General features: G+C 60.8%; 49 protein-coding genes and 3 pseudogenes (1 of these 52 only partly in view). 14 read left to right on the top strand and 38 right to left on the bottom strand.

All coding sequences use genetic code 11. The features are described 5' to 3' along the window. The 10 genes from AB4Y77_RS14805 to AB4Y77_RS14760 all read right to left on the bottom strand — a co-directional run. Positions 1 to 847: the 5' end (the start) of an FAD-binding and (Fe-S)-binding domain-containing protein gene (locus AB4Y77_RS14805; protein WP_442014542.1), read on the bottom strand. The gene continues 2,093 nt to the left of window position 1, outside the view; the window shows 847 of its 2,940 coding nt (coding positions 1–847); the start codon lies at positions 845 to 847; its stop codon lies off the left edge, out of view. A gap of 125 nt (positions 848 to 972) precedes the next feature. After that, positions 973 to 1,941: a sugar ABC transporter substrate-binding protein gene (locus AB4Y77_RS14800; RefSeq protein WP_311212316.1), complete on the bottom strand. Its 969-nt coding sequence runs from the start codon at positions 1,939 to 1,941 to the stop codon at positions 973 to 975. A gap of 89 nt (positions 1,942 to 2,030) precedes the next feature. Next, on the bottom strand, positions 2,031 to 3,017 hold the full coding sequence (locus AB4Y77_RS14795) for an ABC transporter permease (RefSeq protein WP_311212317.1): 987 nt from the start codon (positions 3,015 to 3,017) through the stop codon (positions 2,031 to 2,033). 8 nt (positions 3,018 to 3,025) lie between these two features. Then, a complete protein-coding gene (locus AB4Y77_RS14790) occupies positions 3,026 to 3,910 on the bottom strand; it encodes an ATP-binding cassette domain-containing protein (protein ID WP_166660247.1) in 885 nt (294 codons plus the stop codon). A 265-nt stretch (positions 3,911 to 4,175) separates the two neighbouring features. Continuing rightward, positions 4,176 to 4,412, bottom strand: coding sequence for a hypothetical protein (locus AB4Y77_RS14785; protein WP_442014461.1), 237 nt, complete (start codon positions 4,410 to 4,412; stop codon positions 4,176 to 4,178). 128 nt (positions 4,413 to 4,540) lie between these two features. Further along, entirely contained in the window at positions 4,541 to 5,548 is a 1,008-nt protein-coding gene (locus AB4Y77_RS14780; RefSeq protein WP_442014460.1) for a Gfo/Idh/MocA family oxidoreductase, read from the bottom strand. 40 nt (positions 5,549 to 5,588) lie between these two features. Further along, positions 5,589 to 7,052, bottom strand: a complete 1,464-nt coding sequence (locus AB4Y77_RS14775; RefSeq protein WP_442014459.1) for an APC family permease — start codon at positions 7,050 to 7,052, stop codon at positions 5,589 to 5,591. 142 nt (positions 7,053 to 7,194) lie between these two features. After that, positions 7,195 to 8,247, bottom strand: coding sequence for a D-2-hydroxyacid dehydrogenase (locus AB4Y77_RS14770; RefSeq protein ID WP_442014458.1), 1,053 nt, complete (start codon positions 8,245 to 8,247; stop codon positions 7,195 to 7,197). Further along, positions 8,244 to 10,004: an IlvD/Edd family dehydratase gene (locus AB4Y77_RS14765; RefSeq protein WP_442014457.1), complete on the bottom strand. Its 1,761-nt coding sequence runs from the start codon at positions 10,002 to 10,004 to the stop codon at positions 8,244 to 8,246. The genes AB4Y77_RS14770 and AB4Y77_RS14765 overlap by 4 nt, the downstream gene beginning before the upstream one ends. Before the next feature lie 53 nt (positions 10,005 to 10,057). Beyond that, the gene (locus tag AB4Y77_RS14760; protein WP_243836784.1) at positions 10,058 to 10,822 is read right to left on the bottom strand and encodes an SDR family NAD(P)-dependent oxidoreductase; all 765 of its coding nucleotides are present in this window, start codon (positions 10,820 to 10,822) and stop codon (positions 10,058 to 10,060) included. Between the two features lie 191 nt (positions 10,823 to 11,013). On the opposite strand from AB4Y77_RS14760, the gene AB4Y77_RS14755 reads away from it, so the two are divergent. Then, positions 11,014 to 12,198: a Gfo/Idh/MocA family protein gene (locus AB4Y77_RS14755; protein ID WP_442014456.1), complete on the top strand. Its 1,185-nt coding sequence runs from the start codon at positions 11,014 to 11,016 to the stop codon at positions 12,196 to 12,198. 75 nt (positions 12,199 to 12,273) lie between these two features. Here AB4Y77_RS14755 and AB4Y77_RS14750 read toward each other — a convergent pair whose 3' ends face one another. The 10 genes from AB4Y77_RS14750 to AB4Y77_RS14705 form a co-directional block, all read right to left on the bottom strand. Continuing rightward, entirely contained in the window at positions 12,274 to 13,629 is a 1,356-nt protein-coding gene (locus AB4Y77_RS14750) for an aldehyde dehydrogenase family protein (RefSeq protein ID WP_442014455.1), read from the bottom strand. A gap of 89 nt (positions 13,630 to 13,718) precedes the next feature. Next, on the bottom strand, positions 13,719 to 15,668 hold the full coding sequence (gene iolD / locus AB4Y77_RS14745; RefSeq protein WP_442014454.1) for a 3D-(3,5/4)-trihydroxycyclohexane-1,2-dione acylhydrolase (decyclizing): 1,950 nt from the start codon (positions 15,666 to 15,668) through the stop codon (positions 13,719 to 13,721). Between the two features lie 201 nt (positions 15,669 to 15,869). Next, positions 15,870 to 17,003 carry a Gfo/Idh/MocA family protein gene (locus AB4Y77_RS14740; protein WP_442014453.1) on the bottom strand — a complete coding sequence of 378 codons (1,134 nt, stop codon included), beginning with the start codon at positions 17,001 to 17,003 and terminating at the stop codon, positions 15,870 to 15,872. 83 nt (positions 17,004 to 17,086) lie between these two features. Then, positions 17,087 to 18,847 (bottom strand): hydantoinase B/oxoprolinase family protein, encoded by a 1,761-nt coding sequence (locus AB4Y77_RS14735; protein ID WP_442014452.1) that lies wholly within the window; start codon positions 18,845 to 18,847, stop codon positions 17,087 to 17,089. 2 nt (positions 18,848 to 18,849) lie between these two features. After that, positions 18,850 to 20,940 carry a hydantoinase/oxoprolinase family protein gene (locus AB4Y77_RS14730; protein ID WP_024820597.1) on the bottom strand — a complete coding sequence of 697 codons (2,091 nt, stop codon included), beginning with the start codon at positions 20,938 to 20,940 and terminating at the stop codon, positions 18,850 to 18,852. Between the two features lie 30 nt (positions 20,941 to 20,970). Continuing rightward, positions 20,971 to 21,870 carry a fumarylacetoacetate hydrolase family protein gene (locus AB4Y77_RS14725; RefSeq protein WP_024820596.1) on the bottom strand — a complete coding sequence of 300 codons (900 nt, stop codon included), beginning with the start codon at positions 21,868 to 21,870 and terminating at the stop codon, positions 20,971 to 20,973. Between the two features lie 2 nt (positions 21,871 to 21,872). Beyond that, positions 21,873 to 23,162, bottom strand: a complete 1,290-nt coding sequence (locus AB4Y77_RS14720) for an aspartate aminotransferase family protein (protein ID WP_442014451.1) — start codon at positions 23,160 to 23,162, stop codon at positions 21,873 to 21,875. 19 nt (positions 23,163 to 23,181) lie between these two features. After that, positions 23,182 to 24,129, bottom strand: a complete 948-nt coding sequence (locus AB4Y77_RS14715; protein ID WP_442014450.1) for a C-terminal binding protein — start codon at positions 24,127 to 24,129, stop codon at positions 23,182 to 23,184. Between the two features lie 225 nt (positions 24,130 to 24,354). Further along, entirely contained in the window at positions 24,355 to 26,157 is a 1,803-nt protein-coding gene (locus AB4Y77_RS14710; RefSeq protein ID WP_442014449.1) for a sigma-54-dependent Fis family transcriptional regulator, read from the bottom strand. A 32-nt stretch (positions 26,158 to 26,189) separates the two neighbouring features. Next, the gene (locus AB4Y77_RS14705; RefSeq protein WP_442014448.1) at positions 26,190 to 26,414 is read right to left on the bottom strand and encodes a hypothetical protein; all 225 of its coding nucleotides are present in this window, start codon (positions 26,412 to 26,414) and stop codon (positions 26,190 to 26,192) included. Between the two features lie 183 nt (positions 26,415 to 26,597). Here AB4Y77_RS14705 and AB4Y77_RS14700 point away from each other — a divergent pair, with 183 nt between their 5' ends. After that, positions 26,598 to 27,257 carry a TetR/AcrR family transcriptional regulator gene (locus tag AB4Y77_RS14700; RefSeq protein ID WP_442014447.1) on the top strand — a complete coding sequence of 220 codons (660 nt, stop codon included), beginning with the start codon at positions 26,598 to 26,600 and terminating at the stop codon, positions 27,255 to 27,257. A 196-nt stretch (positions 27,258 to 27,453) separates the two neighbouring features. On the opposite strand, the gene AB4Y77_RS14695 is transcribed toward AB4Y77_RS14700, so the two are convergent. Continuing rightward, positions 27,454 to 27,591, bottom strand: coding sequence for a hypothetical protein (locus tag AB4Y77_RS14695; RefSeq protein ID WP_442014446.1), 138 nt, complete (start codon positions 27,589 to 27,591; stop codon positions 27,454 to 27,456). A 103-nt stretch (positions 27,592 to 27,694) separates the two neighbouring features. On the opposite strand from AB4Y77_RS14695, the pseudogene AB4Y77_RS14690 reads away from it, so the two are divergent. Beyond that, positions 27,695 to 28,003, top strand: a pseudogene (locus tag AB4Y77_RS14690) (DDE-type integrase/transposase/recombinase); the annotation flags it as partial. A 7-nt stretch (positions 28,004 to 28,010) separates the two neighbouring features. On the opposite strand, the pseudogene AB4Y77_RS14685 reads toward AB4Y77_RS14690, so the two are convergent. Beyond that, a pseudogene (locus tag AB4Y77_RS14685) lies at positions 28,011 to 29,407 on the bottom strand (IS30 family transposase). Positions 29,408 to 29,450: 43 nt separating this feature from the next. On the opposite strand from AB4Y77_RS14685, the pseudogene AB4Y77_RS14680 reads away from it, so the two are divergent. After that, positions 29,451 to 29,739 (top strand): annotated as a pseudogene (locus AB4Y77_RS14680) (IS3 family transposase); the annotation flags it as partial. A 205-nt stretch (positions 29,740 to 29,944) separates the two neighbouring features. Here AB4Y77_RS14680 and AB4Y77_RS14675 read toward each other — a convergent pair. Both AB4Y77_RS14675 and AB4Y77_RS14670 read right to left on the bottom strand, forming a co-directional pair. Then, positions 29,945 to 30,763, bottom strand: a complete 819-nt coding sequence (locus AB4Y77_RS14675) for a carbon-nitrogen hydrolase family protein (RefSeq protein ID WP_442014445.1) — start codon at positions 30,761 to 30,763, stop codon at positions 29,945 to 29,947. A 52-nt stretch (positions 30,764 to 30,815) separates the two neighbouring features. Continuing rightward, the gene (locus tag AB4Y77_RS14670; RefSeq protein ID WP_442014444.1) at positions 30,816 to 32,135 is read right to left on the bottom strand and encodes an MFS transporter; all 1,320 of its coding nucleotides are present in this window, start codon (positions 32,133 to 32,135) and stop codon (positions 30,816 to 30,818) included. Between the two features lie 200 nt (positions 32,136 to 32,335). Here AB4Y77_RS14670 and AB4Y77_RS14665 point away from each other — a divergent pair, with 200 nt between their 5' ends. The 3 genes from AB4Y77_RS14665 (at position 32,336) to AB4Y77_RS14655 (ending at position 34,411) form a co-directional block, all read left to right on the top strand. Continuing rightward, entirely contained in the window at positions 32,336 to 33,019 is a 684-nt protein-coding gene (locus AB4Y77_RS14665) for a DUF2848 domain-containing protein (protein ID WP_311212332.1), read from the top strand. Positions 33,020 to 33,111: 92 nt separating this feature from the next. Next, positions 33,112 to 33,753, top strand: coding sequence for a GntR family transcriptional regulator (locus AB4Y77_RS14660; protein ID WP_311212333.1), 642 nt, complete (start codon positions 33,112 to 33,114; stop codon positions 33,751 to 33,753). A gap of 16 nt (positions 33,754 to 33,769) precedes the next feature. Then, on the top strand, positions 33,770 to 34,411 hold the full coding sequence (locus AB4Y77_RS14655; RefSeq protein WP_311212334.1) for a GntR family transcriptional regulator: 642 nt from the start codon (positions 33,770 to 33,772) through the stop codon (positions 34,409 to 34,411). A gap of 39 nt (positions 34,412 to 34,450) precedes the next feature. Here AB4Y77_RS14655 and AB4Y77_RS14650 read toward each other — a convergent pair whose 3' ends face one another. From AB4Y77_RS14650 to AB4Y77_RS14610, 9 genes are all read right to left on the bottom strand, one after another. After that, complete coding sequence (locus AB4Y77_RS14650) at positions 34,451 to 34,666, bottom strand: hypothetical protein (RefSeq protein WP_442014443.1); 216 nt, start codon at positions 34,664 to 34,666, stop codon at positions 34,451 to 34,453. Further along, positions 34,663 to 36,237: an amino acid permease gene (locus tag AB4Y77_RS14645; RefSeq protein WP_442014442.1), complete on the bottom strand. Its 1,575-nt coding sequence runs from the start codon at positions 36,235 to 36,237 to the stop codon at positions 34,663 to 34,665. The genes AB4Y77_RS14650 and AB4Y77_RS14645 overlap by 4 nt, the downstream gene beginning before the upstream one ends. 75 nt (positions 36,238 to 36,312) lie before the next feature. Next, positions 36,313 to 36,579, bottom strand: coding sequence for a hypothetical protein (locus AB4Y77_RS14640; RefSeq protein WP_311212337.1), 267 nt, complete (start codon positions 36,577 to 36,579; stop codon positions 36,313 to 36,315). Then, complete coding sequence (locus AB4Y77_RS14635; RefSeq protein WP_442014441.1) at positions 36,576 to 37,406, bottom strand: alpha/beta fold hydrolase; 831 nt, start codon at positions 37,404 to 37,406, stop codon at positions 36,576 to 36,578. Before AB4Y77_RS14635 ends, AB4Y77_RS14640 begins: the two co-directional genes overlap by 4 nt. A gap of 15 nt (positions 37,407 to 37,421) precedes the next feature. Further along, positions 37,422 to 37,727, bottom strand: coding sequence for a DNA-directed RNA polymerase subunit alpha C-terminal domain-containing protein (locus AB4Y77_RS14630; protein ID WP_442014440.1), 306 nt, complete (start codon positions 37,725 to 37,727; stop codon positions 37,422 to 37,424). Next, on the bottom strand, positions 37,724 to 38,881 hold the full coding sequence (locus AB4Y77_RS14625) for a pyridoxal phosphate-dependent aminotransferase (protein ID WP_311212340.1): 1,158 nt from the start codon (positions 38,879 to 38,881) through the stop codon (positions 37,724 to 37,726). Before AB4Y77_RS14625 ends, AB4Y77_RS14630 begins: the two co-directional genes overlap by 4 nt. Before the next feature lie 12 nt (positions 38,882 to 38,893). Next, positions 38,894 to 39,484 (bottom strand): RraA family protein, encoded by a 591-nt coding sequence (locus AB4Y77_RS14620; protein ID WP_311212341.1) that lies wholly within the window; start codon positions 39,482 to 39,484, stop codon positions 38,894 to 38,896. Next, the gene (locus AB4Y77_RS14615; protein ID WP_311212342.1) at positions 39,481 to 40,146 is read right to left on the bottom strand and encodes an RraA family protein; all 666 of its coding nucleotides are present in this window, start codon (positions 40,144 to 40,146) and stop codon (positions 39,481 to 39,483) included. The genes AB4Y77_RS14620 and AB4Y77_RS14615 overlap by 4 nt, the downstream gene beginning before the upstream one ends. Further along, the gene (locus AB4Y77_RS14610) at positions 40,146 to 40,811 is read right to left on the bottom strand and encodes an RraA family protein (protein WP_311212343.1); all 666 of its coding nucleotides are present in this window, start codon (positions 40,809 to 40,811) and stop codon (positions 40,146 to 40,148) included. The genes AB4Y77_RS14615 and AB4Y77_RS14610 overlap by 1 nt, the downstream gene beginning before the upstream one ends. 74 nt (positions 40,812 to 40,885) lie before the next feature. On the opposite strand from AB4Y77_RS14610, the gene AB4Y77_RS14605 reads away from it, so the two are divergent. Beyond that, entirely contained in the window at positions 40,886 to 41,779 is an 894-nt protein-coding gene (locus tag AB4Y77_RS14605; protein ID WP_311212344.1) for a LysR substrate-binding domain-containing protein, read from the top strand. Between the two features lie 68 nt (positions 41,780 to 41,847). Here AB4Y77_RS14605 and AB4Y77_RS14600 read toward each other — a convergent pair whose 3' ends face one another. From AB4Y77_RS14600 to AB4Y77_RS14585, 4 genes are read right to left on the bottom strand one after another with little or no spacing between them, the layout of a single operon-like run. Beyond that, the gene (locus tag AB4Y77_RS14600; RefSeq protein WP_442014439.1) at positions 41,848 to 43,593 is read right to left on the bottom strand and encodes an acetyl/propionyl/methylcrotonyl-CoA carboxylase subunit alpha; all 1,746 of its coding nucleotides are present in this window, start codon (positions 43,591 to 43,593) and stop codon (positions 41,848 to 41,850) included. Next, complete coding sequence (locus AB4Y77_RS14595; RefSeq protein WP_442014438.1) at positions 43,593 to 45,191, bottom strand: 5-oxoprolinase/urea amidolyase family protein; 1,599 nt, start codon at positions 45,189 to 45,191, stop codon at positions 43,593 to 43,595. The genes AB4Y77_RS14600 and AB4Y77_RS14595 overlap by 1 nt, the downstream gene beginning before the upstream one ends. After that, positions 45,175 to 46,503, bottom strand: a complete 1,329-nt coding sequence (locus tag AB4Y77_RS14590) for an MFS transporter (protein WP_442014437.1) — start codon at positions 46,501 to 46,503, stop codon at positions 45,175 to 45,177. Before AB4Y77_RS14590 ends, AB4Y77_RS14595 begins: the two co-directional genes overlap by 17 nt. A 53-nt stretch (positions 46,504 to 46,556) precedes the next feature. After that, positions 46,557 to 47,318, bottom strand: a complete 762-nt coding sequence (locus AB4Y77_RS14585) for a LamB/YcsF family protein (RefSeq protein WP_442014436.1) — start codon at positions 47,316 to 47,318, stop codon at positions 46,557 to 46,559. A 108-nt stretch (positions 47,319 to 47,426) separates the two neighbouring features. Here AB4Y77_RS14585 and AB4Y77_RS14580 point away from each other — a divergent pair, with 108 nt between their 5' ends. Then, complete coding sequence (locus tag AB4Y77_RS14580) at positions 47,427 to 48,125, top strand: GntR family transcriptional regulator (RefSeq protein ID WP_442014435.1); 699 nt, start codon at positions 47,427 to 47,429, stop codon at positions 48,123 to 48,125. A gap of 116 nt (positions 48,126 to 48,241) precedes the next feature. Continuing rightward, positions 48,242 to 48,544: a hypothetical protein gene (locus AB4Y77_RS14575; RefSeq protein WP_442014434.1), complete on the top strand. Its 303-nt coding sequence runs from the start codon at positions 48,242 to 48,244 to the stop codon at positions 48,542 to 48,544. Positions 48,545 to 50,265: 1,721 nt separating this feature from the next. On the opposite strand, the gene AB4Y77_RS14570 is transcribed toward AB4Y77_RS14575, so the two are convergent. Further along, positions 50,266 to 51,003 carry a TetR/AcrR family transcriptional regulator gene (locus tag AB4Y77_RS14570; RefSeq protein WP_442014433.1) on the bottom strand — a complete coding sequence of 246 codons (738 nt, stop codon included), beginning with the start codon at positions 51,001 to 51,003 and terminating at the stop codon, positions 50,266 to 50,268. Between the two features lie 178 nt (positions 51,004 to 51,181). Between AB4Y77_RS14570 and AB4Y77_RS14565 the strand changes: the two genes are divergently transcribed. The 4 genes from AB4Y77_RS14565 (at position 51,182) to AB4Y77_RS14550 (ending at position 56,463) form a co-directional block, all read left to right on the top strand. Then, positions 51,182 to 52,855: an amidohydrolase gene (locus tag AB4Y77_RS14565; RefSeq protein ID WP_442014432.1), complete on the top strand. Its 1,674-nt coding sequence runs from the start codon at positions 51,182 to 51,184 to the stop codon at positions 52,853 to 52,855. Positions 52,856 to 52,916: 61 nt separating this feature from the next. Beyond that, positions 52,917 to 53,912: a sugar ABC transporter substrate-binding protein gene (locus AB4Y77_RS14560; protein ID WP_442014431.1), complete on the top strand. Its 996-nt coding sequence runs from the start codon at positions 52,917 to 52,919 to the stop codon at positions 53,910 to 53,912. Between the two features lie 2 nt (positions 53,913 to 53,914). Beyond that, positions 53,915 to 55,396: a sugar ABC transporter ATP-binding protein gene (locus AB4Y77_RS14555; protein ID WP_442014430.1), complete on the top strand. Its 1,482-nt coding sequence runs from the start codon at positions 53,915 to 53,917 to the stop codon at positions 55,394 to 55,396. 20 nt (positions 55,397 to 55,416) lie between these two features. Next, positions 55,417 to 56,463, top strand: a complete 1,047-nt coding sequence (locus AB4Y77_RS14550) for an ABC transporter permease (protein WP_442014429.1) — start codon at positions 55,417 to 55,419, stop codon at positions 56,461 to 56,463. Positions 56,464 to 57,303: the final 840 nt, after the last annotated feature.

Raw genomic sequence — 57,303 nt, 5'->3', positions numbered from 1 at the left:
GACACAGTAGGGCTGTGGTGAGGGGTTTGGCTACGAGGCCCACTTTTGCGCGAACAACGACAGCGCACGTACCTTCGCTGCCTGCCAATGCGGCGGCAACATCGAATCCGTGTTCCGGCAGCAGATGGCCCACGTGGTACCCGGAAACCTGCCTGGGAATGGCTTGAAGTTCAACACGTAGCCTGGCCATGTTTTTTGCGGCCAAAGCCTCCAGGCCCTCAGTGAGCTCCAGCGCGCGAGCAACGGAGTGGGTGTCGGATTCGTCAACAGCGCGGAGAAAGCCACGCCCGGCCCTCAGGTAAGCGCCGTCAGCAGTGACAAGATCCACTTCCCGCACATGATGCGTCATACGCCCATAGGCCACGGAGTGATTTCCGCAGGCGTCATTGCCGATGGAACCACCGATGGTGGCCCGGGTCAGGGAGGAAGGATCCGGTGCAAATGTCAGAGTACCCGTCGTGGCCTTTTCAACGTGGGCGCGCAGCTCACCGAGGACAACCCCAGCGTCGGCCCAAACTGTTCTATCTTCGGCGTCGAGAGCCCCTACTGCATTCATGCGGCGGGAGAGGTCCATCACCAAACCGTCGCCGATGGCGTTCCCTGCCATCGAGGTACCCCCGCCGCGCGTCGTCATCGGTACTACCAACGCCGAACATAGGCGCACGATTGTTCGTACGTCATTGACACTTTTTGGGAAAGCCACGGCGGCGGGTCTTACCCGATAATTCGATGCATCGTAGGAGTATTCAGACAGCCTTCGCGAAGAGTCGTCCACCTCGACGCCGTGATGTTCCAACCGGGCGAGCAACTGCCTCAAAGCCGTGTCGCCGCTGTCACCATGGGGCATGGTTGCGTTCTCCATTCGTAGGTTTCAGGAAGAAGTGTAGGCAGCCGCGGTATGCCCTGGATTGTGCCAAAACAGAACGGGCACAGCGGATAAACCCGCTGTGCCCGCTTGACTGATCTTGCTGCTTACTTCAAGAACTCGGAAAGGTTGTCCTTAGTGATGAGCGTGAACGGCAGCGTGTAGCGGTTCTCCACGTTCCCGCCCTTGAGGAAGTCCGTGACAACCTCAACTGCCTTGACGCCCTGGCCAGCAGAGTCCTGACGGACGGTGGCAGTCATTGTCCCGGCTTTGATGTCTTGCATGGCTGGTTCAGTACCGTCAACGCCGACTACGGCCTTGAACTCGGCGGTTCGTCCCGCGTCAGCAATAGCGGAGGCTGCACCGATGGCCATTTCGTCATTGTTGGCCACGACGGCGTCGATCTGGCCGGCGCTAAAGCGCTGAAGCGTGTCTTCCATGTTGCGCTTGGCGTCGTCACGGCTTCCCTTCGCCTGGAATTCAGCCACGATCTTGAAGTTCTTGTTGATCTTGCTGTCGAAGCCGTTCTTGCGGCGATCGGTCCAGGAGGCACCGTAGATGCCCGCGGCGAAAACAATGTTGCCGCCCTCCGGAAGAGCCTTGTTCAGGTACTCAGCCTGCATTTCACCGGCCACGGTGTCATCCACACCGATGTAGCTCTTGTATCCAACGTCCGAACCTTCGGCGAACTCGGTGGACAGAATGAACAGCGGTATGTTGGCCGCGATGACACGCTTCGCTGCGTTCTGGCTGGCCTCGCCATCCAAAGGCTGCATGATGACGGCGTCTACCTGACGGGTGAGAAGATCCTCAACCTGGTTGAGCTCACTTCCTACGTCCTTCTTGGAGTCGGTGATGTTGAGCTTGACGCCCTTTTCATCGGCCGTCTTCTTCATGGCGTCCGTCATGTGCGCCAGGTCCGGGTCCTGAAGGTCAAGAACCACAACGCCAATGTTGTAGGACTTGCCGGCAGCCTCCGACGTGCCGGGGGTACTGCTCCCCCCGCAGCCGGTGAGTGTGAGGGCTCCAGCGGCCAGCATAGCGGTGGTTATGGCGAGCTTCTGTCGCATTCCCATGATGGTTCCTTTCAATGGTTCTGATTGCTGAGGAGATTGTTGGTTCTGTGGACCCCATTGGGTTCGGGGCATTTCAGTTATTGCAGTGGCTAGTCAGACTTCCACCGGTTCAGCAGCACGGCGAGCACCAGGATGACGCCTTGGACTCCTTGCTGGTAGTACGACGAGACCCCCATCAGGTTCATGCCATTCATGACCACGCCCAGCAGGAGGACACCGATGACCGTTCCGCGGATGGTGCCTACGCCACCGAAGAGACTCGTTCCTCCAATGACGACGGCGGCAATCACCTGAAGTTCGTAGCCGGTGCCAGCTACGGGCGCAGCCCCGTCGAGACGGGCGGTAAGAACCAGTCCGCCCAGCGCGGCTGTCACGCCACCGATGAGGTAAACGGTGAAGAGCACCCGGCTGGTGGAGATGCCCACTTTCTTGGCTGACTCTTCGTTGCCGCCTACGGCATATACATGCGAACCGAATTTGGTGCGGCTGAGAACAAACTCACAGATAACTGCGGCGATCAAGAAAATAATCACCGGGACCGGAACCGGGCCGATGAAACCGGACCCAAGCCATTCAGCAGGTCCGCTGAGACCGGAAACAACCTGCCCGTCCGTCATGACCAGGACTGCCGTACGGGCAATGGCCATCGTCGCCAGTGTTGCCAGGAACGGCAGGATGGCTCCCCAAACCACTAACGCTGCACTCAGGAAGCCAACCAACAGGCCGACCGCAAGGCCTGCAATCAGCGGTAGCCAGAACGCGCCACCGCTTGCCGGGGCAAGCAATGCAAAGGTCATACCTGCCAAGGCCACTATTGAGCCGACGGAAAGATCAATGCCGGCGGTAATCATGATGAACGTCATCCCGAGGGCGATCAGTCCGATGATGGACGACTGCCGGACCACGTTGACGATGTTGTTCAGGGTCAGGAAGTTTGGCGCAACGGCTGCGAGGAAAATGAGGATTACCACGAAAAGAATGATGATCCCATAGTCACCAATGAAGCGCTTGATCTTGGTGGCGGTCATTCCTTCTTTAAGGTCAGCCGGCCCGAGTTTGGTCTTGATGTTTTCCATGGTGAGACTCATGAGTGGCTCGCATTCGTAGTGCCAGGAGCGGCCATCACATCAACGACATCCATCGATGAGGTGCTTCCGATCTTGCGGCGGTTGTCAGGGATGCCGGCGCCGTCGTCGATATAGTCATCCAACGTGCCGTGGGAGATAAGGTGCGCTACCTGCGCTTCAGTAACCTCACCAACCCGGAAGCGACCCACTACTTGGCCTTGGCGCATGACCGCGAAACGATCTGCCACGGCAAATGCCTCATCCAGCCGGTGAGTGATGATGATGACGGCGATGCCGAGATCTTTGAGGCGCTGGGTCACTTCAATGAGCTTGTCCACCTTGGCTACCGACAGGTTTGCCGTGGGCTCATCCATGATGATCAAGCGGGCATCGAATGCCAACGCCCTGCCAATGGCGACGGCCTGACGCTGTCCGCCTGACAATCTCTTGACCTTGAGCCGCGGATTGATGGGGATGTCCAAGCGTTCGAGTACCCGTTTGGTTTCGAGTTCCATCTTTTTGCGGTCGATGATCCGCAATAGGGGGCCGAGGATGTTCTTCTGCGGCTCCCGGCCCAGGAAGATGTTGGAACGAACATCAAGGTTGTCCGCCAAGGCGAAGTCCTGGTAAACCATCTCCACGCCCTGATCGCGTGAAGCTGATGGGGTTGGGAACTCAGTCGCTTTGCCGTCCAGTTCGATGGAACCTCGGTCTGGTTGGTACACGCCCGTCAGTACCTTCATGAGCGTGGATTTGCCGGCGGCATTGTCGCCCAGCAGTGCGAAGGTCTCGCCAGGCTGGACATCGATGCTGACGCCGCGCAAGGCGGACACTGCTCCGAATGTCTTGTGTATGTCCTTGAGGGCGACCAGTGGAGGGGTCGCCGGTGGTGCTTCGGTCATCTCATCCTCGTTCGTTAGGGCCATGTGAATGATCCGGTGAAACACTTGAGGCGCGGTCCATCAAACTACGTTGTTTGACCTGCTGATTCGGGATGGTTCAAAAGCCCCGAGCCGCGTGACCTTCGCCACACTGTTTCACTTACTAGAACTTTGACGGATGAGCGTTCCATGGATGTGTGCCACTTTGGAACACGAGAATGATACGTTTCAACAACTCAACTAAAAATAGCTTCCAGCGAGAATACTGGAAGCTAAAATCAGCTGCTTACGGCCACGCAACGAGGCTGTAGCCGTCGGCTACGTGAAATAGTCGACGCTCACCCACCGAGAGAACCCAGACGATATCACCGTCGGGAGTCGCGTCGTCAACGTATCCGTCATAGGGAGGCCAACCGGGCCTCTGCAAACGGACAGCGTCGCCAGGCTCCACCTTCTCCCAGAACCCGGCGGGCGGCGTCCAGCTGGCCTGCATTGAGTTCTCTGACTTATGGGCTGTGTTCATGTCCGGCTACCCATCCTTTCCCTTGGCACCGCATCTCCAGCGTTCTGACAATTAAAAATGCCCGGCCTGGGCCGCAGTTGTCGTTGCGGGAACATCTGCGGCCCAGGCCAGGCGGCCTTATAACCTGATTAGCTCAGGTCCACTTCAACGGCAGTGCCGGTTCGGGCGGATTTCTCCGCAGCATCCGCAAGAATCAATGCAGCACGGCCGTCCTCGAACCCGGGACTCCTGGAAGGCAGGCCTCGAACAGCACGGAGGAACTCTGCAACTTCCAGTCGATAGGCCTCTGCATAGCGCTCCAGGAAGAAGTCCTGGTATGGCCCTATGGACTCAACGGATCGAGGACCCCAGTGCCGGACGAGGTTATCGTTCTTATTCCCAACCTGCAGAAGCCCCTTTGACCCGAAGGCTTCGATCCGCTGGTCATAACCGTAGGCTGAGTGGCGCGAATTGATGATCGTCACGAGTTCATCGCTGGATCCCCGCAAGGTGACAACGGTGGAATCGAAATCGCCCGCGTGACGGATGGCGTCGCTGAATACGTTTGCACCCTGCGCTGAAACTTCAACGATATTTGGAATGAAGTATCGTGCCATATCGAGGTCATGGATGGTCATGTCCCGGAAGATTCCGCCGGACTGGGGAAGATAGCCTGCCGGGGGCTCCCCCGGGTCCCGGCTGGTAATCAGCAGCTGCTCCAGAACTCCTATTTCCTCAGCGGCCACGCGGCGTTTCAGCTCCACGAAATGGCGGTCAAAGCGCTTGTTGAAGCCAAGGGCAACGGGAACGTCTGACAATGCCGCTATCTCCCGAAAGGCGTTCACGCGGGAAATTTCCAGGTCGATCGGTTTCTCACAGAGGACTGGCACGTCCGCCTCGATCGCCTTTGCGACGAGGTCCAAATGAGTCGCCGTGGGAGAGGCCACGATGACAGCATCGATCTCACCTGAAGCGAACACTTCATCAGGATCGTCGGTCACCCGACCACCGAATTCAGCTGCGGTTTGTTTAGCACCTTCGATGAAGGGATCACAAACCCAAGACAGCGTAGCCTCGTCCAGGGTAGCCAAGCTCATGGCATGTACTTGGCCTATGCGCCCGGTTCCGAACAGGCCGACTCTGATTTGATGCGTCATTGCAGATCTCCAGGTCTATATGGAAGAGGAAGCTTTTTTGTTAGTCGATCTTTTGCCGGCCCAAGCGCGCATAAACATCAGGCCGCTTGGAACGCAGGAGGTATGCGTAGACAATCCCGCCGAAGAACAAGGCAAAAGTGAAACTCATGAAGATGGCAGTCATGATTGCCGACCCACCGATAAGTTCCGGGTAATTTGTGATGGCCAAGTAGGTGATGAGCCCCAGGAAAAAGACGCTGATAATCGGAGCCACGATGGTCTTCCAGACCGAATCCGGGTCCACCCGCCGGCGGCGAACGAAATAAACAAGCACGGCAAAGCTGGTGATGAACATCAGAAGCAGGACTGCGAAAGTGCCACTCCCGCTTGCAATCGGGTACAAGGCCTCTGGGGCTACCCCAATGACAGTGAAGACGACGGTTGCGACGGCCCACAACAGGCCAATGGCCAATGCCGACATGTAGGGCGACTTATGACGGGGATGCACGCGACCTAGAATCGAGGGCAACGCTCCATCGGCGGCCAGCGAGAAACTGTACCTGGCGGCGATGTTCTGGATCGAGAGCATTGACGCCAGGATCGAGGTGATGAGCAGGACAATAGCAATATCCGCAAAGATCTTTCCCACCAGCACCGTGGCACCATCGTTGAACAGATTCACTGTGTTTGCTGCAGCTGCATCCTGGACTTTGTCAGGACCGATGAAGGAGGTGTAAGCCCACGCCGCCACAGCGTAGAACAATCCAATGCCCACCACTGCAATGTACGTGGCCCTGGGGATGGTGCGATCCGGGTTCTTGACTTCATCCCGGTAGATGACGGTCGCCTCGAACCCGAAAAAGTTTCCGACGGCGAACAACAACGCCAGCCCCAATCCGGCATCGGTGATCCATGGCATGGAGAAGCCGATCCCCTGAACCGCCTCTGCGGATCCTGTGGAGAAGGCCGCAACGTCGAAGATGATGACTACTGCAGATTCAAGCAGCATGACAACGGTCAGGACCTTTGCCGAGAGGTCAATGCGGTTATAGGCCAAGACGGTGGTGATGGCGATGATGCCGAGCCCGTACCAATACCAGGGGATGTCTGGGCCGTTCAGTGTGTTGACCACGAAGCTCTGGAGCGTGAGAGCGAAAAGGGACGGTGCGAAGAACCCTATGAAGATGTAGCCAATGAGCGCCAGCAGTGCTCCCCCGAGGCCCGCCGGTTTACCCAGGCCGGCTGTGACAAATGAATAGAAACCGCCGGGAGCTTCAACGCTGCGGCTCATCTTGACGAAGCCGACTGAGAAAATCAGCAGCATGAGCGTCACCAGAAGGTAGATGCCCGGTGCCGTATGGCCGCTGAAGAGAAGCATCACAGGCAGTGTGCCTGCAACGGTCGTCAGCGGTGATGAAAAAGCGAGAACGTTCATCACGAGCTCGCCCACGCCCATGTTGCCGCTGAGCTTGTGTTCCTGGGTTTGAGCCGGCGTTTTCGTCGTACCTCTTGGTGTGCTTGACATGTAATCCTCGTCGCGAAATTTTGAGTGCTGAATCACACTACCGACGGGGATCGTGGAAGCACTGTACCAGCTTGGGACACGGGATCCCATGGGATATTCCGGTCTGTTCGGCTCACGAAATATCCCATGGGAAAAGGCTTTATCAGGGCCTTTCGGGCGCCATGGCTGAAGAAGATGAATCAAGCTTTTTCAGATCCACCACATCATTCAAGGGCTCATTGGCCTTCCAGAGGCTGAGGTTCCGGGCAAAACTATCCACCACTTTTCCCCGCCACCCGATCAGGTCCCCGGAGGCATGAGGTGAGACCAGGATGTCCCGCCGGCTCCACAGCGGATGAGCGGCATCCAACGGCTCATGCTCAAAAACGTCCAAGGCTGCGCCGCCCAGGCGGCCGGAGTCAAGTGACTCCAGAAGGTCTTGCTCCACCACTACCGCCCCGCGGCCCACATTTACCAAGCGAGCTCCGGGCTGCATTTTCTTGAATCGCGACGAGTTGAACAGGCCGCGGGTTTCTTCTGTGAGCGGCAATGTCAGCACCACGTCATCAGCGATGCCCAGAAGCCGGTCAAGGTCATCAAAACCGGAGATGTGTCCCAGCTGTGCGTCATTCCTCGCAGATCGACCCACAATGTCGACGTCCATTCCGGCAGCACGGAGGAGAAGGACGGTTTCGCGGCCAACCGGTCCCGGCCCCACAACCAAGACCTTCCGGCCCAGCAGTGGCTCGGTTTCGCGGTGCTGCCATGTCCGGGCCTGCTGAAGCTCGATGGTGCGGCGCAAATCCTTGGTAAACATCAGCAACACCCCCAGGACCCACTCAGCGATGGGGCGCTCACACACGCCGCGGGAGTTGCTGACCACAATGTCGCTGTCAATGATCTCCCGGGTCATGAGGCTGTCCACACCGATGCTGGACGTGTGTATCCAGCGCAACTCGCCGGGTCCTACTTCCCGAAGGAGTTTGGTCCGGAAATCGTTCAGGAACAGGATCTCTGTTCCTGGCTGGGCGGCCCGAAACTCATCTGCAGTGCGCACCACCGCGACATCAGCTTCGGCTTCCAACCGTTCAAGCGGAGGCAGCGGCCGGCCCTCCTGAACAATCACCATCACTTTCGGCCGCGACACAGCTCCCCGGGCCTTCCCCTCATCGGCACTCCCCCGGTTGTTCTCGTGTTCGGACGCGTAGCTACTCACCAGCCGCCCTGCCAACCGCTCATGAGGCCATAGGGCAAACGCTGCGGTTCCTCATCAGGAAGGCCCTTAAGGAAGTCGAAGTCACAGCCTTCGTCGGCCTGGTTGACGTGATCGATGAAGAGCCGTCCGTAGCCACGCCGGTATTTCGGTTCGGGGAGCTTGAGTTCGGCAAGTCGGCTCTTGATCTCCTCCGCGGGGATATCCAGGTCCAGGCGCTGGTTCTCTACGTCCAGCACAATGGGATCCCCGTCCCGGACTATCGCCAGCGGTCCACCCACCGCCGCCTCAGGCGATACGTGCAACACTGTGGTTCCAAAGGCGGTGCCGCTCATCCTGGCATCGGAAATACGGACAATGTCACGGATGCCGCGCCGCAACAGCCTTTCGGGAATGGGCAGCATGCCCCATTCAGGCATCCCGGGAGCTCCCACGGGCCCGCTGTTTCGCAAGACCAGAACAGAGTCTTCGGTGATGTCCAGCTCGGGATCGTCAATCCTGCGCCCAAGATCATAAATGTCCTCGAACACCACCGCCGATCCCTTGTGCTGCATCAGATCCTTGGATGCCGCGCTTCGCTTGATGACCGCACCGTTGGGTGCCAAGGAGCCGCGGACGACGGCGATGCCTCCGGAGGCATCAAATGGGGCTTCGAGCGTGCTGACCACTACGCCATCGGGTTCGGGGGCCGAGTTGTAACCATTTTCGAGGGACTCACCTGTGACGGTAATGGCGTCCTTGTTCAGGAGCGGCGCCAATTCCTTGAGTACCGTGGAAATGCCGCCCACCTGGAACAGCTGCTGCACCAAGTACTCGCCCGAGGGGCGGACGTTGACAATGCGAGGCGTACGTTGCGAAATCTCATGGAAGCGATCCAGCGGCAACTCGTAACCGACGCGCCTCGCGAGCGCCAGAAGATGCACTACTGCGTTAGTGGAACCACCCACGGCCATCAGGAGGGTGATGGCGTTATCGAACGCCTCTTTCGTCAATATTTCGCTTGGCTTTGGTCCCTGTGACATGGCCATTTCAACTGCCCGGCGTCCTGTGGCTTCGGCAGCTTGGGCACGACGCGCGTCCACGGCCGGGATTGATGCAGTGCCCGGCAAACACATGCCGAGAGCCTCAACCAGCGACGTCATGGTAGAGGCGGTTCCCATTTCGCTGCAGTGTCCAGCAGAGGGCTTGGCAGCCGACTCAAGCTCGTCGAAGTCAGCCTCGGTGATCTTTCCTGCACGCAGCTCATCGGCATACTTCCACGTGTCCGTGCCGACACCAAGCTGCTTACCACGGAAGTGCGCCGGCTCTTGGGGCCCACCGGTGAGCATGATGGTCGGGACGTCCGCACTCGCAGCACCCATGAGTTGGGCTGGAACGGTCTTGTCGCAGCCGCCCAGGAGCACGATGGCGTCCAACGGGTAGGCGCGGATGGATTCTTCAACGTCCATGGCCATGAGGTTTCGGAACTGCATGGCTGAAGGCTTCATGAGACTCTCGCCCAGGGAAATGGTGGGGAACTCCAGGGGCAGCCCACCGGCCATGAGGACACCGCGCTTGACAGCGTCGGCCAGCAGCTTGAAGTGAATATTGCAGTTGACAAGCTCCGACCACGAGTTCGCGATGCCGATGACCGGTTTGTCCTTGAGTGCGAAGCGGGAGAAGCCCTCAGCTTGAATCGCTGTTCGGTGAACGAATCCTGTGAGGTCGTGGGGTGCAAACCAGCGCGCACTGCGGAGGTCCTTATAGCTCGACTCTTCCATGTCTTTTAGCTCCTTGGGCTTGATCGGTCTTGACAGGTAATTGGTGACGATGCCTACGCGGCCGAGGTGCCGCCGTCGAACGCCATGCTGGTTCCGGTCGCAAAGGTTCCGTCGACCGCCAGGAAATAGATGGCTGCTGCCACTTCGTCGGGATCCGCGAGACGGTTCAGCGGCACAGTGCTCTCTTTCAATCTCCGGGCCTCTGTTGGGTCCGGCGCCGCGGCCAGCCCTTCACGCACCATGGGCGTGTCAATCGGTCCCGGGCAAACGGCGTTGACTCGGACCAGTGGCGCCAGTTCCAGTGCCATGGCGCGGGTGAGTCCCACAACGCCTGCTTTCGCCGCGCAGTAGTGAACAAGGCCTGGCACGCCCATGGCGGCGAGATCGGATGCGACGTTGACGATCGAGCCGCCACCGGACCGTCTCATATGGAGTGCAGCCTCCCGCGCCACGTAGAAGGTGCCGGACAAGTTTGTCTCCAGCACTTCGTGCCAGCGGTCTTCGGTAAGGTCTTCCAACGCAACATGTCCGGCTACACCCGCAGCGTTGACCACTACGTCCAAGCCACCTAGTGTGTGGATCGCGCCCCGCACGGCGTTCTTGACCTCGCTGGCAGCGGCGACGTCGGCAACCACCGTGTGGGCGCCGGCGTCGATATCGTCTGCCACACGCTGCAATTCTTCAGAACGCCGGGCCAGCAACGCGAGCCGGTGACCCCGCTTGGCGAAGAGTCTTGCGGTCGCTTCCCCAACGCCTGAGGTTGCACCAGTGATGAGAACCCGAAGGGGTTCCGTTCGAAGTTGTTGCTCGCGGTCCATCATCGGCGACGGGCTCCTCTTGCTTGGCAGTGGCGGACTAGTACGTCCCACTAAAACAGCGCGCAGCTACCCCCAGCTGTCTCACATTGAGACACAGAGCACACTGACAACGTTCCTAGGCTGATCAACAGATGCCGCCGTCAGTCTGCGGCACAGCACCGCGGGACAGCGGTAGAGACTAAGGAGCGCTCTTGGAACAGCAAAACCGCCTTGGGGTTGGCCTGATTTCGGTCGGATGGATGGGGAGGCTGCATTCCCGCGCGTATCTGGCGACCAAGCAGTTCTTTCCTGAACTGCCCCGCCATCCAGAGCTGGTGATCGCTGCCGACCCGGACGATGCCGGCCGCCATCACGCCGAAGACGCGCTCGGCTACAAGCAAACGGCCACGGATTACCGCAAAGTGCTGGAAAACCCGGACGTGGATGTCGTATCTATCTGCTCACCCAACTTCCTTCATCATGAAATAGCGCTTGCCACCATCGAGGCAGGTAAACACTTCTGGATTGAGAAGCCCATGGGCCGCAGCGCCCACGAGTCCCGTGAGATTGCCCAAGGGGCCGAGGCCGCTGGCCTCATCACCTCCGTTGGTTTCAACTACCGGCACGCCCCGGCAGTGGCCGAAGCGCGCAGGCTGATCAGGTCCGGAACTCTGGGCAAGATCACCAATGTGCAGATCCGTCTCCTCACCGGATACGCCTCGGATCCAAACCAAGTCTTCACCTGGCGCTATGAGCAGGCACGTGCAGGATCCGGCGTCCTGGGCGACGTACTGAGCCACGGTTTCGACCTCGCCCAGTTTCTGGTGGGTCGCATCACGTCGCTGAACGCCGTCACCGAGACATTCATCAAGGACCGGCCGCTCCCCGCTGGCAACTCCTCGAATTCCTTCGACATGGGTCAGGCTTCCGAAGTCACCCGAGAGGTGGAGAACGAGGATTACACGGCCATGCTTGCCCGTTTTGAGGGTGGGGCAATCGGCATGTTCGAATCCACCCGTGTCGCCATCGGCCCACACGCCGAGTACATCATCGAGGTCTACGGCACCGAGGGATCATTGCGTTGGAATTTCGAACGAATGAACCAATTGGAACTCGCCACCGACCGCACTGGCTATCGCACCATCATGACTCCCCCGTCCTTCGGCGAGTTCGGCCGCTTCCAGCCCGGACCCGGCCCCGGCATCGGCTTCAATGACCTCAAGACCATTGAAGCGGCACTCTTCTTGCGTTCGGTGGCCGAAGGGAAACAACTGGGTCCGTCCGCCGCGGATGGCTGGTCAGCCTCCGAACTCGTTGATGCCTCGCTGCGTAGCGCCGGCTCCGGCGACTGGGTCCAGATTCCGGAGGTTTCCGGGAAAACCACCTACCAGGCCTAGGCACAACCTCACTCCACCCGCAATAAAAGGAGGCCGGATCGTCAATGATCCGGCCTCCTCTTGTTGGGTTGTTAATTACTTGGCGAAGCGGAACAGCTTCTTGTTGGCGAACTCGAGCATGCCCACCTTGCCCAGTTCCCGTCCATAACCGGACTTCTTGACACCGCCGAACGGTACATCGGCTCCGCTGAGGTCGTAGGCGCCAATGAACACCATTCCGACGTCGAGCTGGTTGCCTACCCGCTCGGCACGCTCGTGGTCATCACAAATCACCACGGATCCGAGGCCATACGGCGACGAATTCGCGAGTTTGATGGCTTCCTCATCGCTGCTGACCTTGTAAAGCTGGGCAACCGGTCCGAAGAGCTCTTCACTGTAGACGTCCATGGCAGGAGTGATGTTGGTAATGACTGTCGGGGTGAAGACGTTGCCCTGCGGTTCGTTATTGCCCACCAGGATTTCGGCACCTTGATCGAGCGCTCCCTGTACCTGCCCCTTCAGGAACTTAGTGGCTGAATCTGAAGACATCGGGCCAAAGTCGCCGTTGTCGTAGGATTGGCCGGCAATGGCTGCCTTGAACTTTTCGGAGAACTCGTCGAAGTGCTTATCCAGCACGACGATTCGCTTCGAGCCATTGCACGACTGACCGGTGTTGCCCATACGTCCCATGACAGCTTTTCGCACTGCTTGATCCAGGTCGTCCGTGTCGAGAACAATGAAAACGTCGGCACCGCCGAGCTCCAGCACGCACTTTTTCAAGGCACGGCCTGCCTGCTCAGCCACGATTGCGCCCACCTGCTCGGAGCCAGTGAGAGAAACGCCTTGGATGCGGTCGTCCGCGATGATGTCTGAGATCTGCTGATGTGTGGCGAAGAGGTTGACGTAGGCGCCGTCCGGGAAGCCGGCGTCGCGGAACAGCTCTTCAAGTGCCAGAGCAGATTCCGGGCATTGGCTCGCGTGGCGGACTATCACGGTGTTGCCCAGGATGATGTTGGGAATCGCGAAGCGTGCCACCTGATAGTACGGGTAGTTCCACGGCATGATGCCCAGAACTACGCCCAGGCCTTGGTACCGGAAGAACGTCCGCAGACCATCGGCTACCTCAAGGTCCTCGTCGGCCAGCCATTCCTCTGCATGCTCGGCGAAGGCTGCGGCGATGGAACCGGAGAACTCTGCTTCTCCGGCCGCCTGCGCGAGGGGCTTGCCCATCTCCCGGTTGATGATGGCTGCCAGCTTGTCCTTGCGTTCCACGAAGAGTTCGGCCAGGCGCTTGGCCAAAGCAGCGCGCTCAGCCACTGTGGTGGTGCGTGACCAGTCCTGGTAGGTAGCCTGGGCTGCGCTCAGGCCGGCTTCTACCTCTGCATCTGTGGCCGCTGGGTATTGTGCGTGCTTGGTTCCCGTGGCTGGATCAATAACGGCAAATGCGCTCATGTTGGTACTCCTTTGTCAGTATTTAGGCTGAGTATGGTCCGGTAAATGGGTCAGGCGGGACCGTCACATGACGGCCCCGCCTGTTGCGCTTAGCGCTGGTCAGGTGCAGTAGTGGCTGCGTAGAAGCGCTGGCGGGCGCGGCCCTCCAAGTGCTTTGCAGTACCCTCCTGGCTGCCCGGACGCTGCGAGGTCATAGGCACTCCCACGTCCCAGAAGGCTCCGCTGCCGGACAGGTAGCGCCAGGGCTCCACCCGAGCGACGATCACTGCGGGGCCGTCCCCTTCCTTGGCCTCCTTGAGCGCATTCTGGAACTCCTCAACGGTGGAGGTGGACCAAGCTGCACATCCCATGCTGGCGGCATTGGCGGCAATGTCGAAGTCCAGAACTGCCCCGTCAAGGCGACCGGACTCACTGCTGCGTTCCCGATACTGTGTCCCGAACTCGCGCCCGGGGCCACCCTTGGAGACCTGTAGCGGCCAGATGCACTGGTGTCCGCGGTTGTCGATCACAATGGTGATGATCTTTTTGCGTTCCTGTACGGCTGTGACCAGCTCCGTTGGCTGCATGAAGTAGGTGCCGTCACCGATCAAGACGTAGACCTCTCCCGGCGCGTCCCCACGTGCGATCCGGTAGCCGAGGCCGGCCGGAATCTCATGGCCCATGCACGAGTTGGCGTACTCGAAGTGGATTTCGGCGCCGTTGGACGTATCCCAGGCCTTGTGGATGCCCTCAACCACACCACCGGAGCCCAGGATCAGTGCGTCCTGGTTGGTTGCGGTGCGGTTCAGAACGTCGATGACCTGGGCCTGGCTCATGTTTTCACCGGGGAATGCCTGAAGATCGTGCTTGCGCACCTCAAGGGTGGCCTTCCGGGCGTCCGCGATCTCGCTGCGATAATCAGCGGAGGTACCGAAGTCAATGGCTGCCAGTCGTTCCCGCAGCGCCGCAAGCGAAAGTTTCGCATCGCCGATGACCGGGAATGAACCCATCTTGTGAGCGTCGAACGAGCCAACGTTGAGGTTGACGAACTTCACGTTGGGGTTCTGGAACAACGAGTGTGAAGCGGTGATGAAGTCCTGAAGGCGTGAACCAACGGTGATGACAACATCAGCACCATCGGCGATCTCGTTGGCTCCCACCGTTCCGGTCACACCCAGCGCGCCCAGGTTCAGCTCACTGATGGGACCGCTGCCCTTACCTGCATAGGTCTCAGTAACCGGGATTCCGAAGTCGGCGCTGAAGCGTGCCAGTTCGTCCTGGGCCTTCGAGTACCGGACACCACCTCCTGAAATCAGCAGGGGACGCTCGGCGTTCGCGATGATGTCGGCAGCATCGCGGTATTCGTCCTCCACAGCCGGGCGACGACGAATGTGCCACACCCGCGGCGTGAAGAAGGACTCCGGGAAGTCGAACTCCGCGCCCTGAATATCTTGCGGCAGACAGACCACGACGGCGCCGGTTTCCACGGGATCGGTAAGGACACGCATGGCCTCAGGAAGGGTGGACAGCAGTTGGGCCGGATGAGTGATGCGGTCGAAATAGCGGCTGACCGGACGGAAGCAGTCGTTGGCGGAGACGTCCCTCTCTACCGGATGCTCAATCTGCTGCAGCACCGGATCACCAAAACGGTTGTTGATGATGTCGGCAGGGAACAGAAGCACGGGGAGGCGGTTGGTGGTTGCCGTCGCGGCCCCGGAAACCATGTTGGTGGACCCCGGCCCTGCGGAAGCCGTGCACGCAAGGGTGGCTGCGCGGTTGGAAGCCTTTGCGAAGCCAATGGCTGCATGGACCATGGACTGCTCATTCTTGCCCTGGTAATGGGGGAAATCCACGCCATACTCGTCGATTCCCTGCGCCAATCCAACGGAATTTCCGTGGCCAAAAATGCCGTACATGCCGGGAACGAGGCGACGACGCTCACCGTCCAATTCGCTGTATTGGACCTGAAGGTATTCAACGATTGCTTGTGCGACAGTGCGGCGGCGGACGGCCTTGTTGTCGACCACGGTGCCGATGTCAGCAGCGGCTGTGCTAGTCATGCGATCTCCTAAATTCGAAGGTGCGTCGGCATTTGCAAACCGATTCGCCCGAACTTCAGGTTTTCACCGTCGGGGGGCCGTGGTGTGTCCCACTTTGATACGCGGCCGGTTCCCTCAGCGGTAAATCAGTAGAAAGCAGAAAACAGCAGCCGACGGCGGTACGCGTGTACCGCCGTCGGCTGCTGTTTTCTTGGTGACTTTTTAGTCGAAGCGGTAAGGCTCCTGCGGCCCCACAGAAGGCAGTGGACGTGGCCGCTGGCAGGTGCTTTCGATCTCGATGTGGCGGCTCTGCTCCGAGGAGGCCTCGAAGGCGAGCAGGACTTCGAGTACGTGGTAAGCGAAGTCCCCTCCTGTGCGAGGTTCCAGCCCCTTGCGGATGGCATAACCGAATTCTGCCAAACCGATGCCACGGTAGGCGTCGTCCCGATGTGTGATGGGCGTTTCGCGCCAGTCGCCTCCGCCCGGAGGAGTCATGTCCAGAGCGAGGTCACCGGGTTCACCACGTCGCAGCACGGGAGCGCCGGAGAAGTGGTCCGGGTTCGGTGCAGCCAAGGAGCCTCCTGTTCCGTAGACCTCCAAATGCGGCAGATTGTGATTCCAAATGTCCCAACTCACCATGACGGTGGCGGTCGCACCGGACTCGAAGTCGAGAGTGCCGGTGACGTGTGTCGGGGTTTTGATGTGGATGACTTCGCCGTCTTTGCCCGGACGCGGCCGGGTCTCAGATGAACGCGGTGTTGTGGCAGAAACGCGTTTCACGGGACCGAAGAAGTTCACCAGGTTGGTGATCAAGTACGGCCCAATGTCCAGCATGGGGCCGGCGCCGGGGCTGTAGAAGGGGTCAACGTTGGGGTGCCAGTGCTCGTAGCCGCGGCATGCGAAGGATGCGAAAGCGGCTACAGGCTCTCCGATCCAACCGTCATCGATGAGCTTGCGGCTCGTCTGCATGCCGGAGCCAAGGAAGGTGGTGGGGGCGGATCCCACTTTGACGCCTGCCTCCCGGGYGGCATCCAGAATCTGCTGTGCTTCCTCGAGGGAAGTAGCGAACGGCTTTTCCGAGAGGACGTGCTTGCCGGCAGCGATCGCCTGGAGTGTCACAGGTGCGTGGAGCTTGGGTGGAGTGAGGTTCAGGACCAGCTCAACCTCGTCATCGGCCAGAAGCTCATCCGGTGAGAGCGCCTTGGCAACCGAATACTCCGCTGCCCGGGCTTTCACAGCGTCCGGGTTCACGTCGGCGAGTGCCACGACGTTCACGTCCGGGTGAACACCGATCTTGTCCAGGTATTGGTTGAGAACGTTTCCGACGCCGATAATGCCGACTCGAATGGGTTCCATGTGATTCTCCGTCAGTAGTTGGTGAAACCTTCCGGGGCGAGGACTATACCCCGCCCCGGAATCAGTTGCTATGGCTGGTACTTCTAGCTGGCCAGGCGCGATTCGCGCGTCTTGGCCGTTGCTGCTTCGTCAATGCCGCCGTCGGTAATAACGACTCCGTATTGTGCAACGGCCGCTTCCAGGGAAATCCGTGATTCGCGGTAGTCGTCCAGGACTGCGAGGACGTCGCGTTCCAGCGGGTCACCGTATCCACCGCCTCCAGGGGTGATGGATACGACCTTTTCGCCGGACTGGAGATCGTAGCGACCCACCACGGGGATCTCGCGACGTTCACCGGTAGTGAGATCCTCAACCCAGGTTGACGGCTCGGCACCGTCGTGGCCGCCGCGGACCCCCTTCGGCGGGTTGATCTTGCCCTCGATTCCGTAGGTGAGCGTGACGCTTTCACCGCGGGGTTCCATGGTCACGCGGGTCGCGAGTCCGCCTCGCTGCCTGCCGGCTCCCCCGGTATCAGCAACCAGGGTGCGTTCGTGAACCAAGATGGGGTAGCGCTGCTCATCTACCTCGACGCTGTCGTGGTAAAGCAGTGCGCCGCAGACGGGTCGCTGATACGTAGGCCAGCCGTCAACGTAGGGTGTAGCTGGTCCACCGACGCCGCCAACAAGGATCTGGTTGACATAGGCGTTGCCGTTACGTTCGTCTATACCGGAGATGACAGATTTTGCCGGTGCCTGTCCCGCCGCTCCCTCAGCCGTGCCGTAGCCGTCCTCTATTTGGGAGAAGGCGGCTTGAACGATGTTGACAACCCGGTCGGCGAGGTTGGTGGTGCCCGATGAGCAGGAATACGGGTGTTTGGGAACTCCAACGGCGCAGCCGTCCCGGAGCAGAACTTCCACTCGACGGAAGGTGCCCGCGTTGCTCGGAAGGTTCTCCGGGATGCCGGAGAGGATGCCGGCCAAGGCAGCACCCGTAGCCGTGGCCTTTGTGAGGTTCAGGCCATTGGGGAGATTATCCGGGTTGTCACGCAGGTCAATAACGATCTTGCCCTGTTTGGGCTTCACTTCAACAGTTGCCTGCAGGTGCACGCCGTCCGCGCTGGTTCCGGGGAAGGGATCGTGGACCGAGGAGCCATGGAGGACGTACTCGGGCAGCGTTTCGATCGCAGTCGCGGTGAGGCGTTCCGAGTAGTCGAACCAGGCATCCACGAAGTCCACCAGGTCTTCGACACCAAACTTCTCGGCGAGTTCGTGAATGCGGCGTTCGGCGATGCGCGACGCACCGACCGATGCCAGGTAGTCCCCGTACCACTGGTCAGGCACACGGATGCGGGACCGGCACATACGGATGATGTCGTCGATGTCCTTATGGTCACGCTGAACACGGACACACGGGAAGATCAGTGCACCTTCTTCATACACATCCCGTGCTGTGGCGAAGAAGGTGGTTGGCAGCGAGTTGCCGCAGTCGGCCTGGTGGGCCTTGGTGACTGCCGTGAAGAGGTGACGTCCATGGACGAAGATCGGAACGAGGATCACATGGTCGGCAGCATGCGAGTTGCCCATGTAGGGATCGTTGTGCAGGAATGCGTCACCTTCACGGATGTCGTCGTGCAGCTGCACCATGTCCTCGCCGAGCGGTCCGGCGCCGAAGACGTGCACCGGTACGCCCTCTGCTGCTGCCAGCAGCTGGTTATCAGCGGTCAGAACAGCACACGAAAAGTCGCGGGCAGTGTTGATGACAGAGGAACGGGCGGAACGCAGCAGGCCGTTGGTCATCTCGCGGACAATGCCGTCGAATGCATTAGCGAGGACCGAGAGCTTTACGGGATCGAATTCGCGTGTCATGGTTACGCCTCCTTACGGGTGAGGTAGATATTGGATCGTTCGTCGAGCGTGGCGTTCCACTCCGGTGGCACCACGATGGTGGTTGTGGGCTGGTCGATGACAGCAGGGCCAACGATCTTGTCCCGGGGGGCAAGGGTGACTCCGCGGTATCGCTGGGTGCTGAAACTTTCGCCCCCGAACACAATGGAGTCCGTGCGGTGGACTTCAGTCCCGCGGCCCAAATCGGCTTGATCTTTTGTCAGCTCAGGCCGCGGGATTTCGACCCTGACGCCCCACGTGATGATCTCCACGCGGCTGTCCGGATCGTGGGTGCCGTTGCGGCGATCGTGCTCTTCGTGGAAGGCACGCTCAACGATGCCCGCAGCATCAGCTGCAGTGTCGGGCGCAGCGTCCAAGTACACCCGCAAGTCCCAGGCCTGGCCCGGGTAGCGGGCATCAACAAAATAGGTGACGCTGGGAGCGGCGCCCACACCATCGAACCTCTTGGCGAACACCTCGGCCTTGCCCGTTAGCTCCTCAACGGCCCGCGAAGCGGAGCCAGCGTCGAAGCTACGGGTGTCGTTGTGCAAGGGCGAGAGGAATTCCGTAGCAATCGGAGCGCGATGCGCGCCGTAGGCCGCGAGCACGCCCGCGGTCGCGGGAATCAGGACGGTATCAGCTTCCAGGAGCACGCCGATGGCGGCCGCCACCATGGCACCAGCACCGCCGCCCGCCACAATCAGGGCACCTCGAGGGTCAACACCCTGTTCCAAGGAAGCCTGGCGGATTGCTGTTGCCATGTGGTTGGCGGATACATCCAAAATGGCCTGTGCCGCCTGCAAGGTGTCCATGTTCAAGGGGCCAGCGATGCGGGTATCGATGGCGCGGATGGCAGCCTCACGGTTCAACGTGAATCCGCCTTCAAATCCATCGGCGTCAAGGTAACCCAAAGCGACGCAAGCGTCCGTGACAGTGGGTTCCTCGCCACCGCGACCATACGCGGCCGGTCCGGGAGTACTACGGGCACTCTGCGGACCCACACGAAGCAGACCGCCGCCGTCGATCCATGCGATGCTGCCACCACCGGCGCCAATGCTGGAAACAGCCACCGAGGACAAACCTGTCAGGTGGCCCACAAAGGGCTCTCCCAGCCAGGCTTCCCTGGTGTGGCGAACGACGCCCTGTTCAACCAAGGACACGTCGAACGTGGTGCCACCCATATCGCAGACCACCACAGTGTCGCGCTCGGGAGCAGCGGCCGCACCAACCAGTGGTGCCATGGAGGGGCCGGAGTTCAGCAACAGTACCGGGCGGTCCAGAACATCTACGACGTCGAGCACGGCGCCTTCAGAGGTCACTACCAAGAGGTCACCGCCAAACCCGTACTCCTGGAGGTCGGAGCGCAATTTGCCAAGGTGGTCCGCCATCAGCGGTTTCAGCGAGGCATCAATCGACGCGGCCGAGGAACGGCGGTATTCGCGAATTGTTGGGTTGGCCTCGTTGGACAAGGTGTAAGGAACATCGGGAAGGATCTCTTGGATGAGTTCCGCCACGCGCTTCTCGTGGGCGTCGTTGATGATCGACCACAGGAAAGAAACGGCCACCGCCTCGATTCCCTGTTCTTTGAAGGAGCCGAGCACCTCGCGCACTTTCGCTTCATCCAGCGGCACCAGGACATCACCCTCGGCGGAAATCCGCTCCGTGATTTCGAAGGTCAAGTGACGCGGGATGTACGGCGGAGGGTAGGCAGCTTTGGAGTCAAAAGCATCCCGGCGTCCGCCTTCGCGGAGCAGGAGGGTGTCGGCGAATCCGTCAGTGGTCAAGAGAGCAGTCTTGGCCACCTTGCCGGTGAGAACTGCGTTGGTTGCGTGCGTTGTGCCGTAAACAATCACGTCTGCATTGCGCAGGACGTCATCGCCGCTCCAGCCAACCGACTCGGCAGCCCTGCGGACTGAGGCTTCAAAGCCAGTGAAAACGCGGTCATAGGTGGTTAGGGCCTTGCCGACCGCCATGTCGCCTGTGTTCGAGCCGACCACCACGTCCGTAAACGTGCCACCGGTATCGACGGCGATGCGGTACCTCGCTTCACCTGGTTGTGTCTGTACTTCACTCATGGTCATCTAACTTTCTTAGAGTTGGAGGGGTTAAAGCTGGGGCTTGCCGACGCGGTTACGCAGCAGGCCCACCTTGTCGATCTCGATTTCCACCGTGTCGCCCGGTTCAAGCCAGACTGGAGGATTCCGCTTGGCACCAATGCCTTGGGGTGTGCCTGTGGCGATCACGTCTCCTGGTTCGAGAGTGAGGAAACTCGAAAGGTAGGAGACGATGCGGGCTATGGAGAAGATCTGATGCTCGGTATTCGAGCGCTGCACTTCGATGCCATTGACCCGTGTCGCGATGTCCAGCTTTTGCGGGTCTCCCACTTCATCCAGCGTGACAATGGCGGGACCCCACGGGGTTGAACCGTCCACGGCCTTACCAGCCAGCCACTGGGTGCCGCGGTACTGGAGATCGCGTGCCGTGACATCGTTGAGAGGCGCAAGGGCTGCGACATAATCCAAGGCTTCGTCCTCGGAGACCTCAGCCGCCCGCCGTCCTATGATGACGGCGACTTCTCCTTCGAAATCGAGGTTATTGCTGATCTGGGCGCCGCCGATTTCGTCCTCGGGGCCAATCATGGTGGAGGCGAATTTGGCGAAGACGTCCGGATACTCGGGGAAAGCACGCCCGGTTTCGGCAACGTGGTCCTTGTAATTGAGTCCAATGCACAGAACCTTGGCCGGATCGGTGATGGGTGTGGTCAACCGGACCTCGTTCAATGCGCCGACGCGGGCCACCGGGTCCTCGGAGGCAAGTGCTGTAATGCCGGAGGAAATGGCAGGGATCCGGTCACCGTACAGTGACAGGAACTCACGGACGGAAGTCGTGGCTCCGTGGATGGCTTCTGTGGAGCCTTGAAGGAGCAGCTCCAGGTCATAGACGGCATCGTCGATGAGGACTCCCCCGCGGACACCCGATTCGTGGTGGTAGGAAACGATCTTCATGGTTACTTCGCGCCTTCCGTTGCCGGGTTCTGGTTTGCCACGGCCAGCACGGCGTCGGCCAGGCGGTCAGCGATGTCTCCCGCAACCTTTTCGTCCATAGGGGTGGACAAGGACAGCAGGTTTGCTGGTGAACCGAGCAAGCCGCGCTCGTACGATGCCCACCACAGCTCGTGCTGAGTCTGCTCGTCAACTTTTTCCGCACCCGCCGGAACCGCGCGCAGCAGAGAGCCGCGGCCGCGCACTTCCCAGCCGGCGTCGGCGATCTTCGCGTTCACTGTGTCCCGGGTCGTGTCGCCCAGGTGATTCAGCCTTTTTACTTCCTCTTGCGTGAAGAGGCGCAAGGCGACCGACCCCGCGGCCATACTGACCGGGTTGCCGGAGAAAGTTCCGCCATGGGGCAAGCTACCGGGACGGGTCGGATCCACTTCGGCCATCAGTTCAGCCCTGCCGGCAACAGCGCCAACAGGGAAGCCCCCGCCGATCAATTTGCCCGTGGTGAGCAAGTCAGGGGAAACACCATATTCACCGCTGAAGCCGTTGAATCCCAGGCGCAGGCTGATGACCTCGTCGATGATCAGGACGATCCCGTACCGGGTCGCGAGGTCCCTGGCGGTGTGCACGAACTCCTCGGAGATCCGGAGGAGGCCGGCTCTGTTGGGCAGCAGGTCCAGAATGATGGCTGCGTAGGAGTCCGGTGCTGCTTCAACTTCCTGGCGCAGGACATCGACGTCGTTGAGGGGCACCGCGGTGACATCGTTGATCACGCCACGGGTTACTCCACGCTGGTAGGCAGGGCCACCCGGGACCAATGCCACGTCGGATGTTCCGTGGTAGCCGCCCTTGGTGACGATGACTCTTTCGCGTCCGGTGCTCGCCCGGGCGATGCGGATTGCGGACATCACGGCCTCGGTGCCGGAGTTGGCGAACCGTACCTGGTCGAGCTCAGGCAGGCGGGAAAGCAGGAGGTCTGCCAGTTCCCACTCGTAGAGATTGGGGATTCCCCAGCTGGCGCCGGCGGTGAGCGCTTTGGTCGCTGCCTCCGTGATTTCGGGGTGCGCGTTCCCGTGAATCAAGGAGGTGAAGTTGTTGTTCGCGTCGATCAGTTCATGACCACGGTCATCCCAGACCCGGTAGCCCTCGCCCCGGATGGCGTACGGGCTCGGAGCTCCCGTGTAGTAGGTCGAGCGGCCGTAACCGCCAGGCAACAGGGGGAATCCGCGAGGCCCCCTGCGCAGATGTGGATCCTCCAAAGGGTGGCTTTGTGTGATGGTCTTCTGGTGTTCTGTTCCCACTTGGTTCTCTCCAGTCTTTTCAGTTCACGAGGTCGATGAGCGGCTGCCCGGTCAGGGCCAAGCGGACACGTTCAACGGCGCCCTCCTGAAGTGCACCTGTGGAGCGGTTGGAACGCCAGGCAATATGGGGCGTCAGGATGGTGTTGGGTGCCGTGCGGAGCGGGTGCTCAGCCCCAAGCGGCTCTTCGGCAAAGGTATCGATGCCGGCACCTGCAATGTGGCCGGAGGTGAGTGCCTCGGCAAGGGCTGATTCCTCAATGAGACCGCCACGGGATACGTTGACCACCACAGCGCCCTTGCGCATGCGCGCCAGAACGTCCTTGGAGATCAGGTTCGCGGTATCCGCGGACAGCGGCAGGTGGAGCGAGACGACGTCGGAATTTTCCAGGATGTCGTCCAGGGAGGTCAGCTCCACAAAGCTCTCCGTCACGAACGGGTCATAGGCCCGGACCCGTGCCCCGACGGCTTGATACATGCGGGCAACGTGTTGACCAATACGGCCCATCCCCAGGACCCCGACCTCGAGTTCGGACAGAACCGGGGTGTCGTAGCCGATGGTCCCGGCCCAACCGAGGTTCTGGATCGATGCGTCACCTGCCGTCAGACGGCGGGCCAATGCCAACCCCATCGCGAACGCGTGCGAGGCCACTTCCTCCGAAGCGGTGCCCGGGACAATGGACACGGGAATGTCCGCTGCAGTGGCTGCGTCCACATCGATGTTGTCGTAGCCAATGCCATACCTGATGACAGCCTTGCATTTGGACATCACCGGGAAGTCCGCGGCTGTGAGTTTCGCGTAGGGGGTGATCATGACGATGTCGGCTTCGGGAAGGCCTTGACGGAAGGCTTCGACGTCGGCCGCCGGGTTGAGTGTGTAACCGAACTCCTTCGCGAGTGCGTGCTCGCGGTCAAGGTTCGGAAAGTGATGGGGGGCCACAAGAATGGTTCCCTGGGCATCGCGGGTCATAGTCGTCGTCCTGTTCGTTGAGTACCCTTTTCATCTGCCGAGCACCCGTTGGAAGGGTGCCGGTGTCCGGGTGATTTCAAGTACAACGCGATATGTGCAGGTTCATCCGTGCCAATTCGAGACACTGAGGTGGGACAGTGTCCCACCGGTTGCCGTCAGGGTGGGCACAGCCCAAAGCAGCCGGCCACTAGCGGCGGCCGGCTGCTTCACTACACGGTTTCGGGGTTAGAGGTCGAAGCCCCTGCTGCGGAAGTAGTCCATCCGGCGGTAGAGGGTGGAGCGGCCAATCTGCAAGGTCTCTGCCGCGAGGCTCCTGTTACCCGATGCCTCCTGCAGTGCAGTTCGCAGCTCGCTGAGTTCGGCGTCCTCCAGACGGGACAGCCGCCCCTTGGTCAGAACCCGATGAAACCCCTGCGGGAGGTCGTCTACGGTTACTTCTGCTCCACTGGCGCGTTCAACGGCGTTGGACACTACGGCTCGGAGCTGGTCGATGTTTCGCGGCCAGTCAGCATGCGTCAGCGTTGTAAGAAGCCGTCGGGATAACCTCCGGTCTCCCATCTCTTGAGCAATAGCTACCGCAAGCTGCGGAATGTCCTCACGTCTGTTGCGTAGCGGCTCAACCGAAATCTCCAAGACGTTGAACGCCTCTGACAGTATCAATGTGGCGTCGGTCGGGTGAGTGATGGTGAACGCAAGCTTGGTGGTGGCATTGCCCCGAAGGTTCCGGGCGAGCTCTGCTGCCTCGTTCTGGGAAAGTTCGTCGGCATGTTCGACGATCAATGTTGATGGCAGCTCGGTGGATACTCGATGGATCACGTCCCGGAGTTGGTTGTTCCGGAGCGAGCCACCCCTGGCATCGACCACTACGTGCTGCCCACGAGTGTCGGCAATTGCGCCGGCAAGCCGGCGTTTACCGCTACCCAACTCACCAATGATGACAACGGAGCGCTCCTGCTCTACTGCCTTCCGGGCAAGGCTCAAGGTGCGCTTGAAGCCCATACTCGTCCCGTCAAGATGCTTCACGAGTCTGTCTGCCGCATCCGGCAAGGCAGCCTGCGGCTCTACCTCATTGGTATCGGTTGGCGTCGGACGCTCCTTGGTAGGTGAGTGTGGGCGGACCACCACGATTGCCCCGATATTGGCTGCAGATAAGGTCACGGGCGAAACTTCCAGGGTGGAGATCCCAGGCCCCTGGAGCGAGACCTCACAGTTGAGTTCGCGCCCGGAGGACATGACCGCTTTCGCATACCCGGAGATGACGGAAATGTCGCCGTCTTCCAAGGTGGCCGTTGCTGTGGTGTTGAGGAGGGAGTTCTTGCCGTCAAGGGCAACTACTGCCCGGTTGCCGCGGCGTCGGGAGATCCTCAGGTATTCGCTGAGTAGAGCCCGTTCCCTGGATGAGGTCCGCACCTCAATGTCACGCTCGATCCGGGAGGCAACTCCTTCCAGCATCAGCAAAGTGGACGATGGCTCCAAGGAAGTGACCCGGTTACCGGGTAGAGTCAGTCCGATGACGGCCCGAACCCTGTTGTGGAAAGGGTCGCGGACGAGGGAAGCGAAACACCAGTTACCGCGCATGTCCTCACGGAAGTGCTCTTCGGGTGCGAGCCAGACACCACGCCCTTCCTCAAGGGCCAGGCCCTCCCCGTTGCTTCCGCAGCTCTCCTCAAGGAGCGAATATCCGGCGGGGAAGCCGTCATCCCGCAGGTAGTCCGCTTTAACCAGTACGCCATTGGGCGCTGTCAGGTTGACGTACCCGCCAAGGTCCGCGGCAACCTCGTCCAGTTTCTGCAGGTGTGGCCCTGCCGCCTGGATGGTGTGTTCGTCCACGCGACCCTCGTCAAAGAATCCTCGGTCTGCCACAGCATCAACGCCGGCAGCCCTGCTCCTGTACCAGGAGCGTGCCACGATGGGTCGGATTCCGCTGAGGTCGGCATGGGGCTGCATGAGGAAGAGTTCGCGTAGCCGGTTGATTTGCAGCAGCGGCTCGCGCGGCACCCAAGGGGAAAGTACTTCGGCAGAGGACATGTCAGTTGGTTCTTTCTGCTGGAGCCAGGTATTTAAGAAACGACGGCGGTACCACCGCGGCGGCGGGAGCCAAGCCACGTCCGCCCCCGGCCTTGACCCTTGGGGTGGAAGGCTTGCTGCGCTTGCCAGTTGTCGTTGTGAGCCGCATCGTCTTCCAGCGCGCGGGCGCTGATGTAGGCGGCGACCATGCCAGAAAGCCCACTGCCAAAGGTCATGTTGCTTCCCTTGGCCCCCCGGTTCGAATCTTCGACCAACATGATCCGTTCCTCTCTGTTAAGGCGCTGATAGCGGCGAAACCAGCCGTGCTGGTCTTGCCTCTTTCAGGGTAGCTAACTAATGGTCGTTAGCCAAGAGTTTGCGTAAAGTTGGACCATGTTTAATGTGCCACGGCGATGGACCGCTTCCGAAGGGTCAACCCCCACGACTGTTAGGGTCAAAGCATGAGCAGTTCCTCCTACAAGGCCGCCCGCGACACCTTCGCCCACCGCTTGGAAGAATGGGATTGGGCCGGCCAAGGGGCTTCAAGACGCCACATACTCGAGGCATTTCTGGAACTAGCCATCGCCAACGGGTTCAGTTCAGTCTCCATGCGGACCATCGCCAACGCCGTCAACATCAAACCGCCGAGCCTCTACTCGCATTTCCCCAACGGCAGGGACGAAATTGTCGCGGAATCACTGCGCTGGCACTTTCACCGTTTCGGCACGGCACTTCTCGAGGCCGTTGATCACGCGGAATCAGCAGATGACTTCTGGGACGCCATGGTGAGGCTGCATTTCACCAGACAGGTCAGGCTTCCCGAAAGCAATCTGTGGGACCTGCTCGTGGCAACCGACAGGATGGCCTCGATCCTTCCCGTAGACCTGCGGACCCAAGTGGATGACTGGGTTGCACTCCACGAAAACATGTACGCAGCTGCCGCCCGGGACATGGGCCATTCCAAACCAGAGGAACGAGTCGGGATGGTGGTGACCCTTCTGGAGGGTGCTACGCGATGGGCTCCTGGCAACTATAACGACGCGGAACTCGGCATCATGGCCGACAAAGCCGTGCAAGTGTCCCGCATCATTCTTGGGGCCGAACTGCCGGGCGAACCGTAGCGCCCTCCTCCCCCCGGGCAGGAGTATGGATTCCCGTGATCTGAAAGGCACGGAACGCAGGTTCCGCGCCTTTCAGATTTAGCTTCAACTCGGGGCTACGGCGGCTGCCTGGTGCCTGGTGCCTGGTGCCTGGTGCCTGGTGCCTGGTGCCTGGTGCCTACAACCAGTGTCCGACTCCCGGGTCTCCCAGGTTCGACTACTGCTGGCTGATTCTGATGACGCACTGAAGGATCTCTTCAATGACGCCCTCATCCATAGCTGTCGACAGCGCAATCAGTCCAGACGTACCCAGAAGCACCCCTTCCCGGTAAGCCTTCCACCGCGTAGTAGTCATGTCGGCTGGAAAGATCCTTATGAGCGATCCGAATCCGTTGCACTGAATCCCCGCCTGCAGGAATGCCTCGCGGAGCGCGTCGCCTTTCGCGTTGAGCTTGGTAATCTGGTCGGTGTTCTCGAAGAAACGCGGCCTGAACCGCAGACCCGGGCCGCCGGTCCACGACGACCTGGTCGAGCGGGACTTCACCGCCGCCGCACCGAACGAGCTGTGGCTGACAGACATCACCGAACATCCCACGGCCGAGGGCAAGCTCTACCTCTGCGCGGTGAAGGACGTCTATTCCGGCAGGATCGTCGGGTATTCGATGGATTCGCGGATGAAGTCCCCGCTTGCCGTGGCCGCACTGGAGAACGCGGTGCGGGCGCGCCGCCCGGCAGGGACCGTGGTGCACTCGGATCGCGGGTACCAGGGCGTATTCAACCGGTCGAAGCAACAGTTGCTATTGGGACTGAGCTTAGCTGGTCCGCGAAGGCTTCCGCTGGAGTGCGCCATCCCAGGACGCCGCGCGGCCGGTTATTGATGATGTCAGCGACAGCTTGGATCTCCGGGGTGCTCCAGCGAGAGATGTCGGTGCCTTTCGGGAAGTACTGCCGAAGTAGCCCATTGAGATGTTCGTTGCTCCCGCGCTGCCACGGGCTCTTCGCATCGGCAAAATAAACCGGCAACCCGATCTCCTGCGTCAGAAGGGCGTGCGCGGACATCTCCTTCCCACGGTCCCAGGTCAGGGAGCACCGCAGATCCGCCGGGAGCGGCTCGAAAGTTCGGACGAGGGCGTTCTTCATCGTGACCGCCCCGTAGCCAGCCAATGCAGGCCCATTCTTTGCCGGCTTGACCAGCCCGTACCCCTTCTGCCGAGGCAGATGAACGAGAATGGCGAAACGCGTCGTGCGGTCGATCAGAGTCGCGATCGCTGACCGGTTGAGACCAATGATGAGATCCCCCTCCCAATGGCCTGCGACTTTCCGCTCGTCGGCTTAGGAAGGTCTCTTCTTCAAGGTTGTGGCGTCGGTGACATGCGCCCAGGCCTGCTGACGTGTTCGCACTCGTGGCGTGCGTTTCGTGCGCCCCGGCGCAGGTGCCACGCCTGTTGCCTGGTAAGCCCGCCCCGGCCCGGAACATAAAGAGCTTGATAGATCGCTTCATGCGAGATCCGCATCGTTGGATCATCAGGGAACTCAACCGGCAGGCGTTCCGCGATCTGCTGAGGGCTCCAACCCCACACCCATTCGCGGTCCTCCCGATGCGGCTTGTTCTTCCCGTCCCAGACCGGGCCGACCGGGCCCAAGCGGCCTCCTCCGCCCGATCTGACGTGTCCGCTGAGCTTGTCATTGACGTCAGCGCGGAGGTCATCGTTCGTGATCAGCTTCGCGGTCTCGGGACGGCGGGCTCGTCGTTCGGCATGCCACTGCGCTGTAGACGCCTTGTAGTCCAACCGATACGTTCTCGTCGAAGCGTTCCGACGCAGCTCCCGCGAGATCGTAGATGGGCTTCGGCCCAGTCGGCGAGCAATCTCTCGCACCCCACAGTCTTGCGCACGCCACAATGCGATGTCCTCACGGTCGCTCGAGGACAGGTACCGCCCGGACAGTTTCGGGGTCAGCTGAGGATTCACACCGCCACCGTGCAGGAACCAGCGATGCGCCACCGGTTCTGACACGCCCGCCGCGACGCCGGCGTCCCGGGTCTTCGCACCACTCGCGATCGCGACCCAGAACCGTACCCGGCACTCGCGGCAGGCCACTGACGGACGACCCGGCGAAGGGATCTGCCCTCGATACGCCCGTACCTGCTTCTGACGATTTCGAACCGACATCCAACACCTCCATGATCAGGTGTTGCTTCGACCGGTTGAATACGCCCAGTTACGGTCTCGTCACTTCGTCGAATCGCTCCGGCACCACGGCCTGACAGGGTCGATGGGCCGGGTCGGGGCCTGCGCGGACAACGCCGCGATGGAGTCATTCTTTTCGCTGCCGCAGAAGAACGTCCTGGACCGTCACCGGTGGCTCACCAAGCAAGACTTCCGGCTGGCCATCACAACCTGGATCGAGAGAACCTACCACCGCCGGCGCCGGCAAAGACGGCTGGGAAGCCCTGCCGATCGAATATGGAACAATCAACCGGACCGCACTCACAGCGGCCTAAGACCCCGAGTCAACAAAAGCCGGGGCAGTCCCCCTCGACATGCCCTAGACGCAAGCTTTATGGCTAGGATCGTCAGCTGAAGTGGCTCATAACTGAGGGTCGGTTCCTATAAACCAAAATCTGAAAATGAAAGGGCCCCAACGTCCTCCAACCGCGTTAGTCATTGTGGCGGCGTGGGGCGTCGGGACCCTTTTCGGTGTCGTAACTACACCGCCACTCCCAAGCGGCGGTTGGCAAGAACCGGGATGACCTGACGTGCCTTTTCCACGGCCGCTACGTCGACGGTGACCTCCAGCTGACCGACCTTTTCGTCAAGTTCCTGCAGAACGACGCCCATGGGTGAGACGACGAGGCTGTGTCCCACACCGAATCGTGGCCCTGCCGGCTCCTCAATGCCTGCTGTGGAAGCGTCCGCCTGGTCGCAGGCCACGATCCAGGTCGTGGAGTCGATGGCTCGTGCCTGGTTGAGCAGACGCCAAGCTTCGACCTTGCCCTCCCCGGCTCCCCAGTGTGCTGTCACGATGATGACTTGGGCGCCGCGATCGGCGAGTTCGCGGAAGAGTTCGGGGAACCTGACGTCGTAGCAGGTTGCCACGCCTACGGTGACGCCGTCCACTTCAAAGGTGAAGGGTTCGTTTCCCGGCTCCACGTCTGCTGATTCAGAGAACCCGTAGGCGTCGTAAAGGTGAATCTTGTCGTATCCGGCGTGAATGTTTTCGCCTGTAACGAGAATGGTGTTACGGACCCGCCCGTCAGCTGCGGGCTGGAAAGTTCCGACCAGGACAATGACGCCGAGGTCTTTGGCAAGTTGCTGGACAGCGGAGGCCCATGGCCCGTCGATGGGTTCGGCGTGGGCCGCAGGCGCGGCCCCGAACCTTACTAGTGAGGCTTCGGGCAGGACGACGATGCGGGCCCCGGCCGCTGCGCCGCGTCGAACGGCGTCGAGGACAAGCTCCAGGTTTTGTGCCGGATTGACCGTAGTGGCGAACTGCTGGACAGAGATGGACAGGCTTTCAGAAGACATTGATGTTCCTTTAGTGGTTGATGGTGCGTTTTGGAGGTACGTACTGCGCCGGTCAGTAGATGGAGTGGCCAGCGACTTCACGGGCGTCCGGGTTCTTGGCGAGGCTTACGCCCACGAGTGTGATGACGGAGACTACGACGATGTAGATGGCCAGGGGCAACCACGTTCCGTACGTCCCGAGCAGCCAGGTGAACAGCAGGGGTGCGATGGCGCCGCCGAAGACACCTCCGATGGTGTATGCGAGGGAGCTGCCTGCGTACCGGAGCCGCAGGCTGAACTGTTCGGAGACGAGTGCGGCCTGGGGTCCGTACATGAGTGAGTTGCAGAGCAAGCCGAAGATGACGGCCAGTACAACTCCGATGAATCCGATACTCATCAGCGGGAAGAAGATGAACGGGAACACAATGGAGCATGCCGCGCCGATGGCGGTGACAAGTCGGCGGTTCATCCGGTCGGAGAGATGCCCCGCTGCCGGCACCATGAAGACCTGGAAGGCTGAGCCGATGACCACTGCCAGCAGTGCCTGCCCGGGCTGGAGTCCGAACTGACGGGTGGCGTACGTAAGGATGAAGACCGTCGAGAGGGCGTACATGACATCCGGGGCGATCCTGGACAAGGTGGCGGCGAGCAGTGCCTTGCGTTCAGTCCGGAAGACCTCAGCCAACGGTGACTTCGGGGTCAGCCCTTGTTCCTTGATGGCCTCGAAGACCGGTGTCTCTTCGATCTTGAACCGGATCATCAGTCCAACGACGACCAAGACGGCGGAGAACAGGAACGCTACACGCCAGCCCCAGGACAGAAAGTCCTCTTTGGGGAGCAGCGCCAGGAGAGCCAGGGCGCCATTGGCGAGAAGGTTGCCCAGCGGCGGGCCGATCTGGGCCGCGGAGCCAAAGAGGCCCCTCTTGCCCGGGTCGCCATGTTCACTTGAGATAAGTACGGCTCCGGCCCATTCGCCGCCGACGCCCACGCCCTGACAGAGCCGTAGGAAGACAAGAGCTATGGGGGCGGCAACGCCGATGGTGTCATATCCCGGCAGCAGCCCTACCGCGAAAGTGGCGATGCCGATGAGAAGAAGAGTCCATACCAGGACCTTCTTGCGGCCGATTCGGTCACCGAGACGGCCGAAGAGGATACCGCCGAGGGGTCGGGCGACGTAGCCGACGGCGTAGGTGGCAAAAGCTGCCAAGGTGCCAGCCAGAGGATCGTCGGAGTGGAAGAACACCTGGCCGAAGACCAGCGCGGAGGCTGCCGAGTAGATCGCAAAGTCATACCACTCCAGGCTCGTCCCGGTCAGGGCGACGATGAAGCCTCTTTTGCCTTGGCCCGGCCGTGCCGGGGTTGTTTGTTGCGATGGGGATATTTGTTCAGTCACTAGATGCCTCCTGATTAAGAGTGCCTTGAAAGACATAGCCCCGATGGGGGCGGTGGTCCTGACACAAGCTGCTTTTGTAGCTGTCATCCAAAGCGTATGGGCTTTGTATACAGAAGCGTATGGGCTGTGTATACTCACACTATACTATGATGCAGATCGCAGCAATACCCTGCAAATCAAATGTTTTTGAAGGAGCCATCATGTCCTTGAAGTTCACTCTCCCCAGCGGTGAAACCCTTGACGTCAGTGTCACCCACCTCCTCAACGGCGGATACGCCGGCCGTCACCAGGAACACGTCAGGGCCCACGTAGAGGAGTTGGCACTGCTGGGCGTTCCCGCCCCGACCGTCACGCCGACCATGTATCCGGTTTCGCCGTACCTGGCCCAGCAGACCACCGTTGTGCCGGTCCAACACGGCAAGACCTCAGGTGAAGTGGAGTGGGCCATCGTTGTCGCAGCCGACGGACGCGTCCTTCTTACCCTGGCCTGCGACCACACCGACCGTGAGCTTGAGGTTCACGGCATTGCCTGGTCAAAGAACGCCTCTCCTGACGTTCTGGCCACCGATGCCTGGCTGCTGAGCGAGGTCGAGGACCATGTAGATGACCTGACGCTCACGGCATGGGTCACCAACAACGGCGTTGAAGAGCAGATCCAGAAGGCGACTCTCGGGGACCTGCTCCCGCCGTCGCACTGGGTCGGCGTCCTCAAGGACCGCGACTTGCTCAACCCTGGAACGGTGCTCATATCGGGCACCGTGAACATGGCCGAAGGTGTCAACCAGTTTGCTGACGGCTGGCGGGCGGAGCTGACCGACCCCGTACTGGGGAGGTCCATCAGCCTCGCCTACGACGTGGTACCCATGGCCACGCCCATCGGCTAGTCCTCATCATGGTGGGGCGTGGGAGATTCCTGCGCCCCACCGCGGGGGACAGCCTCCAAAAGATCAGCGTATGCGGAGAGTATACTTAAACTATGCAGACCCCCAGCCAGTCCAACCGCGACAGAGTGTACGACTACATCCGCGACACCATCCTCCCGGACTCCGCCTTCCACGGCAGCTTCCTCACCGAGGAGCAAGTCGCAGAACAGGTCGGCGGAACCTCGCGGACGCCGGTCAGGGAGGCCTTCCTCCTCCTGGCATCCGAAGGACTGTTGCAGCTGGTGCCCCGGCACGGTGCATTCATCCCTCCGGTCACCCGACAGGAAATCAGTGAAGCCCTCGAATACCGCACGGTGCTCGAAACCAACGCCGCCGAAGTCGTCATGGAACGAGGCACCGCCCCACTGGACGCGATGAAGCTCGCGCTCAAGCACCAGCTTGAAAGCTCCGACGCCGGCCACGAACGCGAATTCGTCGACTGGGACAGCGAGTTCCACATTGCACTGGTCCGGGCTGTCGGGAACTCCCTCATGACCAAGTCGTACACCGACCTCCGCGCACGGCACATCCGCATCGGCGTCCGCGCACTCATGAACACCCCCGAACGGCAGGCCGCCGTCATCGCCGAGCACCAAGCCATTGTTGATGGCCTGGAATCCGGAGACCCCGAGCTGGCCAAGACAGCCATCCGCAGCCATATCCGGACCACCGCCTCGGGGCTCTCGGAAATCTGACCCACGAAAGGTTCCCATGGACCCGGTTCCCTCCCCCGGGGCGACAGCTCCTGAGGTCGCCTATCAGTGGATCATCTCCTTCATCGCCGGGTTGCCCAGGGAGGATGAAACATTCCTGAACGAAGCGACCCTGGCGAAAGCCACCGGCACCTCCAGGACCCCGGTCCGTGAGGCTTTGCTCCGACTCGAGGCCGAGGGCTACATCAAACGCGTCCCGCATAAGGGTGCATACGTTCCTCCCATCACAGATCAGGAAGTGCGGGCCAACCTGCAGGCACGGTCGGTTGTGGAGAAATGGGCAGTGACAAGCCATGGCCACTACGACCACGCGAATCTCGTCGCTCTTCAAGGGCTCATCGACCAACAGCGACTGGCCGCCTCCGATCCCGTCCGTTTCATTGAACTGGACACCGAGTTTCACAACCTCATCGTCAAAGCTGCCGGTAATCCTGTCCTGGCGGACTTCTACGCTTCCTTGCGGCAACGACAGCTCAGGATCGGCATCCAAGCCATCAGCACAGGAAATTCCCGGACGGCTGAGGTTCTGAACGAACACCAGGCCATCGTGGATGGGCTCAACGGGGAGGATCTCGCCCTCACCTGCACCGCCATTGACGCCCACTTGGGATCTACCCGAAGAGCGACCATCGGGTACTAAGACTGCGACGACAGAATGATCGTGCCCCAAAGGCACTCTTCAGCCCTCGTGCTCCGGCTCCGCCGACCAAGGGGTTTCCAGTTCCAGCTTCCAGCGGACTTTACGACCACGCAAGGCCGGCATCATGGCGCCTTGCGGGACGTGCCGGAACGGCACTGTTTCGCCGTCGGGCCGCCACCACCCGCTGACGGGGGCATGATGCCCCGTCAAAACGAGTGCGGGAACGGTGGCGGCTCCCGGGTTCCGAATCGTCATGGTGTGTGGCTATCCTTCGGGGTTCGTTCYGGTTCAATGAAGGTGCGGTTCGCCAAAACGGGCACACTACCGGTATATCCTTCCCGCTCCTTGGCCGCTGCAACTATACCCTCACGGGCCGCAAACCAGCCGATGACCAGAAGCGGTATCAGCACCAGCAGCGAAGCGAGGACCCAGCGCCCGGTTTCGGAAAAACCCATGGATACCAGCACGAAGGCCAGGAACGCGAGGGTCAGGTATGAGGTGTACGGCGCCCCAAACAGCCGGAAAGAGGGCCGTGTGATCAACCCCGCGTTGGAGAGCCGGTGAAGTTTCATCTGGCACAGCATGATGGTCGCCCAGCATCCGATAATTCCCAATGCGGAAATCTCCAGCACAATTTCGAAGGCCTGCGAGGGCACGAGCGCGTTCAGACCGATGCCCAGCAGGGCAACCACCGTGGTGAACAGGATTCCGCCGTAGGGAACACCTTTGGCATTCATCCGGCCGGTGAAACCAGGCGCAGATCCGTTCACGGCCATGGACCGCAGGATCCGCCCGGTGGAATAGAGCCCCGCATTCAAACTCGACAGTGCCGCGGTCAGCACCACGAAGTTCATGATGGTCGCGGCCGTTGCACCTGCCTGGGGATCGCCGAGGTGGGAGAAGAAGGTGACGAACGGTGATTCACCGCCCTTATAGGACGTGAACGGCAGGAGCAGGGAGAGCAGGAGCACCGAGCCGACGTAGAAGACAGCGATCCTGAACACCACACTGTTGATGGCTTTGGGCATGATCTTGGCCGGGTCCTTGGTTTCCCCGGCCGCGGTGCCGATCAGCTCAATGCCGGCATAGGCGAAGATCACCCCGCTGGCGGCCAGGAGCGGGGCGATCCCGCCGTTCGGGAAAAACCCTCCATTGTCGGAGAACACGACGAAGCCTGTGGGGCCGACGTCCGTGGCTGCACCGCTGAGGAGGAAGGCGACGCCGACGATGAGGAAGGTGACGAGGGCGAGGATTTTGACCAGGGCGAACCAGAACTCCATCTCGCCAAAGAGCTTGACGGAGACCAGGTTCAGGGAGAGGACCACAACGAGGGCAATGAGGGCCAGCAGCCATTGGGGCGTTTCCTGAAGCGGCGGCCAATAGGGTGCCCAGAATTTCAAGTACAGGGCCGCTGCTGTGACATCGACGATGGAGGTCATGGCCCAATTCAGGAAGTAGAGCCACCCGGCCGCGTAAGCCATCTTTTCGCCGTAGAACTCACGGGCGTAAGAGACAAAGGACCCGGATGACGGTCGGTGCAGGACCAGTTCGCCCAGTGCCCGGAGGATCAGGAAGCCGAAGAAGCCGCAGATGGCATATACCAGCACCAGTGCAGGCCCGCTGCCGTTCAGCCGGGCGCCGGCGCCCATAAACAGGCCGGTGCCGATCGCTCCCCCGATGGCGATCATTTGGATTTGCCGAGGCTTCAGGGACTTGTGATAGCCCTGTTCTTCACTGGCAAAGTCACGGACGGCCGAGGCAACATCGCCGGTGCGCTCCCGCTCGTTCTCCAGTTCGTCCGCCCTGTCATGCGCGGGAATTTTCATGTTTTCTCCATGGGTTTGAGCCGCACATCCTTGTGCGGCCGTTGGAAGCGGCCCAGCGACCCGGGCCGCACTACGTTAGAAGGCTGCGGCCGCCGGTTGAGTGCGCAACTGGAGGTCCCGGGGCCTGATCCAGACTTCGTAACCTTCCTTGCGGACGAAAGCCCTCCGGGGTTGGATGCCGCTGCCGCGGAGCCACACGGTAGAAGAGTCGGCCATGGCGTGGTCCACGATGCCGGCCTGGACCGGGATTCCATGCTTCCGGATCTGGACGTGGCCGCCGATCAGGGCGGGCCATTCGTCGTATCGGACAAGCCGGTCCGGGGTTTCATCTCTGCGTTTCATGACTGTTCGCTCCTCTGGAAGAACCGGGTCAGGCGGTCCCACATTTCGGGGGCGTTCGAGTACATGGGAAAGTGCCCGCTGCGGGAGATTTCGGCGAGTTCAACGCCCTTCTCTGCGAGCAGTGGCAGGTAGCTCAGGCTATTGTTCTGCACTCCGTACATGTACATGCGGGGGAACGGCAGCGCCAAAAAGCGATCCATCAGGCCGCCGTTGTCGGAAAGTTCCACCATGGATTCGAAGATTGGCCGGACGGCACCGGGCCTGACCTTGTGGGGCAGGCTTGCCGCGTAAAGGCTGCTGGAGTAGAACCGGGATTTCCATACCCGTTCCTGGAAGTCCTTGAAGAAGCCGTCAGGATCCGGGTGGGAGTGGCTGATGATCTGGCGGCTCAGGAAGCAGTCTTCGGGTGCTATGTTGCCTTCGATGTCCGAGAAACTGACAACGCGGGAGGGCGCCTGGTCTGCCAGGAGCAGGGCTGTGAGACCGCCCATGGAGTGACCCACCAGATGAAAGCGCTCGATGCCTTGGGCGGCAAGGACTTCTTTCGCGACGCTGACGAGGAAGTGCACGGAGATGGCGTTCAGGTCCGAGCAGGAGGTTGCGCCGCACCCGGGGGCGTCGTAGGCCAGGATCGGGCGGTCGACGAGCCCTGGCTGCTGGATGACGTCGGCATAGTCCTCTTTGGTGGAGCCAAAGCCATGGAGAAAGACGACAGGAATGCCGGTACCGGCGCGATACATGCCGGCAACGTCGACGCGGACGCCGTCGACGTCGAGCGGAAGGGTGAAAGGCTCAAGCTTGGTCAGGCCAGGCAAGGAATTCTCCATTCAGGAAGGTGGGGCTCAAAGGGCAGGGACAGCCCAGGCGTGGTGGTTCTTGATGTGTCTTTGGTTGGTGCCCGCCCGTGGCTGGTGATACCGGCGACCGGCGTCATCGGCGGCCAAGTGGCGGCCCATGTGCGCGAGGACTGCTTCGATGAGGTCCAAGGACCCGTCGCCAAGACCGACCACCTGGGTCAACAGTTCGAGGCGGGACCAGGTGGTCAACACTTCGACGGCCCGTATCCCGTGGCGGACCAGGGCGTTTTCGGCCCGTGACGGCAGCCCAAGGCTGGATACGGCAATGGTCAGCCCGGTGTTGCCTGTCACGGGAAGTCCCTGACGGCTGCCGCGAAGCGGCGAAGACCTTCGTCCAGGCTCGCCGCGTCTGTGGCAAAGGAGAGCCTCACATGGCCTTCTCCGGAGGGACCGAACTCGCTTCCCGAACGGACCAGGACACCGGCTTTGGCAAACCGGGCCACCATGTCGTCCGACCCCAAAGCCGTGGTGATGCGGGGGAACGCGTAGAAGGCACCTTGGGGCGAGAGGATTTCGACGCCGGGAATTCCGTTCAGTGCCTTGATCACCATGTCGCGTCGCTCCTGGTAGGAGGCCGTCAGGGTCTGGAGGTCCTTGTCCGGTGTTTCCAAGGCTGTCAGGGCAGCATCCTGAACGAAGGTGTTCAGTGGTCCGTTGATGGTGCGGTGGATCAGGTTGATCTTGTCCGCCAGGGGAGCAGGAGCCACGACGAAACCGAGCCGCCACCCGGTCATGGCATAGGTTTTGGACAGGGTGCTGCAGTAGACCACCTGAGCGGAAACCTCGGCCAAGTCAAGGGCCGAGACGAACTCAAGTTCGTCGAAGACAATGCTTCCGTACGCTTCGTCGGAGAGCAGCAGCAGGTCCGGGTGATCCGCCAGAATTTCTCCGACCCCGGCCAGGTCCGAAGCCGGATAGACACGCCCGGTGGGGTTGCCGGGGTTGCACAGGATGATCATCCGGGCCGCCGCAGCCTCCTGGCGGAGAGCCGCCAGGTTCAGGGAACCGTCCGGGAGGGCTGGAATCCAGAGGACCTCTGCTCCGACCATAGCGGCATGGTCGGCGTAGAGGGAGTAGGTCGGTTCCGGGATCAGCACACGTTCCCCTGGCTTGACCAGGGCGAGCATGGCCGCGGCCAGCCCGGCGGAGCCGCCGTGGGTCAGGACGATTTCCTGTGCGGTGGTCGCACGGGGGTGCCCGGCGGAGATCCTCCGCGCGAGCACCTCCCGCAGTTCCGGCGCTCCCGTCATGGGCGAGTACCGGGTCCGTCCCCCAACCAGGGAACGGACGGCAGCGTCGACAACCGCGGTGGGGGTGCCGGCGTCGGGCTCCCCCATGGCCAGTGAAATGGTGCCCGGTGCAGCCGCACCCAGGGTGGCGGGGCGGCGGCTGGAGGCGGCGATCCGTTCGGGAGCGCCCAACTGTGGAGAGGACGTGACTGTCATGGGTTCTTCCGTCTAGAGGGAGTAGATCTCGAGGGTGGTTTTGCCCTCTCGGATTTCGCCGAGGAAGCGTTGCTCGTCCGCAACGCGCCGGTCGGCTTTGTCCAAGACGGCGTCGACGGCATCCCGGGGCAGGACGACAACGCCGTCGGAGTCTCCCACGACGAGGTCGCCGGTGCGGACTGTCAGGCCGCCGACGCGGACCGGGGAGGAGAAGTCTCCGGCGTAGTGCTTGGCAGTTCCGACGACGGTGACGCTGCGGGAGAAGACCGGGAAGTCCATCTCCGCCATTTCGTCGACGTCGCGGACGCCTCCGTCGATGACCAGTCCGGCGATGCCGCGGTGCTGGGCTGCAGCGGCGAGGATTTCGCCCCAGTGGCCGTGTTCGGCGCCCTGCATGTCGACGACGAGGACGCTGCCGGCCGGTGCTTTCAGGACTGCGTGGTGCAGGGCGAGGTTGTCGCCGCCGACGCCGCGGACGGTGAACGCCGGTCCGGTGACTTTGGCTCCGGGCCAGGCCGGTTTGATGCCGGGATCGCAGGCACAGGGCAGTTTGGAGGCTTCATAGAGGGTGGCGGAGGAGTGTCCGCGGGCTGCATTGGTCACTTTTTACCCCACTGGAGGTCGTGGTAGCCGAGGTCTTTGCGGGCCTGGACCAGAGTGGCACCGGCCTTGACCGACTCGACAATCCGATTTTCGGTTTCTTCGATCTTTTCGGCCAGGTCGGCGACCTCTTCAGCGCGGGCACGGGGTACAGAGAGCGCCCCGTCGGCGTCGGCGCAGATGATGTCCGCCGGTGAGATGGTGACATCGTTAATGGTCACCTCGGTCTGGACCGTGACGAGCTGGACCCGGTCCTTTCCGGTGCGCATGAACTTGCCGCGGCTGAACAGCGGGTAGTTCTGCTGCAGCGAGGTGGAGATGTCCCGGCAGACGCCGTTGATGACGGTTCCGGCGATGCCGCGCTCGGCGGCGACCTCAGTCATGATGCCGCCCCAGACGGTGACATCGGTGCGTCCTTCATTGTCGATGACGATGACTGACCCGGCCGGTACGTCGTCCAGGAAATCCCCGACGCTGCCGCGGCTTTCGCCAGCCGGGGCGTACTGGACAGTGAATGCCGGTCCGGTGGCGCGGAAGTCGTAGGTCAGCGGCGACAAACCGTGCAGTGTGCCGTGCAGGCCGAGCGCGTCCATGGCATCGGAGATCGAGGCTGTGGGCAGGGCTGCCAGGCGTTCAATGACGCTGGTTTCAGTGGTGGTGTTCATCAGTGTTCCTCTGTGGTTCCTGCCAGGCGCGCGTCGCGCATGGCTTCGTGAAGTGCGACGCCGGCCCTCAGGTCGGCGGCGATGGCCTGCTCGCGTGCGGCCACACCTTGGGCGCGTTCGAGCACCTCGTCAACGTGGGCGGCAGGGACGACAACGACGCCCGTTTCATCGGCCAACACCAGGTCGCCGGGAGTGACTGTCACCACGCCCAGCTGAACGGGTTCACCGGTGGAGCGCTGCTGGAGCCTGCCCCGGGCAGTGGCCGGGATGCGTCCCTTGGCGAATACAGGGAAGCCCATCTCCCTCGCTTCGTGAACGTCACGTGATGCACCGTCCGCCACGACACCGCGGACCCCGTTCAGCGAGGCACCGAGACTGAGGAGCCCTCCCCAGCAGGAAACGTCGGTGCGTCCTTCATTGGCGACGACGATGACATTGGTGTCATTGGCTGCCGAGACGGCTGTCGCGCCGATGTGCGCACCGGAAGGACCCGGAACGTATGGTTCCAGCTGCACGGTGACAGCGAATCCGACGATCTTCGGGGTTCCCCAGACGGGCAGGAAACCAGCCTGTCCCGGCGGCAGGCCCAGGGCGTCGAGGGCATCGGAGACAGCAGCTGAATCCAGTGCCGCGTAGTGCTCCAAGAGCGTTGTTTTGGAAGTCATGCTTCCAGTAGACAGGCTCGGATTGATATAGTGAAGGTCTATGTTTGTATGGCTGGAAGAGGTTTTGCGACTCAATGATTGAAGTACGTCAGGCACGCTATTTCATAGCGGTCGCCGAAGAGCTCCATTTCGGGCGAGCTGCCGAGAGGCTCAACATGTCCCAGCCACCCCTCAGCCAGGCCATCCTTCAGCTGGAGCGGCAATTGGGGGCCAGCCTCCTGACCCGGTCCAGCCGGTCAGTGTTGCTCACCGATGCCGGGACGCTGTTCCTCGAAGAATGCCGGCTGCTGGTCCAGGCCTCCCAACGGGCGCAGGATGTCGCCGCCAGAGCAATCTCGGGCATGGCCGGCACCCTACGCATTGGGGCAGTGACTTCAGCTTTCAACAGTGTGCTGCCTCCAGTCTTGAGCCGCTTCACCGGTGATTGGCCTGACGTCGAACTGGAGGTATCGGAGATCGACACCCATCACGGGCCCGACAGGTTGCTTCGCCGCGAGCTCGATGTCGCCATCATCCGTCAATCCGGCGCCAACAAAGGCCTCACGTCAGTTCCGCTGCGCCGGGACCGTTTCGTTGTTGCCCTGCCCGAAACGCATCTTGCTGCCGCGTCCGGGACTCCGGTGGATCTTGCTGAGCTCAGGGATGACGCCTGGGTTTGGCTGCCGCGTGCCATCTCCCCCGACTATCATGACGAGATGGTCGCTGCCTGCCGGAAGGCAGGGTTCAGCCCGCAGGCGAAGCACTTCGCCAACTCGATCCATTCCCAGCTCGCCATGGTCGGCTGCGGGCTGGGAGTCACGCTGGCACCGAATTCATCCATTGGCCCGGCGGAACAAGGTTTCGTTGTCCGCGATCTTGCCGAGCGGGTGGATCTGGTTGAACTGTCCTTGGTCATCCGCGATGGGGCTTCTGAGACCCTCACCATGCATTTCATCCGGTGCGCACGGGACCTTGCAGAGGGCAGCTAAAAACAGAAGCAACGGCGCGGTGACAGGCTTCCCTGCCGCCGCGTCGTTGCTCCCAGGTTTGTGAGGGTTTATTCGCCCATGACCCTGCCGAGATTCGCCCCTGCTTTGACAGTGCTGCCTGCTGCGGCCAGGACTTCTGCAAGTCGCCCGGTGTGCGGGGCAGGAACGACGCTTTCCATTTTCATCGCTTCGAGAATCACCAGGGGCGTTCCTTCCTGGACAACTGCGTCAACGTCGACGAGCCATTTGACGACCTTCCCGGACATGGGCGACCGGACCAGTTCCGGGTCGGCGCTGCCGGACTCAGCGCCTGTGTTGCCGGCGGACTCATCGCCTAAGGAAGTTGCGCCGAGCAGTCGCGCCAGATTCCCGGGAAAGCCAACCATGACCCGCTTCCCGTCGATGTCCAAGGGAATGGTCGCCGTAGGCAGGGGATCCGGCCGCTGCGGATCGAAGGAGGAATCTGCGGTGATGCCGTGGACAAATTCGGTCTCGATCCAGCGGGTGTGGATGGCGAACGTGTCGGTGAAGTCGGGGGCGTCGACCACGGCACGGTGGAAGGGCAGCAGCGTCGGCAGCCCGGTGATGGTGAAGTCTTTCAGGGCCCGGCGTGCCCGACGGATGGCTTGATCCCTGTCCGCACCGGTGACAATCAGTTTGGCCATGAGGGAGTCGAACTCCCCGGAGACCTCCGAGCCGGCAGTAATACCGGAATCCAGCCGGATGCCCGGACCGGTGGGAACAGTGATGGACTGCACGGTCCCGGGGGTTGGCAGGTAGCCGCGGCCTACGTCCTCGGCGTTGATCCGGAATTCGAAGGAGTGCCCGCGGGGTGCGGGGTCCTCGTCCAGGGAGAGGGCCAAGCCTTGGGCGATCCTGAATTGTTCCTGCACCAAGTCCACCCCGGAGGTTTCTTCCGTGATGGGGTGTTCCACTTGGAGCCTGGTGTTGACTTCGAGGAAGGCAATGGCGCCGGATTCGGCCACCAGGAACTCCACGGTTCCCGCGCCGGTGTAGTTTGCTTCCGCGCAGATGGCTTTGGCCGCTGTGTGGATGGTGTGGCGCTGTTCATCGGTCAGGAACGGTGCCGGCGCTTCTTCGACGAGTTTTTGGTGGCGTCGCTGCAAGGAACAATCACGTGTTCCCACGACGATGACGTTGCCAAAGGTGTCGGCCAGTATTTGGGCTTCGACGTGCCGTGGGCGGTCCAGGTACTGCTCGACGAAGCACTCCCCGCGCCCGAAGGCGGTGACAGCTTCCCGGACGGCGGAATCGAACGCTTCCTCTACTGCGTCCAGGTCCCGGACTACCTTGAGGCCGCGCCCTCCCCCACCGAAGGCGGCCTTAATGGCGATGGGCAGCCCATGTTCTTCAGCGAAGGTGCGTGCTTCTGCTGCGTTGGCCACCGGACCCGGGCTGCCCGCTACAAGGGGCGCACCGGCGAGGATCGCGATTTGCCGGGCCGTGACTTTGTTCCCCAGCGCACGGATCGCATCAGGGCTGGGGCCTATCCAGGTCAAACCGGCGTCGATGACGGCTTGGGCGAAATCGGCGTTCTCGGAGAGGAACCCGTAGCCGGGGTGGACAGCATCAGCCCCGGAGCGTTTTGCGGCATGGAGTATTTTGTCCACGTCCAAGTAGCTTTCTGTAGGTGTACGGCCGGAGAGACCATAGGCTTCGTCCATTGCCATGACGTGGGCGGCGTCGGCGTCACTGTCGGAGTAAACACCCACCGAGATCAGACCGGCGTCGCTACAGGCCGAAGCGATCCGCACGGCTATTTCTCCGCGGTTGGCGATCAGGATCTTGCGCATCAGGAAGTACTTTCTGTCATCAGTGGTGAAGGTTTGAAGCGGACGCGGCCTCCGGCAGCGATTTGGGCTGCCTTGTCCAAGTCCTTGGGTGCGACGACGGCAATCACCGGATAGCCTCCGGTGACGGGGTGGTCGGACAGGAACACCACCGGGTGCCCTGTCGGTGGAACCTGGACCACGCCGCAAATGGTGCCTTCGCTGGGAAGTTCGTCATGGCGGATGCGTTCCAGTGGGGTTCCGCTGAGCCGCATGCCGATCCGGTTGGAGTCGTTCGTGACTGTCCAGTCTTGGTTGAACAGGGCCTGGAGTGCGTCGGAGGCGAACCAGTCGGCGCGGGGCCCGGGCCCCAGTTCAAGTTCGGACACTTCGTCGGCGGGAAAATCCGGTTGTTGTTCCGGTTCCCCTACCGCAGTTCTTGGGGCTGGGGCGACGGGCAGGAACTGGCCTACTGCCAATGGTTCCGGGCCCAGTCCTCCCATGGTGTCTGCCGAGCGACTGCCCAGGACTTCTTCGGCTTCTATTCCGCCGCGGACAGCCAGGTAGCTGCGTACCCCCGTTGTCGGCGGCGAGAGCACCAGGGTTTCTCCGTCCATCAAAGCCACAGGGCAGGCAACATCGGCGTCGCGCGAACCGTTAACTGAAGTGATCTGCATTCTTGCCGGGGCCCCGGCAAGGGCCACAATCTGATCCCCCACCGCCTGAACAGTCAGCCCGCCGTCGACGATTTCCATGGCCGCGGCCCCACTGGGGTTGCCGACGAGTCTGTTGGCCCGGCGCAGTGAGCCTTGGTCCAGTGCCCCACAGCGTGAGACCCCAATAGCGGCGTGCCCGGGACGGCCAAGGTCCTGGATCAGCGTGAGGGGTAGGCTTCGGAGAACTTTGAGTCCCGGACCGTCGACCTTCCGGGGAACCGGTACCGATTTGGTCACCTGTGCAATGTCGCGCACGGCCTTGTACCGGACGCTGGTCCCTGGACTGACCAAAGCTGGTTCTGTGCGTTCGCTGTCCCACATGGGGCAGCTGGTGTGTCCAATGATTTGCCAGCCGCCCGGTGTTTGCCGGGGGTAGACGCCGGTATAGCTGCCTCCCAGTGCCACCGAACCGGCTTCCACGTTTGTTCGGGGAGTATCCCGGCGAGGGACGGTAAGGACGTCGTTCTCCCCCACCATGTAGCCAAAGCCCGGGACGAAACCTGTGAACGCAACCGTCCAGAGCTGGCCCGTGTGGGCTGCCACCACAGCTTCGGGGCTGATGCCTGCCAGTTCCGCAACAACTTCGAGGTCTTCCCCGTCATAGACCGTTTCGATTTCGACGAGTTTGTCGCTCGTGTGCCGGTAGGGCGGGATGGACAGATGCTGCAGCCCTTTCTTGATCCTCAGCATGGCTGTGGGGCTTTCGGCAGTGACCAGGACTGTTTCGGCTGCAGGGACTACCTCGCGTTGCCCGGAAAATGGGTTCCGGTTAAGCAGGTCGGTCAGTGCGAGCACGTCGTGGGGTGCCGCGAGTTCGGCCAGCACGCCGCGTTCTCCAACAGCCCTAACTGAGCGCACCCGGGATTCGTTGTGAAGGTGGGGCTGGGTCTCAGGCGTTGACGTCATGGATGAGCCTTAGGTCTTCTTCGGGTTTGGGGTCGCGGCCAAGGGAGACGCCGACGATGGTGATCACGGCGCACACGGCCAGGTAGACGGCAATCAGGTACCAGGTTCCCGTGGCCGCGTAGAGGCCGGTGAAGATCAGAGGCGCTATCGCGCCGCCGAGAACCCCGGCGAGGGTGTAGGCCAATGAGCTGCCTGCGTAGCGCAGGCGGGCAGGGAACTGCTCGGTGATGAAGGCTGCCTGCGGGCCGTACATCAGACCGTTGAAGATCAAGCCGCCGACGACGCCGAGGGTGAGAGTCACGACGGAGCGGTCCTGGATCATGATGAAGAACAGCGGAATGTAGATGGCACTGCCTGCTGCGGCGATGCCATACAGGAGTCGGCGGTTGAAACGGTCGGTGAGGGCACCCGCCGTCGGAATAATGAAAATCTGCACCCCTGAGCCGACGAGGATGGCTGTGAGGACGTTGCCGGTGCTCATGCCCAGTTCTTTGGTGGCGTAAACCGCGACGTAGACGGTGAACATGGAGTAGATCACGTCGGGGCTGATGCGGGACAGGGCTGCTGCGATGAGGGCACGGGGTTCATTGCGGAACACTTCACGCAGAGGCGCTTCGGAGCGTTCGTTGTTTTCCACCAAGGCTTTGAACACCGGTGTTTCTTCGAGCTTCAGGCGGATAACCAGGCCAAAGACCACCAAGAGTGCGGAGGCCAAGAAGGCCACGCGCCAGCCCCAGGAAAGGAAAGCGTCGTTGCTGAGGGAAGCGGCCAGAATGGCGAGGACGCCGTTGGCCATGAGGTTGCCGGCGGGCGGGCCGATCTGGGCGGCGGAGGACCAGAAGCCGCGCTTGTTTGGATCGCCGAATTCGCTGGAGAGCAGCACCGCACCGCCCCATTCGCCGCCCACGCCGATTCCCTGCGCCAGTCGAAGGAGGACGAGGATCGCCGGGGCGGCCGGGCCGATCGCGTTGTAATCGGGCAGGACGCCGATGAGGATGGTGGCGGCGCCGATCAGCAGGAGCGTGACAACCAAGACATGCTTGCGGCCCAGCCGGTCACCGAGACGTCCAAAGATCACCCCGCCAAGAGGTCGTGCAAGGTATCCGACGGCGAACGTGGAGAAGGAGAGTAGGAGGCCGACGAATTCGTCATTGCCGGGGAAGAAGATTTTGGGAAAGACCAGTGCCGACGCTACGGAGTAGATGGCGAAGTCATAGTATTCCAGCGATGTTCCGCTGAGGCTGGCGATGTAGGCCTTAATGGCACTCCGTTTGCGGAGCTTGGCCTGCTGCGGGGATGTTGCTGTGGACATGGCCTTCTCGTGTTCCTGTAGGGCTGGTGGGGTTGGCAGGTTTTTGTCGTCGGTCACGGCACGAAGCTCCTGACAGCGATTCCTTGGTATTCGAGGGCGTCCCGGACGGCTGAGGCAATCTGGACTGCTCCTGCTGTGTCTCCGTGAACGCAGATGCTTTCGGCACGGACATCAATGTGGGAGCCGTCGATGGTCTCGATCTTCCCTTCCCGTACCAGGCGGACCACGCGTTCTGTGATGAGCTCCGGATCGTGAAGGACTGCGCCCTCCAGGCTGCGGGGCGCCAGCGCTCCCTCACGGGTGTAGGCACGATCGGCAAAGGCCTCGGGCACTCCCCGCAGCCCTGCCTTTTCTGCGCGGATCAGGACTTCTGATCCCGCGAGGGCAAGGATCGGCAGCGTGGGATCCACTGAACGAACTGCGTCCACGACCGCTTGGGCCTGTACTGGATGGTGCACGATCGCGTTGCCGAGTGCGCCGTGGGGTTTGACGTATTTGACCGTGGTGCCGGCGATGGCCGCCATCGCCTGTAAGGCGCCGATCTGGTAGGCAACGTCGTCGGCCAGTTCGTTCGGTGCGATGTCCATGAACCTGCGGCCGAAGCCGGCAAGGTCACGGTAGCCGGGGTGTGCCCCCACGGTGACGCCGCGACGGACGGCAAGTTCGCAGGTAGCTCGCATGACTGATGGGTCTCCGGCATGAAAGCCGCACGCGACATTGGCGCTGGAGACAGAACGGAACACTGCGTCGTCATCGCCCAGGCTCCATCGCCCGAACGATTCACCGACGTCACTGTTCAAGTCGATTTGATTCATTGTGATCCTCATCTCAGGAAAAGGTGATGGACCCATCATTGCTTAAGTTTGGGAATCGTTCAACGATTCTCTTCATGAAAATTCGTGAGAGAGTGTAGATTCATCTCTATGGACACCGCTGGGGAACTCTTGGATGACGCCCACTACGAGCTGGGCCCCGCCGCGAGGCTGCGGGTTGCGGTTCCCGCTGTCGCGTCGCGGGTTGCGGCGGAGCTTCGCCGTCAACTCATCACTGGCAAGTGGGTACCGGGCATGCGCCTCAACGAACCCACCATCGCCGAAGAACTTGGCGTCTCGAGGAATACCCTCCGGGAAGCCTTCGCGGAACTCGGCGCCGAACGCCTTGTTGTCCGCCTTCCCAACCGCGGAGTTTTCGTCGCTGCCCCGGGAGCCGATGACCTCCGGGACTTCTACACCGTCCGCCGCGCCATCGAAGTCAGCGCAGTCCGGAATGGCGGCGCTGCCGAACGCATCGCGGCTATTCAGGAGGCCGTGGCAGACGGCAAAGAGGCTGCGAAAGCCAAGGACAAGGAACGCCTGGCCGATGCCAACCTTGGGTTCCACCGCGCCATAGTAGAAATGGCAGAAAGCCAGCGACTGAACACCCTCATGAACCAGGTTCTCGCTGAAATGCGGCTGTTCTTCTTCAAAGAGCCCGTGAACGTGGAGTTTTACTCACGGTACGTCGAGGACAACGAGAAGATCGCCAAAGCTTTGGCTGACGCTCGCTTCGAGGAGGCCGCGTCCCTTTTGGCGGCTTACCTCGACCGCTCCGAGCAGCACCTCTTCGATATATACGAAGCCTAGCGAGCCCCAAAGCAACGCGAAGGATGGCGGATGCTTACGCCATCCTTGGCTGTACGGTCGCGAGCTCGAACGCGGGCGCGCTTATTGCGAACACCCCTCTGACGAGGAGGTATGGCGTGCCCGAGCTGGGACTCGAACTGGAGCCTGTGGGCCAAAGCGCTCACGGGCGAACGACCATCGCCTACCAAGGTGTCGGGGTCGCCACTGTCAACGTGGTGGGCAAGACGTGGGACCGTAGCGCCACGCTCTTCAGTCGGCATGGCCGCAGGGACGTCGCAGAACTGAGGCACCCGGCATACATCACCGTCATCAGAGACCGGGGTTCAGATCCCAAGCAAACCGCGAATGACCTGTTCCAGGTTCTCGAGCACGTTGTCGCTGACTACGAAGCCTGGGAGATTGGACGACTTGTACGCTAAGTCGGTGCAGGCGCAGCGGCAGTCTTTGACGAGCTGGTGCTTTTCCGTGACGGGTTCCCGCAAGTGAGGGACCTTTATCAGCAAGGTTTCGAGGTGGCCTGCAAGTGTCTTTGGATCCTCGCTGTCGCCCAAAACGGTGCAAAGAGCCAAGACGCCAACGCTTTCGGTGATGATCACGCTGACTCCGTCCCGGAAAACAGGAGGGTCAATACGCTCGCCCAATTCGACAAGCTACCGAGTGCTTTCAAGATTGCCTACGCTGCTCAGGTGCCGGCCGGGAACGCCTCGGCCCCTTCCTGAACAGCGGTCGCCGAAACACGATCGGTCACGGAAGCGCCAGCCACGACCTACGAAGCGGACAGGTCATATCCGACAAGGATCTGGACGGAATCACCTACATGGACTTTCTCGGAGAGACCTTCGGCGTGTTCGAAGCTCTCACAGTCATGATGCAGGCCCTTCGAGCAGCGCGGGTCGCCTCGTCACCGGACTTCGAGAAGTAGCCAGATCTTCAAACACTTCACGCCTTCAGTCTTCAGAGGCTTGACATATCGATGCTCGCGACGGTGGCTACGGGACGTTTTGAACGTTTTCCTCACGGGACGGTGGTCAAAAATGGCGCGGACGGGTTCTGTGACGGTACGTGCGACAGTCCAGAAAGAGCGCCCGCAGGTCCGTTGCACACGCGGACCGGGCCAAGCCTTCATAGAGAAAACCGCTGAATCGCCTGGATAGGCGGCACCACCCAAGGGGCACTCACCGCCGACACCCGGTTCCCAAGGAACTCACATCGAAGCCTGCCAAGCACCCTCCCATAAATGATGGACTACAGCATGGGCTACCTCAGGACCATCTCATGGACCATTCACCTTGTTCTCGTTTTTAGGCATTCTAAGTAAACCCTGCACCCGTCCATGGACAGACGAGTAACTTGTAACCGCTTCGTTCGGATAGGAATGCGTTGTCGGTTCCCCATCCCGGTTTGATCCATCGCCCGATTCACAAAATAGAGACTGTGGATGCTCCGACCAAACGCACTGCCATGGCGGATGATTGTGCATGGCCTCCAGAGCACCACGTGTCATCGAGCAGGAGAACGTCGGGCGTCCGATGGCAATTCGCCCACGAGGACGAAATGCGTGGGGTTGGCGCTCCGTGAAGACTGCACTTTTCGTGGTGGTCCGATTAGTTTGATGAGAGCCGTGGGTGGAACAGTGTAACCGCCACGGCATTCCGAACCAGCAAACCCGCGTCGCCTGATTCGCGGACATCTGGCAAGGACATATGTTGCTGCGGAGCAGGTGACGGGTACCCTAAACGAAGGTTGTGGGGCCAAATTCGGGCCATTAGTGGAGACTAACTGGATCCGGATCACGCCGGATTCATTTGAGAAGATCAAGTTCCTTGACGCCTAGCGTGGCATGCGACACGTGGCACCGCCTGATCGGTTTCGCCGAGAGCGGGCGTCGCTTCTTACCTCTTGAACTTTAGTCTTCGACCATGGCGTCGCCGGAGCCTACAATCCAATTGGTTCACAAATTGACCCGAGAAAGGGCCTTTTGCGGTTGTCTCCGTCGCATCCCGGACTACTCGGCTTTGACTCGTTTGCTCCGAGTTGGACGGGGCTGAGGAGGAAGAGCCGTTCGTGGCACTCTGGCCGGCTATGGCCGATTTCCCTTCGATCGGTTCATGCTGGCCCACCCAGCGAAGCCTTCGCAGGCTCAAGCTGGACGTTGCGGCATCGTCGGCTTCGCAGCCAAGGATGGCTGGGCTGAACGCATTGCAGAAAGGAGCGCCTCAAGTTGTCCTTGATAGATACTGAAGGCATCCTTGACGCGGAGTTCGTCATGAAGCCCGGAGACAAAGGGGAAGTCTTCGGGCCTTATGGGGTGGTATTCCTGCTTCCAAAAGGTTCCGGGAGCGACGCCAGCCTCCGTTGTAGCCGAAATCATTGCCGCATGTCGTCCACTGAGGCCAAGGACCAGGTTTGAGTACATCTGGTATTGGAAGACTGCATCGCGGCCGCGCCAGCCCGCACGGTCAAGCGCTTCGAGAATGGCGTCTACTACGCGGATCTCGTTGGGGCCTTGCGTTGTTCGATAGAAGGAGTGCGTGGCAGCGGAGGGATGCCGCTCGTACGTATGCCAAGCCCGATAAGCAAGGTCCCTAAGGGAGTCCATCCAATCTTCGGCGGGGCTATAGCCGTCGAAAGCCATGCGGTCCAACTCATCCGCGACAGCCGTAATGATCTCTTCCCGGCTGGAAAAGTGGCGATACATAGCCGTTGGCGACGCGCCCAACTCCTTGCCTAGGCGGGAAAAAGTTAGACCAGATGCAGGGCCCTCATCGAGAATGCGCAAAGCCGCCTCAACAATTACCTCCCGCGTCAATGAGCCGCGGCTTAGGCGGCCCTCGCGACGAACGGGGACGCTCGCCTCCCCCTTCAATGGATCTCCCATCGACTCCTCCAATATCGGTCCGATCTACGCTACCTCATCCGACAGTCCTCAACGCCTTTAGTGAATGCTATTGACTATGGGATTCACTACATCAATACTATGTGGAACATGACCTGCATCACACAAGCTGATCTGCGGTCAATCGGTTCTTTGACAACAAGTCTGAACGGAGGTAGCAGTGAACACTGTAAACAATTTTGCAGTTGTGGGTTCACGTATATATACGTCGGATCCATCGAACGAGTGGGTCGAAGCCTTCGCCGTAACGGAAGGCAGGATCTCGGCAATCGGATCTGCCGAAGAGGTTATTGCGTCAACCGGACGCCCGAGAGATGTCCTGAATGTTGGAAACCGTTTGGTACTTCCGGGTTTGGTTGATGTTCACGCTCATCTGGGTCTGGGTGGACGGCAGCTTGCCTTCGAACTTCCCCTACAACCCACGGACTCAATCCCGGCCATTCTGGACGAGGTCAGCAGGTGGTCCGCCACCCTTCCTCGGGATGGATGGGTAATCGGTGGCATCATAGGCTCGACCGTTCTGGAGCAGATCACTCGTTGCGATCTTCTCGCGCTCGACGCTGCAGCTGGCGGCCGGCCTGTACTTTTACGCGATGACACCATGCACAACCGCTGGGTGAGTTCTCGGACTTTGGAACTCATGGGAGTGACAACGGACTCTTTGGATCCAGCTGGAGGCAGATACGTCCGTGACAGTAAGGGCTGCTTAACCGGCGTCGTTCACGAGATGGCATCCGCACACGCCGAAGAAGCGGCCGCAGACGGGATCGATGATCCGGATACGTATCATGATCTTGCTTTCGCAAAGGCAGTACAGACGCTGAATTCCTTTGGGATCACCGGAGTTCAGGAGTCCGCGACGATGGCCTACGCTTTGGAGTCACTTCAGCGGCTCGACTCCGTAGGCCACCTGACGGCCCATGTGGTGGCCTCCATGCCCTCCCGGCCATTCATCGAACCGGGGGTCACTGGCGACGACTTGTACGATATTGCCGATCTTCACCACAGCAAGCACCTGCATCCGACATTTGCGAAGTACGTCCTGGATGGCGTGCCGATGACGCGGACAGCGGCCATGCTGGAGCCCTACCTATGCAGCCATGATGGCTTAGAACCGAATTTTGTAGGAGACACACTTTGGCACCTGGACGATTTGGTGCAGTCTTTGGAGTCCCTCATAGATCGGGGCTTGCATGCCAAAATCCATGCCACCGGCGACGCAGCAATCCGGCTTGCCCTTGATGCCGCAGAAATGCTGCGAAGCAGCCGTGGCTCCGGTCCAATTGTGCAGATCGCCCATGCGGCGTACATAGACCAGTCTGATGTCCATCGCTTCGCAAAGTGGGACGTCGTAGCCGATTGCTCTCCTTACCTCTGGTTCCCGTCCGTCATGACCGAGAGCAATGCGCACCATGTGCCTGCCGACGTCCACAGCGTCGCGTCCCCACTCAGGGACCTGATGCTTGACGGCGCACTGGTTTCGGCAGGTTCCGACTGGCCCTGCGCCGCCCCGACTCCAGACCCGTGGACTGGTTTGGCCACCTTGGTTACCCGCCGCAACCCCGACCCCACCGTCCCCGGTGAACTCAACCCCGACCAAGCTCTGAACATGGAACAAGCAGTGGCGGCGTTTACCCGCCTCCCTGCATCGGCCATGGGGCTGGGCACAACGACCGGCATGCTCAAGACCGGCCTCTCCGCTGACTTCATCATTTTGGACCGCGACATATTCGCGGTCAGCCCTGCAATCGTTCATGAGACGAAGGTGCTCCGCACCTACTTCGAGGGCCGGTGCGTCCACGACAACGGCACCCGCCTACACACCAACGAGTAGTTCACCCGGGTATTTCTTTCAAAGGCACCATCCCCCACCACTGCACTGTGAGGTCCCCACCATGTTTATCCCCAGAACCACCATCATTTCTGGCTTATTGGCCATAGGGCTCGCTGCTACCCTAACGGGCTGCAGCACTGCCTCAGGCAACGCCCCGGCTTCGGCGCAGGCTTCAGGTCCTCTAGACAAGGTCTTATTCGACTATCCATTTACTTCTCTGCCCGTCTATGCAGCACTCACCCCCCAAATACAGCAAAAGGCCAAGGAAAGAGGTATTACCGTAGAACTAACCAACGACAACTCGGACCTGGCCACTCAGGTCAGCAACCTGACCACAAAAGTTAATTCCGACGTCGACGCAGTCGTCTCCTTCCCCATGGACCCAGCCAGTCTTGAGAACATCGCAGCCCAATATACGGCGGCCGGCAAAATCTGGGTCACCTATGCCGGAGACATGAAAGCCCAAACCACAAGCCTGAAATTCAGCTTCCATGAATCCGGACGCCTACTAGGCGAGTCCGCAGGACAATGGGCTAGCCGCACCACAGGCGGGCGCGGCAAAGTACTTGTCATTGAGGACCAACTTACGCAAATCGGGCGTGAACGAACGGACGGAATCCTGGAGGGTTTGAAGACTGCTGCCCCGAATATGGAAATCGTCGCGGCGCAGCAGGGCGTAACCCCGGAGCAAGGACTTTCGGTGACCAGTGCCGTGCTATCTTCCAACCCGGATCTGACCATGGTGCTGGCTGCCACCGGAGATGGGGCGCAAGGCGCATACCAAGCCCTTCTCTCAGCCGGTCGCAGCGATTCGGATGCCAGGACCTACGTTGGAGGCCTTGATGGCAACCTTCCCCTCATGAAGGCGATGTCACAGTCAAAGGACTCAATTGCCCGCGGACTTGTCACTGTGAAGCCCGAAGAGATTGCTCCGGCGATCGTTGAAATCGTGGTGGAAGCCAGTGAAGGAAGGACAGCGCCGATGGATCTTCCGGTTTATCTCGTGACGGCAGAAACACCGGACTTGTCGTCGTTCATCTCATCCTTTGGCGGCTGAGGGTGACTTACGGAGTCCATAACCTCAGCAAGAGGTATGGAGCCACACACGCCCTGTCTGATGTCTCGCTGACCTTTTCACCCGGTACCGTCCACGCTCTATTGGGACACAATGGAGCCGGAAAATCCACAGTCATCCGGTGCCTTGGTGGAGGCACAGCCCCAACCTCCGGGACTATCGAAGTCGATGGCGAATCGACGACACAACTGACTCCCCGTGCATCACGAGACTCCGGAGTCGCGATCATCTACCAGCATTTGAGCCTGGTGGACACGCTGTCGGTATCCGACAATCTCTTCCTCGGCGATGAATACACTCGGTGCGGGATGGTTGACCAGAAGCGGCAACATTTGGAGGCAAAAGCTGTTCTGACGAGGGTTGGTGCAAACTTCGACTCCAACGTCCGCGTCGCTGAATTGTCGATGGGTTCAAAGCAACTGGTGGAGATAGCAAAAGCGCTACGGCGCGACGCAAGGCTGCTTGTTCTGGACGAGCCAACGGCTGCCCTTTCACGTGTCGAATCCGCCAGGCTCGCCAAGCTAATTGACAAATTGCGGTCGGAAGGAATGGCCATCGTGTACGTCACGCATCTCCTGGACGAGGTGGTGCGATTGGCCGATCGGGTCACCGTTCTGCAAAACGGTAGCGTGGTTTGGTCCTCCGCCATGGAAGGGGTAACTAAAACGGACCTTGTCAGGGCCATTGGCGGGAGTTCACACCCTATTGAAAGGCAGGATTTCTCCCGGTCGAAAACTGTCCTCGCGTTGGAGGGCCTCATGTGCGGGTCCGCGCATGGCATCGACCTCGCGGCGCGGACGGGAGAAATCATAGGACTGTATGGACTCGTCGGCTCTGGCCGCACCCGGCTCTTGGAAACTATCTTCGGCGCCAGAAAGAGAACCGGCGGCAAGATAATCGTGGATGGGAAGACAACTGCACCGGGCTCACCTGCGGAGGCCCTTTCTGCTGGCATCGCCTTGATACCGGCGGACAGACTCCAACAGGGACTCTTCTCCACCATGACCGCAGCAGACAATATCGTTTTGCCAGCGATGGCCAAGCTCGCCTCGCCCTTCCGGAAGAAGCGACAGGAACGCTTGCTGTTCGAACAGGCCGTAGGAAATCTTCAACTGCACCCGGCCAATCCACGGCTTCCGGCCGGGGCGTTCTCCGGAGGAAATCAGCAAAAGATTCTCATTGGACGATGGCTCACGGCCCACGAAAACATACGGGTGCTCTTGGTAGATGACCCAACACAGGGAGTGGACGTCGGGGCACGCGCGGAGATCTACAGAGTCATTCAGGAGGCTGCCCGTCACCGCGGATTGACTGTCTTAGTAGCAAGCAATGATCCCGAGGAGATTGTTTCACTTGCAGATCGATGCCTCATTTTTGACCGCGGGTCAGTTGTCTCGGACCTTCCTATGGCCGGAATGGATGAATCGAGACTCTTGACCGCCATCCACACAGAACCCGCCCACTAGCAGATCTAAAGGACATTCCCATGCCTTCCCTTTCTCTTTCTACCCTGCGATCGTTTGCTCTAAAGAATCCACTGATCATCGTCTTAATAGTGCTGGTGATCGCCGTCCAACTATCCACAGGAAGCCTCCTTACATGGCAGAACTTGAGGGGTGTTCTTCTTGACGCTTCGGTGATTGCCATCGCTGCTGTGCCTTGTGCGCTGCTGATCATCGCCGGGTATATCGACCTGTCCGTTGGAGCCAGCCTGGCACTTGGGGGTGTCGTCGCCGGCCATGTTATGCATGGCCCCCTTGCCTCGGCGCCACTCGCCGTAGTGTCCGCCATGGCCGCGGGTGCACTGGTGGGACTCTTCAACGCGCTGTTAACGGCAGTGTTGGGGCTGTCGCCCTTTATCACCACATTGGGCATACTGACCGCGGTACGCGGCATTGACCAATTGCTCAGCCCCTTGCCACTTAGCGGTTTCGACCTCTCATTCCAGTTTTTGGGCATCGGCAGCATAGCGGGCCTCCCCGTCCCTCTTTTGATCGCGGCACTGGTAATGATCATCGCTGCAGTCTTCTTGACGGCGACTCCTTCCGGCCGCCATGTCTATGCCATCGGCGTCAGCAGGGAGGCTGCATATTTGTCGGGAATTGCCGTCCGACGCATACCGTTTGCCCTTTATGTGGCTTCCGGGGCGTTGGCTGCGTTGGCTGGCACGGTGACCGTGGCCCGTTTGAACAGCGCCCCTGCGGGGCAACTGGGTCTGGGGTTCGAACTAACCGTACTGACCGCGGTCCTGCTGGGTGGCATAGCCCTGACGGGAGGTGAGGGTTCCATACTGGGAGTCCTTGTAGGGGTTCTTTTCCTGGGCCTGCTGGGTAATTCCTTGACGTTGCTAGGCGTGACGAGCTTCTGGCAAAACGTCGCCAGTGGGGTCGCCCTCGTTGCCGCCATAGGGATTGCGGCTGCAACACATGCCGTTCGAGGCAAGCTGGCAACACGCTCTGCCCAACCTGAAGCACACCACAGCCAAGAAGTCGCTGGAAAAGTGCGGCTTGAGAGGGCTGAACTGGTCGAGTAGCTGCGGACGCTGGGCTTCGTCGTCTAGCCGGGCTGATATCAAACCCCCGAAGGAGTCGGAAGAAAGCCTAGACCATCAAGCCAGAGCATCTCGAATGCCATTCAAGCCGGTTTCCGATCCTTTGCCGCAGATGCTGACCCGCAAACGATTCCCGGGCGCATACCCACACCTGCCTACACCTGTTGATGGATATTGTCTACCCGCATGGATGGGACGCTGCCACCGGGCTGAACTTGTTCTGATAAGCCCCGGAAGGCGTAGAACGTTCAAGGCCACGAGGAGGAGCCGACAGAACACCTTGCTCAAAGAAGCTCCAAAATGATCGATAGCAGCGAGATACCGCCTCGCTTCCACGACGAACTCGAACAGGAAATTCAGGGTCTCGGAATGAGTCGCAAGCATCGCCGCTTTCTARTCGGCCCGTTGCTCGCAGATTCCCCGGAAATCCCTTGAAAGTCTTCTTCGATCGCGAAGACATGCTCGACAAACCCCCGACTAAGCGCACGCCGCCTGAGTCCTGGCCGCCTTGCCGAGAATGCTGAAACGCGTGCCAGGAGCAGCCCCGTTACATTTATTCCGTCCCCGAAGGCCGGGGATGGTCGCTGGACCCGGTATGACTTTCTTGCCCTGTCACTTGATGATCCGGGGGGTGTTGTCGCCGGGTTCGGAGGCACGCGTTGACTGCTGATAGGGACACGGCCGGCTCCTTTCGCGGGTGCCAGGTCTCTTTGTAACGTGGGTGCCAGCATAGGCACGCGTTGACTGCTGATAGGGACACGGCCGGCTCCTTTCGCGGGTGCCAGGTCTCTTTGTAACGTGGGTGCCAGCATCGGGTGTCGT

Source organism: Paenarthrobacter sp. YAF11_1, from assembly GCF_052113445.1.
Lineage (GTDB): Bacteria > Actinomycetota > Actinomycetes > Actinomycetales > Micrococcaceae > Arthrobacter.
This window is presented reverse-complemented; position numbering and strand designations above follow the sequence as displayed.

Bases quoted from the DNA above. Each gene is read 5' to 3' on its own strand.
- AB4Y77_RS14730 (WP_024820597.1), bottom strand. From the start codon at position 20,940: ATGAGTGAAGTACAGACACAACCAGGTGAAGCGAGGTACCGCATCGCC.
- AB4Y77_RS14675 (WP_442014445.1), bottom strand. From the start codon at position 30,763: ATGTCTTCTGAAAGCCTGTCCATCTCTGTCCAGCAGTTCGCCACTACG.
- AB4Y77_RS14715 (WP_442014450.1), bottom strand. From the start codon at position 24,129: ATGACCCGCGATGCCCAGGGAACCATTCTTGTGGCCCCCCATCACTTT.
- AB4Y77_RS14790 (WP_166660247.1), bottom strand. From the start codon at position 3,910: ATGACCGAAGCACCACCGGCGACCCCTCCACTGGTCGCCCTCAAGGAC.
- AB4Y77_RS14580 (WP_442014435.1), top strand. From the start codon at position 47,427: ATGGACACCGCTGGGGAACTCTTGGATGACGCCCACTACGAGCTGGGC.
- AB4Y77_RS14550 (WP_442014429.1), top strand. From the start codon at position 55,417: ATGCCTTCCCTTTCTCTTTCTACCCTGCGATCGTTTGCTCTAAAGAAT.
- AB4Y77_RS14625 (WP_311212340.1), bottom strand. From the start codon at position 38,881: ATGACAGTCACGTCCTCTCCACAGTTGGGCGCTCCCGAACGGATCGCC.
- AB4Y77_RS14665 (WP_311212332.1), top strand. From the start codon at position 32,336: ATGTCCTTGAAGTTCACTCTCCCCAGCGGTGAAACCCTTGACGTCAGT.
- AB4Y77_RS14725 (WP_024820596.1), bottom strand. From the start codon at position 21,870: ATGAAGATCGTTTCCTACCACCACGAATCGGGTGTCCGCGGGGGAGTC.
- AB4Y77_RS14765 (WP_442014457.1), bottom strand. From the start codon at position 10,004: ATGGAAGAGTCGAGCTATAAGGACCTCCGCAGTGCGCGCTGGTTTGCA.
- iolD (WP_442014454.1), bottom strand. From the start codon at position 15,668: ATGACTAGCACAGCCGCTGCTGACATCGGCACCGTGGTCGACAACAAG.
- AB4Y77_RS14705 (WP_442014448.1), bottom strand. From the start codon at position 26,414: ATGTTGGTCGAAGATTCGAACCGGGGGGCCAAGGGAAGCAACATGACC.
- AB4Y77_RS14655 (WP_311212334.1), top strand. From the start codon at position 33,770: ATGGACCCGGTTCCCTCCCCCGGGGCGACAGCTCCTGAGGTCGCCTAT.
- AB4Y77_RS14610 (WP_311212343.1), bottom strand. From the start codon at position 40,811: ATGACTTCCAAAACAACGCTCTTGGAGCACTACGCGGCACTGGATTCA.
- AB4Y77_RS14590 (WP_442014437.1), bottom strand. From the start codon at position 46,503: ATGTCCACAGCAACATCCCCGCAGCAGGCCAAGCTCCGCAAACGGAGT.
- AB4Y77_RS14800 (WP_311212316.1), bottom strand. From the start codon at position 1,941: ATGGGAATGCGACAGAAGCTCGCCATAACCACCGCTATGCTGGCCGCT.
- AB4Y77_RS14595 (WP_442014438.1), bottom strand. From the start codon at position 45,191: ATGACGTCAACGCCTGAGACCCAGCCCCACCTTCACAACGAATCCCGG.
- AB4Y77_RS14795 (WP_311212317.1), bottom strand. From the start codon at position 3,017: ATGGAAAACATCAAGACCAAACTCGGGCCGGCTGACCTTAAAGAAGGA.
- AB4Y77_RS14635 (WP_442014441.1), bottom strand. From the start codon at position 37,406: ATGGAGAATTCCTTGCCTGGCCTGACCAAGCTTGAGCCTTTCACCCTT.
- AB4Y77_RS14700 (WP_442014447.1), top strand. From the start codon at position 26,598: ATGAGCAGTTCCTCCTACAAGGCCGCCCGCGACACCTTCGCCCACCGC.
- AB4Y77_RS14695 (WP_442014446.1), bottom strand. From the start codon at position 27,591: ATGACTACTACGCGGTGGAAGGCTTACCGGGAAGGGGTGCTTCTGGGT.
- AB4Y77_RS14710 (WP_442014449.1), bottom strand. From the start codon at position 26,157: ATGTCCTCTGCCGAAGTACTTTCCCCTTGGGTGCCGCGCGAGCCGCTG.
- AB4Y77_RS14780 (WP_442014460.1), bottom strand. From the start codon at position 5,548: ATGACGCATCAAATCAGAGTCGGCCTGTTCGGAACCGGGCGCATAGGC.
- AB4Y77_RS14775 (WP_442014459.1), bottom strand. From the start codon at position 7,052: ATGTCAAGCACACCAAGAGGTACGACGAAAACGCCGGCTCAAACCCAG.
- AB4Y77_RS14660 (WP_311212333.1), top strand. From the start codon at position 33,112: ATGCAGACCCCCAGCCAGTCCAACCGCGACAGAGTGTACGACTACATC.
- AB4Y77_RS14735 (WP_442014452.1), bottom strand. From the start codon at position 18,847: ATGACACGCGAATTCGATCCCGTAAAGCTCTCGGTCCTCGCTAATGCA.
- AB4Y77_RS14570 (WP_442014433.1), bottom strand. From the start codon at position 51,003: ATGGGAGATCCATTGAAGGGGGAGGCGAGCGTCCCCGTTCGTCGCGAG.
- AB4Y77_RS14640 (WP_311212337.1), bottom strand. From the start codon at position 36,579: ATGAAACGCAGAGATGAAACCCCGGACCGGCTTGTCCGATACGACGAA.
- AB4Y77_RS14615 (WP_311212342.1), bottom strand. From the start codon at position 40,146: ATGAACACCACCACTGAAACCAGCGTCATTGAACGCCTGGCAGCCCTG.
- AB4Y77_RS14585 (WP_442014436.1), bottom strand. From the start codon at position 47,318: ATGAATCAAATCGACTTGAACAGTGACGTCGGTGAATCGTTCGGGCGA.
- AB4Y77_RS14560 (WP_442014431.1), top strand. From the start codon at position 52,917: ATGTTTATCCCCAGAACCACCATCATTTCTGGCTTATTGGCCATAGGG.
- AB4Y77_RS14750 (WP_442014455.1), bottom strand. From the start codon at position 13,629: ATGAGCGCATTTGCCGTTATTGATCCAGCCACGGGAACCAAGCACGCA.
- AB4Y77_RS14785 (WP_442014461.1), bottom strand. From the start codon at position 4,412: ATGAACACAGCCCATAAGTCAGAGAACTCAATGCAGGCCAGCTGGACG.
- AB4Y77_RS14605 (WP_311212344.1), top strand. From the start codon at position 40,886: ATGATTGAAGTACGTCAGGCACGCTATTTCATAGCGGTCGCCGAAGAG.
- AB4Y77_RS14600 (WP_442014439.1), bottom strand. From the start codon at position 43,593: ATGCGCAAGATCCTGATCGCCAACCGCGGAGAAATAGCCGTGCGGATC.
- AB4Y77_RS14760 (WP_243836784.1), bottom strand. From the start codon at position 10,822: ATGGACCGCGAGCAACAACTTCGAACGGAACCCCTTCGGGTTCTCATC.
- AB4Y77_RS14650 (WP_442014443.1), bottom strand. From the start codon at position 34,666: ATGACGATTCGGAACCCGGGAGCCGCCACCGTTCCCGCACTCGTTTTG.